The sequence below is a fragment of the Niveispirillum sp. FG156 genome, assembly GCF_057809555.1.
In genome coordinates this window covers 1-56,509 of sequence record NZ_JBMDKE010000040.1, presented here as the reverse complement: position 1 = coordinate 56,509, position 56,509 = coordinate 1, and the positions used below count along the sequence as shown (strand labels likewise).

Here is a 56,509-nt window from a genome sequence, read left to right as displayed (position 1 = left end):
TGTACTGCACCGGAACGACATCATCCTGCGCTCCATCGCCGCCTCGATCTGGCTGATCGGGATCAAGATCGCCATCGCCTATGAAAGCTGGCGACAGGGCAGGACGGTGGCGCCCCGCCTGTGGGTGGTGATCACCACAGTCTTCGCGGTCATGGCCCTGGTCATGCTGGCCCGCATCATCGATATCGTCTGGCGGCAGGATGAGGGGGGCTTCTTCTCTCCCAATCCGGCGGCGGCCATCAATTTCCTGATGGCGACCATGGGGCTGGTGGCCGGCTGCATGGCGGTCATGGCCCTGACCAACGATTTCCTGCAACGGCGGCTGGAGGCGGAGGCGGCGGAGAATGCCCGTGTGGCGCGCGAACGCGATCAGGCCGCGCAGACGGCGGATGCCGCCAACCGTGCGAAATCCGTCTTCCTGGCTGCCGTCAGTCATGAGATCCGCACCCCCATCAATGCCGTGATGGGGGGCCTGGAAATCCTGAACGGCCAGGGACAGCACGACCCCGCCTCCCCCCAGGGCAAGGTGCTGGAGGTGATGGACAAGGCGGGACAGTCCATGCTGGCCCTGCTGGATGATCTGCTGGACATCACGCGGATCGAGGCGGGGCACCTGTCGCTGCTGTCGGCCCCGATGGATCTGCACCAGCGTCTGCATGACGCCATCGACCTGATGGCGGGGCGTGCGGCGGCGGGCGGGCTGTCGCTGGAATTGACCATCGGCGCGGATGTTCCCCGGCATGTCAGCATGGATGCGGCGCGCCTGCGCCAGATCCTGCTGAACCTGATCGGCAACGCTATCAAATTCACCGAACGCGGCGGCATCAAGGTGGTGGCGGCGCGTCAGCCGCCCGCCGTCGGCCATGCCAGCGCCACGCCGGGGGCCGCCCTGGTGCGCATCACGGTGGCCGATACCGGTATCGGCATTCCCGCCGCCAAGCTGCCGCATGTCTTCGACGCCTTCTATCAGGCCGAAGCCGGGGACAGCCGCCGTTTCGGCGGGGTCGGCCTGGGGCTGGCTATTTCCAAGCGGCTGGTTGGCATGATGGGCGGCACCATCCAGGTGGACAGCGCACCCGGCCATGGCACCGTCTTCACCCTTGACCTGCCCATGCCGCTGGCCGCCGCCCCGGCCCAGGCGCCGGGTGCGGCGGCCCGCCTGCTGCCCTACTGGACCAGCCGTCCACAGGTGCTGTTGGTGGAGGATGATGCCGTCAACCAGTTCGTGGCGACACAACTGCTGACCCGGCAGGGTGTGCAGGTGATAACGGCAGAGGATGGGGAGACAGCGTTGGCCACGCTCACCACGCAGCGGGTGAAGCTGGTGCTGATGGATATCGGCATGCCGGGCATGGACGGGTTCGAAACCACGGCCAAGCTGCGCCAGGGCGGCGGGCCGATGGCGTCTGTGCCCGTCGTCGCCCTGACGGCCAATGTCCTGCCCGAAACCGTGTCGCGCAGCCGGGCCGTGGGCATGCAGGGTTTCATCGCCAAGCCCATTAAGCTGGAGGAACTTCTATCCACCCTGGCCCGCATCATCCCGCCCGACGGCGTGGGTGCCGTGGCCCTGGCCGGCGCGGAACCGGCGCAGGTTACCCAGATGCGGCCCACCGATACCGGCCCGATGGGCGCGCTGCGCGGGCGGCTGGGCGGGCCGGCGGTGGATGGGCTGCTGCTGCTGGCGGCACAGAATGTCGCCGATGCCCGCCGCAGCCTGCGCCCCGCCGGGGATGATGAGAATGGCGTCGATGTCGCGGCGGTGCGGCGTCTGGCGCTGCGTATGGCCGATGGGCTGGACGCTGTCGGCTTTCCTGCCGATGCACAGGCCCTGCGCGATTGTCTGGGCCTGCTGCGTCCGGGGCAGCCGGTCAATACGGCCCTGGCCGCCATGGACGCCATCCTGGCTGATGCACAGGCCCGTCTGCCGCGCATCCGCACCGCGGCGGAATGATCACGAATATGGCACGCCAGCCATTCATCAAAAGAATACCGGTGATTTATTTGAATTGATCCAAATCAGGGAAATGATCACACCGGGCTTTTATAACAAAACCTGTAAGCGACGACTGAAAACAGCGTCCGGCCGGCGGCGGAAATATTCGCCCGGCACACGATACAGGAGCCTTATCCATGAAGAAATTCGCTGTTCCGGCGCTGGCCGCCGCGTTGACGATGGGTGCCGCTGTCATGCCGGCCCATGCCGAAAAGGCCGCCGGTGACCTGCTGGTCCGTGGCCGCGTCATCTATGTGCAGCCGGATGAAAGCAGCAGCCTGAAGCTGGGCACGACCGCCATCGCCGGCAAGGCCGCTGTTGACAGCTCCGTCGTGCCGGAACTGGATTTCAGCTACTTCTTCACCGACAATCTGGCCGCCGAACTGATCCTGGGCACGACGCACCATAATGTGGCGGCCAAGGGCTCGCCGCTGGGCGCCTCGGTTGATCTGGGCGATGTCTGGCTGCTGCCGCCGACCCTGACGCTGCAATATCATTTCAATCCGAAGGGCAAGATCAGCCCCTATGTCGGCGCCGGCGTGAACTACACGATTTTCTACGGTGACGATCCGGGTGCCGCCAAGGGCATCTCCTATGACAATGCCTTCGGGCTTGCCGCCCAGGCCGGTGTGGATATCGAACTCAACGACAAATGGTCGCTGAATTTCGATGTGAAGAAGATCTGGCTGGATACGGATGTGAAGGTGAATGCCGGCCTGGCCAGCCCCGTCAATGCCAAGGTCGATATTGATCCCTGGATCTTTGGCGTCGGTGTCGGCTACCGGTTCTGATCGGGTTCGGCTGCGTCCGTTCCTTGAAACCGGGGGCGGCCATGTTGGGAAGGGACTTGGCCTCGGGCACTGTCCGGGGGTACATAAGCCCCTTTCCAACGTGGCCGCCCCCGGACCTTTTCGGGGCCGGCCCGCCCTTGAGATCGGGAGCACGCACATGCGCGCTGAAATCCAGGCGGTGACGGAGGCTGTTGAACAGTCTCTGGTCCTGCTGAGGAGGCATCTTTGACTGGGAGAAATCCCTTTTCCGCCTCGACGAACTAACCGCCCTTACCGAAGACCCGAACCTGTGGAATGACAGCGACCGGGCCCAGAAGCTCCTGCGCGAAAAGAACCAGCTGGAAGCGTCGCTGAACGGCACGCGGCAGCTGGAGCGCGACCTGAAGGACAATCTGGAACTTCTGGAAATGGCCGAGATGGAAGGCGATCAGGACATGATCGCCGAAGCCGAAGCGGCCGTTCTGTCGCTGAAGGACCGCGCGGCCACCATGGAGCTGGAAAGCCTGCTTTCCGGCGAGGCCGACGCCAACGACGCCTATCTGGAAGTGAATGCCGGTGCCGGTGGCACGGAGGCCCAGGACTGGGCCCTGATCCTGTTCCGCATGTATTCCCGCTGGGCCGAACAGCACGACTACAAGGTCGAGCTGCTGGACGAGACCAATGGTGAAGAGGCCGGCATCAAGTCCGCCACCATCCAGGTCAAGGGCCACAATGCCTATGGCTGGCTGAAGTCGGAGACGGGCGTGCATCGCCTGGTCCGCATCAGCCCGTTCGATAGCCAGGCCCGCCGCCACACCTCCTTCTCCTCCGTCTCCGTGACGCCCGTGATCGACGACAAGATCAATGTCGAGATCAATGAGAAGGATGTGAAGGTCGACACGTTCCGCGCATCGGGTGCCGGTGGGCAGCACGTGAACAAGACCGACTCGGCGGTGCGCTTCACCCATATCCCCACCGGGATCGTGGTGTCGTGCCAGCAGGAACGCAGCCAGCACAAGAACCGGGCCAAGGCCTGGGACATGCTGCGTGCCCGCATCTATGAGATGGAACTGCGCAAGCGCGAGGAAGCGGCCAACGCCCTGGAAGCCACCAAGACCGATATCGGCTGGGGCCACCAGATCCGCTCCTATGTGCTGCAGCCCTATCAGATGGTGAAGGACCTGCGGACCAATGTCGAAACCTCCGACAGCGCAGGCGTGCTGAACGGTGATCTCGACAAGTTCCTGCAGGCAGCATTGGCGATGCGCATCAACGGCCATGGTGACGCGCTGGGCGAATGATCAGGCGGCTTCATCAAAAGTGACGTTTTCTGCCAAGGCCCGGTAACAATCTGTTGCCGGGCCTTCATTTTTGCCTCAGAAAGGGGCAACCGGGCGCGGCGCATGATAAAGCGTCAGCCCGTTCCCATTTTTCAAAGCGGATGCCCCTGCGTCGGTGGGACGTGATCAGGCATCGTATGGGGTTGCCTGATGGTCGCGTTGGATTCGGCCGCGCTTGATTTGCCGGCCCTGGGGGCGGCGGGGGCGGACCGTCTGTTCCTTTCCTATTTCAACAGCACCTCGCAGGTGCTGGTCCTTCTGGACGCGGACGGAACCGTTCGTGCGGCCAACCGTGCCGCCCTGCGCGTGGGCGATCTGGCGGCAGAAAAGGTGTTGGGCCTAGCCCTGTGGGATACGCCCTGGTGGTGCGGGTCACCGGGGGTGCGTGAACGGCTGATATCGGCGGTACAGGCGGCCGGCAGGGGCGCCACTATCCGTTTTGATGCGGCGACGGGGCCGGAAACCGGTGCCCCACTGGTCTTCGACCTGTCGGTCACCCCCATCGATCCCGGTGCCGATGGCGCCATCCGCCTGATGGTGGAGGCGCGCGACGTGACGGAGGCGCGCGACATCGAACAGGCGATGCGCGCCAATGAACAGCGCCTGCGCGACATGGTCGAAGGCTCGGTTCAGGGCATTGTCGTGCATTCGGGCCGGCGCATCCTGTTCTGCAACACCGCCTATGCCCAGATGCTGGGCTATTCGTCGGTGCTGGATGTGCTGTCGATGGAGTTGGACCGCATCATTCCGGAACCGGGGCGCGAACAGGCCAATCGCGCCTGGTCCATTCTGCTGGCCGGGGGCAAGCTGCCCATCATTCGCTCCACCCCCAATATCTGCTGCGACGGCTCGCTGATCCATGTTGATGTGCTGGCCCGGCGCATCGTCTGGGACGGGCAATATGCCATCCAGGCGACGGTCGTGGACGTGACGGCGCAGGCCAAGGCCGCCGCCGCAGAGGCGGCGCGTCTGGCCGCGGAAGCCGCATCTCGGACCAAATCCGCCTTCATCGCGACCATGAGCCATGAGTTGCGCACGCCCCTGAATGCCATTCTGGGCTTCGCTGGGATGATCGCCAGCGGCGACCGTGATGGGGTGCCGCCCGACCCGCGCCATGCGGAATATGCGGGCGACATCATGGTGGCCGCCAACCATCTGCTGTCCGTGATCAACGACATGCTGCACCTGTCGAAGATCGAAGCGGGGCGTCTGACCCTGGAGCCTTGCTGGATTCCCCTGGAAGGGGAATTGCGGCAGATCCAGCGGATCGCGCGCGGCCTGTCGCGGGACAAGAACCTGTCCATTGAGGTGGAGTTGCCAGCGGGTGAGCCGCTGCTGCTGCTGGCCGATGAACGGGCGCTGCGGCAATTGCTGCTGAACATTGTCGGCAATGCCGTGAAGTTCACGCCGCATGGCGGCGATATCCGCCTGATTGCCGAACTGGACCGCCATGACGGGCGGCTGGTCCTGTCGGTCGTGGACACGGGCGTGGGTATTCCAGAAGGCGATCTGGAACGGATCTGGCGGCCCTTTGAACAGGTGGGCCGGGTCCAGGATCACCAGAACGGGACGGGCCTGGGCCTTTCCATCGCGCGGGCCCTGGCCGAACTGCATGGCGCCGTGGTTTCGGTCGACAGCACGCTGGGCCAGGGCACGGTCTTCCGCTTCCGCTTCCCGGCGGATCATGTGGCGCGCGGTTCTGCGCCGCGTCCGGCCCCGTCCAATGACGAAATGGACGAATCAGTGGCGGTCCGGCTCAGCCGCTAGGTCCCGTTCGACCGCCTGTTCCCCGCCTTTCGTTCCGGCATTCGTGTGCCCATCGCTGCCGTGCCGGTGCCTGTCGTCATGCCCATTATCGATGGTCTCAGCAGTTTCCTGGACAAGGCGGTTGATGATCCCGTCCTTGTTCCGCCCTGTGCATGTAGATTGTGCCATATGCAAAAGAACAAGTGCACCAGGGTGGGAAACATCCCGCCGGTAACGGAAACATAAGAGTTTTGCTCTACCTCTGCTGCACCCGACAATGTTGTGGTCCAGCCTGTGGACATCGCTTGTTTATCCCCGCCATGGCCGGGGGAGCCATTGGTAGATAAAGGAAGATTGTGTTTGGCTTTACAATTAAAACAGGAACAGCATTCCTGTCTTATCGTTTATAGTCATATGACTTGCTTGGAAATTGTATAGCAGAATACAACCGACTTTGACAAAGGGGGGCGAAGTCAGTCACCATCAATAGCTTTCCATTGATGGAGACTAGACCCAACAGCCGCTTCACACAGTTTGCAGTTCCACAACAGAAAACAGGAAAAGTGCCGGCTGTCCGTGCCGGAAATGTATTGCCGCCCCTTCTGCCATTCGCGGATTGTATCACCGCTGATCAATGGCGGAATTGACGGAAATACAGGTTTCTCATTTGGTTTTCTGATGCTTTCTTTCGTCCCGCAAAGGGTTTGTCTCTTGAAAACGAGTTTACGAATCGAAAAACGGGAATTCAACGATAATCCGTTTCCATTACGCGTATCCTCAGGCGTGGATGTGAATGGAGGGTTGGAAACCTTGATGGCATATCCCAGTATGCATGGGGCTTTTGGCGCGCGCCAACTGATGTTGCGTGCTCATCTTTCGGTTGCTGAACCGATTTCTGTCAATAGTTGCCGAATCAGGCGCGTGGCCGGGGAGCGGTTATGACCAACAGTATCGCCGGGCGGCTGCGCCTGCTGCGCCATCGATTGGGCTTCGCCCGCCGTTCCGACATGGCGGCCCATCTGGGCCTGCCCAGTTCCACCTACAGCGCCTATGAGGGCGATGGGGGTCCGCCTAAGGTGGAATGGCTGCTGGAACTGGCGCGCCGGGGCGTCAATCTCAACTGGCTGCTGACCGGGGAGGGGGAGATGCTTTTGACGGCCCATGATCCGGCGATGAACCCGACCATCATCCCCATGCCGACGAATGCCAGCGCTCCCACCTCGCCGCGGCCCCACCCGGTGACGGAGCATGAGCATGCCGTGGATGCCTATCTGCTGGCGGCCATGATCAGCCGTGTGGAGCGGGAGGAGCGAGAGCGTGGCCGCCCCCTAACCGCTCTGGAAAAGGGCGAAATGATTGCCCGCCTCTACGCCGCATCCGCCCGCCTGACCGAAAGCGAACTGGCCGGCCACCCTTTGTCGCGCGCGGCGGAGGCGCCGGAGAAGTAGGGCTTTGGATGCCGCGCCCCCGATGCTAAGATCAATCGATTGATCTTAGCATCGGGGGCGTCATGATCGGTATCACAGAGAACGAGGTTCGTCTGCGTCTGGCCGTGGATAATCCATGGTGGCGCGACGCGGACCTGTTCCGGGAGGATATGCAGGGTTTCCCGCGCCGGGACCTGTTCACATCCTTCCATGCCCTGCTGACCAATCTGTCCATCCAGCGCGCACCCATCCTGATGGGGCCGCGCCGTGTGGGAAAGTCCATGCTGATCCGGCAGGTCATTGCGCAACTGCTGAGTGACGGTGTGCCGGCGGCGGACATTCTCTATGTCTCGCTGGACACACCCGTCTATACGGGCCTGTTCCTGGAACAGATACTGCGCATCGCCTTCACCCAGGATGGCATCCTGGAACGCCGCACCCGCTACGTCTTCTTTGACGAGGTGCAATATCTGAAGGAATGGGAACGGCACCTGAAATCGCTGGTCGATGCCTTGCCGCATATCCGTTTCTGCGCGTCGGGCTCTGCGGCGGCGGCCCTGAAGATGAAAAGCAACGAGTCGGGGGCGGGGCGGTTTACGGATTTCTATCTGCCGGGGTTGTCCTTTGCGGAGTTTGTGCGGTTCAGTTCCGGCGCTCCTGAATTTCAGGTGAAGGATTTTCTTGAGCCCGCCTTCCTGCGTGATCAGGAGGGTGTCCAGCGTCTGAACCAACTCTTTATAGACTATATCAACTTTGGTGGTTTCCCTGAGCCTTCGCTGTCCCGCGATATCCGCAAGCGGGCCGATATCTATGTGCGGGAAGATATTCTGGACAAGGTCCTGCTTCGGGACCTGCCCAGTCTCTATGGCATTGACGATATTCAGGAACTCAATCGCCTGTTCACGATGCTGGCCTATCAGACCGGCAAGGAAATCAGCCTGGATGGCCTGGCGCAGCAATCTAGCGTCGCCAAGAATACGCTGCGTAAATACCTGACTTATCTTGAGGCGGCCTTCCTGATTATCCGTTTGCCCCGCATCGATGCCAGCGGGCACCGCTTTCAGCGGGCCAACTTCTTCAAGGTCTATCTGACCATCCCCAGCCTGCGTGCAGCTTTGTTTGGCCCGATCACGGGTGACGAGGAACATTTTGGGGAACTGGTCGAAACGGCGATCATGGCCCAATATGTCCATACAAATATCGTTTCCACACTCTGCTATGCCCGCTGGGGTAAGGGGGAGGTTGATTTTGTCTTTCTTGATCCGAAGACTGATCGGCCCGTGGACTGCCGGGAAGTGAAGTGGAGTGATCGTTATTTTGAGAAGCCTGAGGAACTAACCGCCTTGCTGGATTTCGCCAACCGACACGGGATCAACAAGCCGATCGCGACGACGAAATCTGCCATTGGGCGCAAGCAAACCCACGGTATAGACATCCTGCACATTCCGGCTGCACTGGTGGCTCTGAGCGTCCATCAGCTTCTGATGGATAATCAACAGTTTCAGTTGAATGCCCAGGCGATGCTTGCTCCGCCTGCTTCATAAAAAATGCCTGAAACAAAAACCCCCGCCGGATCGCTTCGGCGGGGGTTTTCTTTACTCAATGTACGGGCCAAAAAATCAGCCCAGTGCCTTCACCATGGTCGAGCCCAGGCTGGCCGGGCTTTCGGAGACATGGATGCCGGCGGCGCGCATGGCTTCCACCTTAAACTCAGCGGTGTCGTTACCGCCGGAGATCACGGCACCAGCATGGCCCATGCGGCGACCCGGAGGAGCCGTACGGCCAGCGATGAAGCCGACGACCGGCTTCTTCAGGCCCGACGCCTTGATGTACTCCGCACCGTTCACCTCTGCGTCACCACCGATCTCACCGATCATGATGATGCCTTCGGTTTCCGGATCGCGGGCGAACATTTCCAGCGCTTCGACGAAGTTCGTGCCATTGACGGGGTCACCGCCGATGCCGATGCAGGTGGTCTGACCCAGGCCGGCGGCGGTCGTCTGCGCCACTGCTTCATAGGTCAGCGTACCGGAACGGGACACGATGCCGATCTTGCCACGCTTGTGGATGTGGCCCGGCATGATGCCGATCTTGCACTCGTCCGGGGTGATGACGCCGGGGCAGTTCGGGCCGACCAGACGGGTCTTGCTGTTGGCCAGGGCGCGCTTAACGCGGACCATGTCCAGCACCGGGATGCCTTCGGTGATGCAAACCACCAGCGGCAGTTCGGCATCGATGGCTTCCAGGATGGCGTCGGCGGCGAACGGCGGCGGCACATAGATCACGGACGCGTTGGCGCCGGTCTTGGACACAGCGTCAGCGACGGTGTCGAACACCGGCAGGTCCAGATGCTTGGAACCGCCCTTGCCGGGGGTCACGCCGCCGACCATCTTGGTGCCATAGGCGATGGCCTGTTCGGAATGGAAGGTCCCCTGCGCGCCGGTGAAGCCCTGGCAGATGACCTTGGTGTCTTTATTGACGAGAACGGCCATGTTACGCGGCCTCCTTCACGGCCTTGACGATCTTCTCGGCGGCGTCGGCCAGATTGTCGGCCGACAGGATCGGCAGACCGCTTTCGGCCAGGATCTTCTTGCCGAGGTCGACGTTGGTGCCTTCCAGACGGACAACCAGCGGAACATGCAGCGAGACTTCACGCGCGGCGGCGACAACGCCGTCGGCAATGACGTCACAGCGCATGATGCCGCCGAAGATGTTGACCAGGATGCCTTCGACATTCGGGTCGGACAGGATCAGCTTGAAGGCGATCGTCACGCGTTCCTTGGTGGCGCCACCGCCCACGTCCAGGAAGTTGGCCGGCTCGCCGCCATACAGCTTGATGATGTCCATGGTGGCCATGGCCAGGCCGGCGCCGTTGACCATGCAGCCGATGTTGCCATCCAGCTTCACATAGTTCAGGCCGTGCTTGGTGGCTTCCGTCTCGGACGCTTCTTCTTCGGTCGGGTCGCGCAGCTCTTCGACGTCGGGGTGACGGTAGAGCGCGTTGTCGTCGAAGTTGACCTTGGCATCCAGCGCGATCACGTCGCCAGCGCCAGTCACGACCAGCGGGTTGATCTCAACCATGCTCATGTCCAGGTCGATGAACGCCTTGTACATGGCGGTCATGAACTTGGCGGCGGCATTGACCTGCTTGCCTTCCAGGCCCAGGGCGAAGGCGACCTTGCGGGCGTGATAGCCCTGCAGGCCTTCGACGGGGTCGATGGCAACCTTGGTGATCTTTTCGGGGTGGCTGTGGGCCACTTCCTCGATCTCCATCCCGCCCTCGGTCGAGGCGACGATGGTGACGCGCGACGAGCCGCGATCCAGCAGCATCGACAGATACAGCTCGCGCTTGATGTCGGCGCCTTCCTCGATATAGAGGCGACCGACTTCCTTGCCCGCTTCGCCGGTCTGCTTGGTGACCAGCACCTGGTTCAGCATGGCGGCGGCGTTGGACTTCACATCATCCACGCTCTTGACGACGCGGACGCCGCCCTTGCCGTTGGGGTCGTTCTTGAAACGACCGGCGCCACGGCCACCAGCATGGATCTGCGACTTCACCACCCAGACGGGACCACCCAGTTCGGTGGCAACCTTGGCGGCTTCGTCCGGCGTATAGGCGACGCCGCCGCGGGGCACCGCGACGCCGTACTTCTTCAGCAGGCTCTTGGCCTGGTACTCATGGATATTCATCGCTCAGCCGTCTTGCTCTGGATGGGAGACGGGCCGGCGGAGCGGGGATCCGCCCTGCCGCACACGGAGGTCCAACCCCCACGCGGGCGGCACTTTAGCACTATGGGAACCGGGATCAACCATCCAAAGGTCCCGCATGATGCCCGGCGATATGCGGAATTTTGCACGGGTTCACGGGCGCCTTCACGATACGAAATGGCGCAAACCCTTGCAGCGCAACAAGAGCCTGCCGCAGATGCGGTAAGCACGAGCGTCAGGTGCAAGGGTGCCATGTAACGGCGACAGGACCACTACGTCTGTCACCTGCCCGTGAAATGTCCCACTGGCCGGCCCCAACATACCTGAAGCCGGCCAGTAAGACATATGTATGGGTCAACCGCCCCGGCCCTTGAAGGCCTTCAACTGCTTGTTGAAGTTGGCGGCCAGCTTCTCCATGCGCTCGGTCGACTTGTTGTAGCTTTCGATATCCATCTTACCGCGCTTGCCCTCGGCGGTCAGACAGGCCTGATACTCCTCGGTGGCGGCGATGTAGGCCTTCACGGCCTTTACGGCATCCGCCATCTGGGTCTCCGACGCGGTGGCGCCGTCAGGCAGGGTGGGCGGATCACCTTGTTCACAGGCGGCCTGTGCGGCACCGGTAAACAGAATCATGGCGATGGCGGTAGACAGGATTGCTTTTTTCATCGTTTGACACCCCAAAGAACAATAAAATTTTAGATATCGGAATCGTCTTTGATGCCCGCGCATCAACCACGGCCCGTTATCCAGGTTTTATTGGGTGCCAAGTTATCCCCAACTGACTAATTATTGGGCAATTATGCCCTTATCTCCCTAAACTTGTTGTGAAGGATAAAATCTTCACGCCTGCCCGTCAATTACAGCTGCGGCGGGATGACATGGTAAATGCATGCGCCAGCGTCGGGCGGCCAAAATGAAAAGCCCGCGCCGGTTTCCCGGCACGGGTTCTCGTAACAGCGCCTGCTCAGCGAAGAGCGGGTGGCGGCAGAAACCTGGAGCGTATTTCCGTTGACCGGAAACACGCTCCATCCGTTCGTTTTCCTCAAGCGCCGGCGCGGCATCCGCCGCTTGGCTTCACGCCGCATGTGCGGCGCGGCGGCAGTCGCCGCCGGAGCTGTTTTCGGCAAACCGTAAACAGCTCTATATCAGCCGTTGCGGGCCTTGAAGGTCTTCAGCTGCTTGTTGAAGTCGGCGGCCAGCGCTTCCATGCGGGCGGCGGACTTGTTGTAGGCTTCCATGTCCATCTTGCCACCCTTGCCGGCGGCTTCCAGGCAAGCCTGATATTCTTCGGTCGACATGATATAGGCCTTAACGGCCTTCATGGCTTCGGCCATCTGTTCCTGGCTGGCGGTGGCGCCATCGACCAGAGCCGGCGGGTTACCCTGTTCGCAGCCAGCGGCGAAAGCGGAGGTGGCGGTCAGGGATAGCAGGGCGGTGGCGAACAGCAGGGCGGTCTTCATGGGGTGTCCAATTCCTTACGATGGCGTGTTTGTCGGTGCGATGGGGCGGGGAGGTGCCAGCAAAGGCGCCAAGCCGTCAACAGAAATCGCACCCTTTTGGGCACGTGCCACTGTTGGCCGCATGTCTTTACTGACCTTGTGACGCCACCTTGTCAGAACGACTTGGCAACGCCACCAAATTAACTAGACACTTCATGGGATCGCCACAGCGACAGCGCGATCAGCGCGTTTTTATTCGTGGCGTCCGTCTGATGGAGCGGACTATACGGGCGACCCGTAACCGAATGGTTAAGAAAACGACCCAAACCTATACTTTCGTACCGCTGTGATGCAGATCAGTTTTGCAACAGAAGCAAAGATCACAGGTCAAGCCATGCAGTTTCTTTATGGATATTTGGCCTGTATTTTATGAAATTATTTATAAAGGCAGCGGGTATTGACAAAAAATGACCAACGGGCGCTGTCCGACGGAAACAAAAAACCCCGCCCGGATGGCCGGGCGGGGTTTTGTGCCGGAAGGGCTGGAAACCAGCACCTTCTGATAAAGGTAAAGGGATCAGCCTTCGGCCGAAACCTTCTTGGTCACGTCGACCAGAACCTTAACGGCATCGACCGACTTGTCGAAATTGGCCTTCTCCTCGGCGGACAGGTCGATCTCGATGATCTTTTCCACGCCCTTGGAGCCGATGATGGTCGGCACGCCGATATAGAGACCGTCTACGCCATACTGACCGGTCAGTTTGGCAGCCACCGGCAGAACGCGCTTCTTGTCGCGCAGGAAGCTCTCGGCCATGGCGATAGCAGAAGCAGCCGGGGCGTAGAAGGCGGAGCCGGTCTTCAGCAGGCCGACGATCTCCGCACCGCCGTCACGGGTGCGCTGCACGATCTTGTCCAGCTTCTCCTGCGTGGTCCAGCCCATCTTCACCAGGTCGGGCAGCGGGATGCCGGCCACGGTGGAGTAACGGACCGACGGGACCATGGTGTCGCCATGGCCGCCCAGCACGAAGGCCGTGACGTCTTCGACCGACACGCCGAACTCTTCGGCCAGGAACCAGCGGAAGCGGGCGCTGTCCAGAACGCCGGCCATGCCGACGACCTTTTCAGGCGGCAGGCCCGACACTTCCTGGAACAGGCCGACCATGGCGTCCAGCGGGTTGGTGATGACGATGACGAAGGCGTTCGGGGCATGTTCCTTGACGCCGGCGGCCACGACCTTGATGACCTTGGCGTTGATGCCGACCAGATCGTCACGGCTCATGCCCGGCTTGCGCGGCACGCCGGCGGTGATGATCACCACGTCGGCGCCGGCGATGTCGGCATAGTCGGAGGTGCCCGAGTAACCGGCGTCGAAACCGGCGACCGGCGACAACTCGGCGATGTCCAGCGCCTTGCCCTTGGCAACGCCCGCGAAGTCGGGGATGTCGAGCAGGATGATGTCACCGAGCTCCTTCTGGCCGGCCAGCAGGGCCAGCGTGCCACCGATCTGGCCGGCGCCGATCAGCGCGATCTTCTTGCGTGCCATGGGAATTTCCCTTCGATTTGGTTCGGGTCAGGAAACAAGATTACGTTTGGATCATCCGGCTGCACCTTTCCTTAGCTGCAATGCGGGATGACCCTGGGCGGCGTGATTAGCGTGAAACAGCCGTTCGGGCAAGCCGACAAGGGTCGTGGGTGCGGGGTGGCAGGCCAGCGCCTGACGCAAGGCCCATATGCGGCGCTGCGGCGGGAACGGAATAGGTGACGGCGCAGCCTTAACTTCGCGGCATTCCGCGCCGTCTCACACCTTATATATTATAGATCGTCCAGTTCAGGCAGGATCAGGTCCCTGGCCCCGGCATGGCGCAGGTCGGTGGTGTTGGCACCGTCCAGCGCCAACTGGGTGCAGACGGCGCCCGACATATCGGCGCTGATCAATTCCGCCCCGCCCATGTCGGTCCGGATCAGGCTGGCCCGGGTGAAGACGGCCTGCGTTGCCTTGGCCTTGCGCAGGTTCGCGGCCCCCAGGTCGGCCCCGTCGAAGCGCACACGGTTCAGGTTGGCGGGCCACAGCCTTGTGGCGTTGCTTTGTATCTGTACCGGCCCCAGGTCGGCCCGGACCAGGACGGCCCCCGAACAGGTGGCCCGTTCCAGGCTGGCGCCGCGCATGTCGGCGGCGGTCAGGTCGGCATCACGCAGGTCGGCCAGCGACAGGTCGGCCATGGCCAGCGTGGCACCCGACAGGTCGGCCCCGCGCAGCATGGTCCGGTGCAGCAGGGCCGCGGACAAGGTCTGTCCCGACAGGTCGCGGCCCGACAGGTCCACGCCCGACAGGTCGGCTCGGACGCCGTCACGTCCCTGGCTGTCCACCCAGATGCGATGGTCGGCCAGGATCTGTTCCAAGGGCCTTCCATCGCTGGACAATTCACGCGACAGGATGGCCCCGTCCAGATTGGCGGCGCGGCGCGTCACATCATCCATGATGACGCCGATCAGGTCGGCACCCAGGAAGCGCGTGGCATTCAGTTCGGCCCCTGTCAGATTAGCCCCCGACAGCCTGGCCCCCGACAGGTTGGCTTCCCGCAGATCGGCACCCGTCAGGTCGCAGCCCGTCAGGTTGGAATTGGACAGGTTGGCGCGCACGAACTTGGTCCCGCGCAGGATGGCATCCGTCAGGTCCGTCTGCATGACGAAGGCGTTGGATATCTTGGCGCGCGACAGGTCGGCGGCCCGGATGGTGGCAACCGACAGTTCGGTATTCACCGATACCGTCTCAAACTCATGTGCGGCGATGTCGCCATTCTTTCGGACATGCATGATGGTGCCATCACGCAGGTCGCTGTCGGACAGGATGGCCTCGGTCAGGACCGCGCCGCGCAGACAGGCACCGCGCAGATCGGCCTTGCGCAGGTCCGCCCCTTCCATATTGGCCAGACGCAGATCGGCGGCATAGAGCGTGGCGCTCGACAGGTTCGCCCCCTCCAGCCGCGTGCCGAACAGCTTGGCCCCCGACAGGTCGGCATCCGACAGGTCGAACCCCGACAGGTCCATATGCGACAGGTCGCGCAGTTTCAGGTTGGCGCGCGCGCCCCCGGCCTGCCGGCGCAGAAAGGCCTGATGCCGGCTCAGCACGCCTTGCAATTCCGCAACACTGATCCGCGACCGGTCCGGGCCCCGCCCGATCTCGCCGCCCATGTCCCCACCCCATTATTACGGGATATTCAAAGCAAGATGACGATCCACAAGGATCACCCTAGCATTAAGAAGACGAAAGTGAAGATTTCGTATAGCCGGACAGGGAGACTATTACGGAAGTGGGTATCGGACCATCATGCCTGCATCCTTGCGTGGCATGCGGGTGCCGGAACCCTTCATCCCGGACCGCCACATTGACTCTCGGCCCCTGCCGCTGTATCAACTCGGCCACCCTGCATTGGGTAGAAATTCGGCACCGAGGTGCCCCGCCGGTCCGCGAGTGTCGCGCACTGGCGCTTTTGCGTTTGGGCATGTCCCATCCACAAGGGCGAAAACGGGGTGGCCAAGGCACCGGCATGGAAGGCAACGGATGTTCGACGGACTGACGGGACGGCTTGGCGATATCTTCGACCGCCTGCGCAAGCGCGGGGCGTTGACGGAGGATGACGTCAACGCGGCACTGCGCGAAGTGCGCATCGCCCTGCTTGAGGCCGACGTCGCCCTGCCCGCCGTGAAGGCCTTCGTCACGGGCGTCAAGGAAAAGGCCATCGGGACGGAGGTGCTGCGCGGCATCAATCCCGGTCAGATGGTCATCAAGATCGTCCATGACCATCTGGTCGAACTGCTGGGAAGCCAGGTCGAGGATCTGAACCTGGAGGCCGTGCCCCCGGTTCCCATCCTGATGCTGGGTCTGCAGGGGTCGGGCAAGACCACGACATCGGCCAAGATCGCCGTCCGCCTGAAGAATCGTGACAAGAAGAAGGTGCTGCTGGCGTCGCTGGATACCCGCCGCCCCGCCGCACAGGAACAGCTGCGCATCCTGGGCGAACAGACGGGCGTGGCCAGCCTGCCCATCGTTCCCGGTCAGCAGCCGGTGGAGATTGCCCGGCGCGCCATGGAAGTGGGCCGCCTGGAAGGGTTCGACGTCGTCATCCTGGACACCGCCGGTCGTCTGGCCATCGATGAGGAGTTGATGGACGAGGTCGTGGCCATCCGCGACGTCGCCAAGCCGGCGGAAAGCCTGCTGGTCGTCGACGCCATGACCGGTCAGGACGCCGTCACCGTCGCCACCAATTTCAATGACCGCGTCGGCATCACCGGCATCGTCATGACGCGTATCGACGGCGATGCGCGCGGCGGTGCCGCCCTGTCCATGCGCCATGTCACGGGCAAGCCCATCAAGCTGATGGGCATGGGCGAAAAGACCGACGCGCTGGAGCCGTTCCACCCCGACCGTATCGCGGGCCGCATCCTGGGCATGGGCGACGTGGTCAGTCTGGTGGAAAAGGCCGCCGAAAGCATCGACAAGGAAGAAGCCGAAAAGCTGGCGCGCAAGCTGGAAAAGGGTGGCTTCGACCTGGAGGACATGCTGTCCCAGATGCGGCAGATCCGCAAACTGGGCGGCATGGGCGGGATGATGAACCTGCTTCCCGGCATGGGGAAGATCAAGGAACAGCTGAAAAACGCCAATATCGACGAGAAGATCCTGGACCGCCAGGAAGCCATCATCCTGTCGATGACCAAGAAAGAGCGTAAGAAGCCCGACATCCTGAACGCATCGCGCCGGCGCCGCATTGCCACGGGTGCGGGCGTGACCGTTGCCGACGTGAACCGCCTGATCAAGCAGTATCAGGACATGTCGGAAATGATGAAGAAGATGCGGAAGATGGGCCAGAAGGGCCTGCTGCGGCAGGGCCTGGGTGCGCTGATGCCCAAGGGCATGCGCTGATGTCCGTCACCGCCGAAACCCTGATGCAGCGTTTCTCGCTGGACAGCCTGTGGTTCGACGCCACACTGGCGGCCTTGCTGCACGGCGTGAACAGCACCCTGTTCGCCGCCGTCCACCGCGACGGGCCGGCCCTGCGCCGTCTGGCTGGGCTGCTGGGTTTCGTTGGTCTGACGGTAGCGCTGTCGGCCCTGGCCGGGCGCGGCTGGGCACTGGGTCTCATTGCGGCATCCACCGCCTTCGTCTTTTATTTCCACGCTGTCTGGCTGCCCAATCATGGTGTCAATGGCTGGACGGGGGAGCCGCGCGACCGGTTCCTGTCTCTGACCCGACGGAAGAACCGGGCATGAATATTCAGGTACGCAACCAAGCCGCCCCGGAACACGCTACGCTGCTGACGCCGCGTCTGGTACTGCGCCCGCTTTCCTGGGCCGATACCGATGCCATGCACACCATCCTCAGCGATGCGGAGACGATGCGTTACTGGTCCCATCCGCCCGTCACCTCCGTCGAGGAGACGAAGGCGTCGATGGAAAAGGCGCTGGTCGAGGATGACACGGTCCGTACCTGGGCCGTCACCACGGATGGCCATGCCTGCCTGGGCTGGGTCACGCTGTTCGGCGTGCGCGATGGTATCGGCTGGGTCGGCTATATCCTGTCGCCCGCAGCAAGGGGCAAGGGCTATGGCGAGGAAGCGGTGGCCGGCGCCCTGAACCATGCGTTCGGCGCCTGGGGCCTGCACCGCGTCGCCGCCAATATCGACCCGCGCAACCACCGTTCGGCGGGTCTGCTGCTGCGTCTGGGTTTTACCTGGGAAGGCACGCAGCGTCAGGACTTCGTCTATGGCGGCACCTATCTGGATACCGGCGTCTTCGGCATCCTGGCGTCCGACTGGCAGAAGCGGCGGGAGAACCCACCGACCCCGCTGCCGACGCTGCGCCATGGTCCTGCTATTCTGCGCCCGTTGAAGGCCAGCGACGCCGATGCGATGCACGCCGCCTATGGCGATCCGGACAGCATGCGCTACATGCCGCATCAGGCCCATGACAGCATCGAACAGACGCGCGACAAGATGCTGTCCATGGCGTCGGGCGCGCGGTCGGGCTGGCATTGGGCCATCACCACCGATGGCGGTGAATGCCTGGGCTGGGCCCTGCTCCTGAAGGAGACGCCGGCGCAGGTCAATCTCGGCTATATCCTGACGCCCGCCGCGCGCGGCAAGGGCCTGGCCAAGGCCGCCACCGCCGCCATGCTGCGCTATGCCTTCACGGTTCTGAAGAAGAATCGGGTGGAGGCGGAGATCGACCCGCGCAATGCCGCCTCGGCCCGCGTGCTGGAAGCCAATGGCTTCGTACGCGAAGGCATCCGCCGGCAGGGCTATGTTCGCCTGAGCGGTGAACTGGTCGATAATTGTCTTTACGGAATCCTGGCGTCCGAATGGGCGGCAGCGAATGGCGGGGATGAAACATGACCCGCCACAAGGAACATCGCCGCCGGGGCTGATCTGATCCCGCGACGATTATCTCTCAACCCAGATCGTTTAACCTTTTGTAAGCAAGGAAGATCAACATGTCCGTCAAGATCCGTCTGGCCCGTGGTGGCTCGAAGAAGCGCCCGTTCTACGCCATCGTCGTTGCCGACAGCCGCGCCCCGCGCGACGGCGCCTTCATCCAGAAGGTCGGCACCTACAACCCGATGCTGGCCAGCGACCATGCCGACCGCGTCACCCTGAACGAAGAGGCCATCAAGGGCTGGCTGGCCAAGGGCGCCCAGCCCACCGACCGCGTCGTCAAGTTCCTGGCCAAGGCCAACCTGATCGCCACCCCGGCCATCATCGAAAGCCCGAAGAAGTCCGCTCCGAAGGCCAAGGCCCAGGAACGCGCCAAGCTGGCCGCCAAGGCCGCTGCCGCTGAGTAAGTGACTGTCACGCCCCTCCCCCATCCGTGGGGGAGGGGCGTTTTTATTGAGAGAGCAGCTTGATGACCGACCGCATTTGCGTGGCCCAGATCATCGGATCGCACGGGGTTCACGGCCGCCTGCGGGTGAAGAGCTTCACCGCCGATCCCGAGGCCGTGTTCGAGTATAACCCGCTGACCGACGAAGCCGGCGCCCGCAGCTTCACGCTCCGCATGACCGGGATGGGCAAGGACCATTTCCTGGTTGAAGCGACGGGCGTGAAGGGCCGCGATGCCGCCGATGCGCTGAAGGGCGTCAAGCTGTTCGTGCCGCGCGACCGGCTGCCGGGTCTGGAGGATGAGGACGAGTTCTACCACGCCGATCTGATCGGCATGGAAACCGTCACGGAAGGTCCAGAAGGCGACGCTGCCTTTGGCACCATCAAGGCCATCCATGATTTCGGCGCCGGCGACGTTCTGGAAATGGTGCATGTGTCGGGCAAGACGGTGTTCATCCCGTTCTCCCGTGCCGTCGTGCCCGTGGTGAACGTCAAGGCTGGCCGCGTTGTGATCGACCCGCCCGTCAACCTCTTCACCCCGGCCCGTCCGGACCCGGAAGAGCTGGCGGAAATGGGCGGCAAGCTGTCGCTGGATGACGAGCCCGAGGGGGAAGAGCCCGAGGGTGAGGAGACCGGCGAGCAGCCGACAGCCCCATGACCGAGTCCATCGCCCCGTTCTGGCACGTCACTGTGCTGACCCTGTTCCCGGAGATGTTTCCGGGGCCGCTGGGGCTCAGCCTTGCGGGAAAAGCGCTGGAAAAGGGCACCTGGACGCTGGAAAAGCTGGACATCCGGTCGTTCACGCGCGATAAGCACCGCTCCGTGGACGATACCCCGTTCGGCGGCGGTCCCGGCATGGTCATGCGCCCGGATGTGCTCGATGCAGCCATCCGTGATGCAAAGACCAAGCAGGAGGCAGCCGGACTGAAACCGGGCCGGATCGTCTACCTTTCACCGCGTGGACGCGTGTTGGACCAGGCGCTGGTGCGAGAGATCGCCAGCGAAGGGACCCTGACATTGCTGTGCGGGCGGTATGAGGGGATCGACGAACGGGTGATCGAGGAACATCACCTGGAGGAGGTCTCCTTGGGTGATTTCGTGCTGTCCGGTGGTGAACCGGCGGCCCTCTGTCTGATCGACGCCGTGGTCCGGCTTTTGCCGGGTGTCATGGGGAACGTCGAGACGGCGGGGGAAGAGAGTTTTGAGCGGGGGTTGCTGGAGTACCCCCATTATACGCGGCCACCCGTTTGGAATGGCCGTGCGGTGCCGGAGATCCTTTTGTCCGGTCACCATGAGAAGGTCCGGGCTTGGCGGCTCGAACAGGCGGAAAAGATCACGCAAGGCCGACGGCCCGACCTGTGGTCCGACTACCTGGCAAGCCGCCCGGCCCCAAAGGTGAAGAAACGCCGAGCCCGTCGGGTATCGGCCGAGCCAACCAAAACCACCGCGATCCCGGACGGGAACGGTGGCAGTAGTGAAGGATGAGTACCATGAACATTCTGCAGAAGCTGGAAGCCGAGCAGGTTGCCAAGCTGTCCGAAGGCAAGAAGATCCCCACCTTCTCCCCCGGCGACACCGTGAAGGTGAACGTGAAGGTCACCGAAGGCACGCGTGAGCGTATCCAGGCCTATGAAGGCGTTGTGATTGCCCGCAAGAATGCCGGCATCAATTCCAGCTTCACCGTCCGCAAGATCTCCTACGGCGAAGGTGTGGAGCGCGTGTTCCCGCTGTTCAGCCCGCGCGTTGACAGCATCGAACTGGTCCGTAAGGGTCAGGTGCGTCGCGCCAAGCTGTATTACCTGCGTGGCCTGACCGGCAAGTCCGCTCGTATCGCCGAGCGTACGACGGGCCGTGGCATGAAGAACGGCCGCTCGATCCCCGAGTGATCGTTTTCGCCCCAGGGCTGAAATGGAACACCCCGCCGGAGAGATCCGGCGGGGTGTTTTGTTTTTGGGGTTGTTCCCTCACCCTCCCAAACGCTGGCGCGTTCGGGTCCCTCCCTCTCCCACTGTCGTGGGCGAGGGGCGATATCAAGCCCACCATGAAACTCTGCCCCTCGCCCGCTTGCGGGAGAGGGAGGGGCCCGTCGGCGTCAGCCGATGGGGGGTGAGGGTTACCCCGCCGCCGCATTCTTCCGCTCCGCCCAGCGCACGCCCTGGGTGATGGCAAAGGTCATGGCCAGATAGATGGCCCCGGCGATGATGAACATCTCCACCGGCTGAAAGCTGCGGGACGCGATGGTGCGGGCGGCACCTGTCAGTTCGATCAGGGTGATGGCACTGGCCAGCGAGGTGGCCTGCACCATCTGGATCATCTCATTGCCATAGGCGGGCAGGATGGTGCGCAGGGCCTGCGGCAGCACGATACGGCGGTAGAGCAGGGGGCGCGACATGCCCATTGCACGGGCCGCCTCGATCTGGCCGAAGGGGACGGCCTGAATGCCGCCACGCATGATTTCGCCCGTATAGGCGGCGGTGTTCAGCGTCAGCGCGATGATGGCGCACCAATAGGCCTCGCGCAGGACGGGCCACAGAAAACTCTCCCGGATGCCGGCAAACTGCCCCAGCCCGTAATAGATCAGGAATATCTGCACGAGCAGAGGGGTAGAGCGGAACAGGAAGACGTAACCGCCCGTCACCCCCGATATGACCCGGTTTGACGACAGCCGCCCGAACGCCACCGCCAGGGCCAGCACGAAGCCCAGCGACAAAGACAGCACCACCAGTTGCACCGTCACCCAGGCGCCAGAGAGAAGGGCCGGCAGGGAGGCGAGGATCATATCGATATTCATGGCCCGGTGCCCCTCAGTTCGTCACGGCGCGGCGCACGCCGCGTTCGGCCCGCCGCGACAGGGCGCGGAACAAAGCCTCCGAACAGGTGGTCATGATCATGTAAAGGATGGCGGCCGTCAGATAGAACAGGAAGGGCTGGCGTGTGGACTGCATGCCCAGATAGGCCTGACGCATCAGTTCGGCCAGCGACACGACGGAGACGAGGGTCGTGTCCTTCAGGGTCATCTGCCAGACATTGCCCAGGCCGGGCAGGGCATAGCGTAGGGCCTGCGGCACCAGGATGCGGCGCAGGATCAGGAACCGGCCCATGCCCAGGGCGCGGGCGGCCTCCAACTGTCCCTTGGGCACCGCCCCCACGGCACCCCGGATCACCTCTGTGGCATAGGCGGCGGACACAATGCCGACGGCGGTGACGCCGACCGCGAAGGAGGACAGTTCCACCGGGCCGGCATAGCCGAACAAGCCCGCGACCCAGCCGATCAGCCCGGACCCGCCAAAGAACAGCAGCCAGATGACCAGCAGGGCCGGCACGCCGCGCACGATGGTGGTGTAGGCGGCGGCAAGCCAGCGCACGGGTGCCGGCCCCGACAGCTTGGCGGCGGCCACGCCCGATCCGGCCAGGATGCCGATCAGATAGGCCAGAATGGCGACAGCCAAGGTCATGCCGGCCCCCCGGGCGATCTCATCCCCCCATCCGTCGCTGCCGAAACGCAGAAGATCAAGCATCAGGACTTATCCGGTCGCAGGAAGGGGAGAGGTCAGCGCAGGCAGACATCGACAAACTCAGCCGCGAACTGATCCCAGCGGCGATTGCCCAGGACCCAGTCCGATCCTTTCTTGCCGCGCGCACGGGCGTCGTCGCGGTTCTGATAGGCAAATTCCATGGTTTCCAGCAGTTCTTCCACGTCGCTTTCGCCCCAGTAGCGGCGTGCCTCCGCATCATTGACGATGGGGCTTTGCCGCGACAGCACATAGGTGCGGTCTTCCCCGATCAGGTCCAGATGGCCGGTATTGGCCGACAGGATGACGGGGACTCCACAAGCCATCGCCTCCATGGCCACCAGATTGGTGCCCGGTTCGCAGCGGTTCGGGAAGATGCCCAGGTCGCAATTATGCAGTACCTGCGCGATTACCTGGCGTGACAGGAACCCGCAATTGAAGAAGGACCCTTCCGGCAGGCCGTTGGCCCGCAGCCAGCCCGCTTCATCCATCCCTTCCGGTCCAACGACAGGGGGAACGGCAAGAACGGTGCTTTCCCGCAATGTCAATGCCGTGCCCGGCCAGAAATTGCCCCAAGCGGTTACCAGCAACGCATCGGGATGGCGCTGATTGAACGCGCGGAAAGCAGCCACGACCAGATCCTGTCCCTTACGGAACTCGGTCTTTCCGCCGGAGAAGACAATATAGCGTTGGCCGAACATGCCATTCCCGACACCGGGAAAGACTTCAACGGGATCCACCCCCTGGAACACGCAGTCAGAGGCGATCCCGTGATCGGCCAATACCTGCTTGTTAAAGGTCGAATGGATGACAACCTTGGAATAGGATTTGGCATCGCTGACAGCCTTGCCGGACAGCGCGGTGCCCGTGAAGGCGCCGACGCCGACATTGCGGTCTCCGAAGAAGGACTGTTCTTCCAGCGAAGGCTGCATCATGCCGCCCAGTGCATAGAGCACCGTGGCATCGGGAATATGCAGCCGCCGGCCTTGGGCCTGCAGCGTTGTCACCACCTCTTCCAGTCTCCGTGAGGCCTCGCCCACTGGTCCCAGCAGGGCCTGGTTTTGCGGCCGCATCGTTTCCATATCCGGGGGCGAGTAGAGAACAGGAGAGCCACCTATCCGCAGCAGGTGCAGGCAGGTATGGACCCCCACCAGCCCCCAACCATGGATTTCGGTCAGGCGCCAGTTCAGGATGAAGGGGTTTTTAAGCGGATCGCTCAAGACGCACATCCTTTCGGCATGGCGCAGTCACGGCTCAGCAATAGGATTTTTCCTCAACGATGCTGGCGCCCAGCAGATCGTTGATTTTCCGCTTCACCGCGGCGCGGCGGTCATTGGTAAAATAGACGGCGCGGGCCAGACGGATGAATTCCGCGCCGAAATCGCTCCGCTTCTCACAGATACGGATATCATCCTCGATGACCCACAGGTCCTCGTTGATGGCCTTCAATTCGGCCCGCAGCGTGTCCAGTTCGGCCGAAGGCGGGATTTCCGCCTTGGCCGTGGCCTCCAGCACCTCATATTCGTGCCGGACATTCTTCAGCTTGGCGGGATCGCTGATCCGGGCCAGCTTGACCTCCAGGATCGTGATCTTGTCGATCAGTTCGCCTTCGCCGACTTCAACCTTGATCGTCATTTTATCTGCGCCCGTCCTTGGAATTACGGCATGGAACTGTCAAAGCCGAACCATTGCACCGACAGGTTCTTCATGGTGCCGTCGGCCTTCATCTCGGCAATGGCCTTGTTCAGGGCGGCCAGCAGTTCCGCGCGGTTCTTGGCGATGGCGACGCCCTGGCCACGCCCGAACAGGCCGCCGTCGAAACCGGGACCGAAATAGCTGAAATCCTTGCCCTCGGGGCGCTGCAGGAAGGCGTTCCAGGTGATGGCATCGGCCAGACCCACCTCGACCCGGCCCGTTTGCAGGTCCAGCGCCAAGTTCTCCTGGGTGTCGTAACGACGGATATCCACCACATCGGCCAGATATTTATCGACGAAATTGGCGTGGATGGTGCTGGTCTGCACGCCCAGCACCTTGCCCTTCAACAGCCCCTTGATCTTGTCGATGGCCGCCTGCTCGTCCGGGGTGATCTCGGTCAGGTCGATACGCTCGATCCCGTAATCGACATCCTGCAACGGGTTCGCGTTGGCAGAGACCAGATAGGCGGGCGTGGTCGTATAGCCGCTGGAAAAATCGACGGCGGCCATCCGTTCATCCGTGATCGACATGCCGGCGACGATGGCGTCGAAATGACCGGCCTGCAGGGCGGGGATCATGCCGTCCCAGGCCTGCGCCTGGAACTTGCACTCGGTCCCCATGCGCTTGCAGACATCCTTCATCATGTCGATCTCAAACCCGACCAGATTGCCGGACGCATCGACCATGTTGTAGGGGGGATAGGCGCCTTCCGTGGCGACCCGTAACGGGTTTGGGATGCCGCCAGGGGCCGGGGCCGCCTGCTTGGCGTCTTCCTTGCCACAGCCGGAGAGCGCCATCACGCTGGCCAGTGCCAGTGCCGCCATCAGCTTCTTCATACCTTCAACTCCCCCAGATACGCGGACCATGGCCGGGTGTCCCGGCTCGATACGGTCAATGGATTGCCTGTTACTTACCGCTGTCCCTCACGGGACAGGAACTGGCGGCACCGTTCCGACGACGGGTTGCCGAACACTTCCGCCGGTGTCCCCTGTTCTTCGATCCGGCCTTGATGCAGGAAGACGACCTTGTGCGATACCTCGCGCGCAAAGGCCATTTCGTGGGTGACGATCAGCATCGTCGCACCCTCCGTGGCCAGATCGCGGATGACCTTCAACACTTCGCCCACCAGTTCGGGGTCAAGGGCGCTGGTCGGTTCATCGAACAGCATCACCTTGGGTTCCATGGCCAGCATACGGGCGATGGCTGCGCGTTGCTGCTGCCCGCCCGACATCTGCGACGGATAGGCATCGCGCTTGGCCGACAGACCGACCTTGGCCAGCAGCGCTTCTGCCTTGGCGATGGCCTGATCCTTGGGCTGTTTCAGGACATGGACCGGCGCCTCGATGATGTTTTCCAGCACGGTCATATGGGTCCAGAGATTGAAACTCTGGAACACCATGCCGCAGCGCTGCCGGATGCGTTCCACCTGCCGTGCATCGGCGGGTTGGTTGCCGTGGCGGCCCTGCTTCATGGCGATCTGTTCGCCGCCGATACGCACCACCCCCTCATCGGGGATTTCCAGCAGGTTGATGCAGCGCAGCAGCGTGCTTTTGCCTGACCCGGACGACCCGATCAGGGCCACCACCTCGCCCTCGGCGGCGTTCAGCGACACGCCCTTCAGCACCTCATTGTCGCCGAAGCGCTTGTGCAGCGCCTCCACCTCGACGGCGGGGACCGGACCGGAAACGATGGGGGCAGACGACATCGGCATCCATTAAGGGCAATTCAAGGAATTCGTGCCAAGCTACCCCGCCAAGGCATGGCCGTGAAAGGGGAAATCCTGGGTTTCGGCACAGGCTTGGATTTGGGCGCGGCTGCATGATCGCGACCATGCTATCTCTTGCACAGCAAGTACGCAGTCTGACCGGAAACGACCCTCTCATGAGCCAAGGCATCCAGCCCAGCCCGAATCGCAGTACGCATTTCCTGTTCGAGCACAAGGTGTTCACGGTCGATGGCTGCCGCTTCGTCTGGTCCAAATCCGCCGAAGAGCCGGTGATGCGCTTTATGCTGGGCAAGGTCCAGGCCGAGGTAGCGCTGGACAAGATCTGCAATGAATTCAAGATCGACCCGAAAAGCTTCGACGGGCAGCTGATCGACATGGTCGCCAAGGGGCTGAAATATGTCCGTGAAATCCGTCCGGGCGACACGATCCCCAACGAACTGATCGACGGTTCCGCATCCTGGCGCGTCGATGACCGTCATTTCCTGATCGCCAAGGGCCGCCTGACGGTGCAGATGGTCACCTGGCTGACCGGCGGCGAGACGGTGGTGTCCAGCCCTGAACAGCTGGAACAGGTGGTGGAGGACCCCAACACCAAGGCCCGTGTGCGCGAGGCGTTCAAGATGATCGCCAACAAGCTCTCGCTGACCGGCAATGCCGAGGAGCAGGTGGAGAACCGTATCGACGCCCTGGCCAAGGAACTGTCCTATATCGAGGCGCTGCGGGAGCGGGCAGCCAAGCTGGGCAAGGTTCGTGTCGGGCTGGAGGATGCGCACCGCATCTATAAGAACGAGCGCAATCTGAAGGAAGAGATCGTGCGGATGCAGACCCTGTCGCTGCCGCCGATCACCGATCTGGAGGCGCGATTCGCGCAGGTCGACGCACAGACCGGCGAAATCCTGTCGATGCTGGCCAAGTTCGACAAGAACATCACCTATATCCGCGAAATGCGCGACGACCTGCACCAGACGCTGCTGCCCTGGGATGAGGTGCTGGAGGATTGGGAAGGCACCACCACGGAGAAAAGTCAGGCATTCGAGGCTGTGCTGAAGAAGACGTACCAGTTCCTGGCCCGCAACTATTCTCAGGCCAAGCACTGGCGTCTGGCGGCCCGCCGCGCCCCCTGATCCTGGTTGCGAGCCCGGCTTTTCCCCCTCTTGGGCACGGCTGCCATGCCCGGCCCAGCCTTGCCCTGGCGCCACGCCGCCGCCACCTTGCCCACCGCAACTATCGACACGGCAAGGCAAGGTCCCATGTCCATCCCGATGATCAATGGCCTGGAGGCCGTCGCCGACCGTTATGACGGTTTCATCCTGGACCTGTGGGGCGTGGTGCATGACGGGGTGCGGCCCTATCCGGGTGTCGTGGAGTGTCTGTCCACCTTGAAACGGCTGGGCAAGCGCGTCTGCCTTCTGTCCAATGCCCCCCGCCGCATTGCCGCCGCAGAGGCCAAGCTGACGGCCATGGGGGTGACGCCCGACCTCTATGACGCGCTCTACACGTCCGGTGAGGCCAGTTTCGAGGCGTTGCGCGACCGCAGTGACGATTGGCATGCCGCCCTGGGGCCGAAGCTGTTCCATATCGGCCCGCCGCGCGACAATGACGTCTATGACAGCCTGACGGACCGTGTACGTGTCGACAGCCCCGAACAGGCGGATTTCGTCATCAATACCGGCATCGACGCTTATGAGGAGACGCTGGCCGATTACGATCCGATCCTGCGCCGCTGTCTGGACCGGGGGCTGCCCATGCTGTGCGCCAATCCCGATCTGGTCGTGGTGATCGATCAGGAACTGGTGATCTGCGCCGGCGAGTTGGCCCGTCATTATGCGGAAATCGGCGGCGATGTCCGTTATCACGGCAAGCCGCATGCCCCCGTCTATCGCCGCTGCTTCGACCTGCTGGGCGGCATCGCGCCGGGCCGCATCCTGGCCGTGGGCGACAGTCTGCGCACCGATGTGGCGGGCGCCAATGCCGCCGGCATCGACAGCCTGTTCATCACGGGCGGTATCCATCGCGAGGAACTGGGCGCACCGCTGGGCACGCTGCCCGGCCCGGACATGCTGTCAAAGCTGATCGAGGCCAGCCCCCATCGCCCGACCTGGGCCGCCGCCGGTCTGCGCTGGGCCTGACTGATTGAGAGTGTGTCAGATTTAGGTTGAAGCGCCCCCAGTGTCATTCCCGCGAAAGCGGGAACCCAGCGTAGAGCGGCGTCCGCCCCGACATGAGTCATATCGGCGCTAACCGCGCCTCACGCTGGGTCCCGGCTTTCGCCGGGATGACGAAGAAAACGCGATTCCAGTCAATGTAAAACCGATCTAGAGCGTGATTCCGTTGACCGGAAACACGCCTCAGCTGAAATCATCGTCATCATCATCGGGGGCCGGCATGGTGGTCCCCGTGGTGATGGTGTCGGCCAGATTGGCGCCCCGGATATTGGCTTCCAGCAGGTTGGCCCCCGACAGGTCCGAGCCGCGCAGGTCGGAACCCGACAGGTTGACCCCGCGCATGGACGCGCGGGTCAGGCTGGCCTGAACAATGATGGTGTTGGACAGGTTGGCAGGCCATTTGCGGCCCGTGCCACGACCGTTCGGCCCCTTGATTTCCACCGACCCGATCTTTGCATTGTCCAGCTTGGCGCCCGAAAGGTTGCCGCCGCGCAGATTGGCGCCGTCCAGCGTCGCCCCCGTCAGGTCGGCGAAATTCAGCGCCGCCCCCGCCAGATCGGCCATCACGAACAGACAGTCGCGCAGCTTGGCGCCTGAGAAATTGACGCCCTTCAGGTTGGCCCCGCCGAGATTAGCGCCATTCAGGTCGATATGTGACAGGTCCTGGCCTTCCAGGTCGGCGCGTTCCCCCTTGTCGCCATTGCTGGTGATCCAGGCCTGATGCTGGGTCAGGATGCGCTGGATGGTGCCGGAGAAGGTTTCGGCAGACCGGCTGAAATTGGCGCCCAGCATGTCGACATTGGACAGGTCGACACCTTCCAGGTTCGCCCCCTGCAAATCGGCATTGCGCAGATTGGCCCCCGACAGGACGGCGCCCGACAGGTTGACGTCACGCAGCTTGGCGCCCATCAGATTGGCGCTGTTCAGGTTGACGCCGCGCATGTCGCAGCCGGCGAAGTTTGCACTTTTCATCACCGACCGCGCCATGTTGCAGCCGGCCATCTGCGCGCCCGAACAATCGGCCCCGACCAGCGAACATTCCGACAGGTCGGCCCCGGCCAGATTGGCGTTGGACAGCGTAGCGTCATCCATGTCGGCACCGCGCAGGTCCGACGGTTCCATCTTCACGCTGCCCGGTGCGCGCCGGTCCAGCAGCGCCCCGCCGCGCAGGTCGGCCCCGCGCAGGATGGCGCATTTCAAGCGCGCGCCGCGCAGATGGGCACCGCGCATGTCGGCATTGGTCAGATTGGTGTTCACCAGGATGGCCCGCGTCAGGCGCGCGGCGAACAGGTCGGCTGCCGTCAGGTTAGCCGCCGTGAAGTCGCAATCCGACAGGTTGGCGCCCGACAGCTTGGAATTCTGCAAATTGGCACCGGAGAAATTGTGCCCCTGCAGGTCGGCCAGGGCCAGCATGGCGCGGGCGCCACCTGTCAGCCGCTTCAGCCAGCGTTCATGCTTATCGACAACGGCGAGCAGTTCATGGGGTGTCATGATGGGCGGTGACCATTGAGCGAAAGATGAACTTTTCTTGACCGTGCCACAGGAGCGGCCATTTGTGTTAGATGGTTTCTTGACAATTCATGCAATCGCCATTGCCGGAGCCAGTTCCGTGGACGGAAAAACCAGCATCATCCCCACCCGGCACATCGTGTCCGCCTTCGACGAACAGCTCGACATCCTGCACAATCTGGTGCGGCAGATGGGTGTGCTGGCGGAGCGGCAGATCACGGATGCCGTGGCGGCCATGACCGACCGCGATACCGATCTGGCCAGCCAGGTCATGGCCAAGGACGCCGAGCTGGACGAGCTGGAGCGCAAGGTGGAGGCGCAGACCGTCCGTCTGCTGGCCCTGCGTCATCCCAAGGCCAATGACCTGCGCGATGTCATCGGCGCCCTGCGGGTCGCCAATAATCTGGAGCGAATCGGCGATTTCGCGGCCAATGTCGCCAAGCGCTCCTTCGTGCTGCAAGCCCAGCCGGAAGTGTCGCTGGCCCGCTCCATGCTGCCCATCGGTCGCGCCGTGGCCGACATGCTGGCCACGGTCATGAAGGCCTATGACGAGGATGATGCCGAAACCGCGCTGGCCGTGCGCCGGCGGGATGAAGAGGTGGACCGCGCCTATACGTCGCTGTTCCGCGAACTGCTGACCTACATGATGGAAAGCCCGGCGCGCATCACGGCCTGCACCCATCTGCTGTTCGCGGCCAAGAACCTGGAACGGATCGGCGACCATGCCACCAATATCGCGGAGACCCTGTGCTTTCGCGTGCAGGGCCAGCCCCTGGATGCCGCGCGGCCCAAGGGTGACGGCACCGCCGAAATGACGGTTATGCCGGGCTGATCCAACGGTCAGAATCTTTGACCGTTGGTCCGGCGGCGACCGCCGCCGCGCGGCACGTGCCGCGTGAAGCCAAGCCGCGGATGCGGTGCCGGCGCCTGAGGAGCATATAATACAAGACTTCACGCCTAGACCACTTGCCGACTTGGCAAACTGGGGGGCGCGCACCAATTTCATTTCGGGCGCTGGGGCCGCGGTCGGGAAATCGGTGGCCGAATGAGTGATGCTTTCATCCTGGAACCGGTGGCGGACCGCGCGGCGATGCGCCACCCCTGCCTGCGCCTGCTGTTTGATGCCTGGCTGGCGGCGACACTGCCGGGTCAGAACCTGCCCTGCATTGATGATCTGCTGCCGTCAGCACAGGCCGTTGCTGCCGATCATCTTTGGTGGCTGGAACGGGTGCCGGGTGGCGGCCCGTCGGACTTTATCGGTCGTGGTTTCGGTCGGCAGACCGTTGCCAATTACGGCATTGACCCGACAGGCCGTCATATCAACGAGTATACGCGTCAGCCGGTGTTTGGCCGCATCCTGCGCGTCTTGACCAGTGTGATGGCGGCACAGCAGCCCCACCGTTTCACAGCCGATCAATCGGTGATGTCCAATGGTGCCCTGCATGATGTGGAGGCGCTGGCCTTGCCGGTGGCCGGGCGGGACGGTGCCTTCTGGGGCGTGCTGGGCGCCACGCGGGCACGGGAGCTTTAACCCCTGGCACGGTGGTTGCTTCTCTATTCGGCAAAGCCACCGCTTCAGCCGGATGAACCATCATGAACCGCACCGCCAGCCCCCGCCGCCGCCTTGCCGCCAAAAGCCTTGCTTCCGTGATGGCCATGGCGCTTTGCCTGGGTTTGGCAGGGTGCTCCGCGCGGCCCATGGCGGTTTCCATCCCCATGAAGCCGCAGCCCGTGCTGCAATCGGCGGGGCAGTGGCAGGTGGTGGCAGATGATGTGGCCTCGGCAATTTCAGCCCATCTGGAATTTCAGATGGGCAGGAAGGTGCCGGTGCAGGTCTATATGATGCGCCGCGATGACACCTTATTTGCCGATGCCTTCCTGTCGGCGGTGACGACCCGGCTGGTCCAGCAGGGGCATCTGGTCTCTGTCGATGCCCGGCCCGATGTGGTCGCGGTGGGGATCGATGTGCTGACCGTGAAAAGCAGCGGCCCGCGCATGGCCGCCGATCCATTCCCCGGTCCCCTGACCCTGCTGGCGGCGGGCGTGGGGCTGGCGTCGCACCTGACGGGCGGCGATCTGGCCAAATTCCCCTGGGGCATCTCTGCGGGTGTCGCCGCCGTGGGGCTGGAGGCGCTGAAATCCAAGCCCATGGAAACCGATACCGAAATGATCCTGACCGTGTCGGTGGCGCGCGAAGGCTATTACACCTTCCGCACCAGCGCCGTTTACTATGTGAACAGCGAGGATCTCTGGCATTACAATGGCGATCCGGGCCTGGGTGGACGGCGCAGCGTGAACCTGAATTCCGTGCCGCAGGGTGCCGTGATGTATGACATCGCCGGCAAGCCCTATGTGGTGAAGTAGGATTTGTGGCAGGCGACGGGTTTATCGCCGCTCCTTCACCGTCAGCAGCAGGCCCAGACCCAGCAGGAACAGGACGATCACCGTCGCCATGCCCGCGCGCTGCGTGCCCATGGTCGTGACGGCCAGTCCATAGGCCAGCGGACCCAGCACGCCCACGGCACGTCCCGTCAGGGCATAGATGCCGAAAAATTCCGTTTCCAGCCCCGGCGGGGAGATGCGGGCCATCATGGAGCGGGCGGCGGCCTGCGCCGGGCCGAAGAACAATCCCAGCCCCATGCCCAGCAGCAGCAGCCATTGCTGATCCGGGGTGAAATCCAGCGGCAGGGACAAGGGCGGCGCCCAGGCCCAGGCACCTGTACCGATCAGCACCATGGAGGTGCCGGTGATGATCAGGCCGATCAGGCTGATGATCAGGGTCGGCTTGGCCCCGATCCGGTCATCGGCCCAGGCGAAACCGATGGCGCCCAGGCCGGCGGCCACGTTCAGGGCGATAGCGAACAGGATCAGCTGCGCCTCCACCATGCCGAAGACGATACCGGCATAGATGCCGCCAAAGGCCGTGATGGTATTGATCCCGTCACGCCACAGGGCGCTGGCGATCAGAAAACGCAGCGTATTGGCATGGCGCGGCATGGCGCGGATGGTGGTCAGCAGGCTGGCCCAGCCTTCACGGACCGCCCGCAGCGCCGTCATGCCGGCGTCCGGCACCCGGTCAGGCACCAGCAGGAACAAAGGCAGGGCGAACAACCCGTACCAGATGGCCACCAGGACGGAGGTGGCGCGCACCGGTTCTGCCCCTTCCTTGCTGATCAGGCCGAACAAAGGCGGGTCGGCTTGCAGCAGCAGGACCAGGCACAGTACCAGACAGACCAGCCCGCCCAGATAGCCCACACCCCAGCCCCAGCCCGACACGCGGCCCAGATGGCTGCGCGGCGTGATGACGGGCAGCAGGGCGTTGTAGAAGACGTTCGATAGCTCAAAGGCCGTGCTGGCAATGCCCACGAGCAGCAGGGCCGGCAGCGCATAGGAAGGATCGGGCCGGATCAGCCAGAGCAGGGCCGATCCTACCACGGCGATGGCGGTACAGACGGCCAACCAGGGCTTGATCCGCCCGCCCCGGTCGGCAATAGCCCCCAGAACGGGGGAGAGCAGGGCGATGACCAGCCCGGACAGGCCCAGCATGAAGGCCCAGTCGGCCGAACCCTCATCGGGGTTCGCGGCCACGCCCTTGGTGAAATAGACCGAAAAGACGAAGGTGCCGACGACGGTGTTGAAGGCCGACATGGCCCAGTCATACAGGCACCAGCCCGCGATGGCAGGGGGGCGCAGGCTCTTTGCGTCCATAGTCTTAGGCGACCGTGTAGCGGGCGCGGGCCCCGCGTTCCAGGGCGGCAGCGGTCAGCCGGTCCACATCCAGCCCGTGGCGCAGCATTTCCAGCAGGCGCAATTCCTCCTGGCTGGCGGTACGGTCGGCGGCCACGATCTCACAGGCCAGCATATAGGCGGTTTCCCGCAGCGATTTGGGCAGCGACCGCTTGATCATGGCGATGGCCGCGTCCAGCCCGTCCGGATCGCCCAGGATGTCGGTGCATTCCTGTGCCACCTGCGGCAGCTTGTGCGGGTCGAAATCGGCAAAGACTGGCAGGAAGCGGATATTCTCGCCCATGGCATGCAGTTCCGCGTCGGTCATGTCGCCATCCGATGCCGAGGCCAGCACCATGGCAAAGATCAGGGCGCGGTGATGATCGATCATCCTGTGTTCTCCTGTCGGATAAAGCGCGCGTGCCGTCAGTAGGGTCAAAGCGGACCAGCGCGTCAAGCGGCACGGGGTGGTACGCCATCGGTCAGTATGGACCCGGCCTTAAGCATGGATTGTCGGCAGCCCATCGCCCTTCACCGCATCGGCAGGGGGAAGGGCAGGCCGGCACTTTCGGTCCAGACGATACGCGACGGCGGCAGGGTCAGGGTGACCACCGTCCCCTCCCCGAACACGCTTTCGATGGATAGCCGCCCACCATGCAGTTCGGCCAGACCCTTGGACAGGGTCAGGCCCAGGCCCGTGCCGGGGTTGGAACGGGCATAGACATTATCGACCTGATGGAAGGGCACAAAGACCTTGGACAGGTCCTCTGGCCTGATGCCGATACCGGTATCGCTGACCGCCACGGCCACCCCGCGCGAGGGATCGACGCTGGCTGTCAGTTTTACGGTGCCGCCGGGGGAGGTGAATTTCACGGCGTTCGACATCAGGTTCAGGATGATCTGCTTGAACTTCACATCATCGACCAGGATGGGCGGCATGCCGTCCGCCACCTCCACCACCAGGTTCAGGCGGCGTTCCATGGCGCGGGCCCGCACGATGCGCTCGCACCCGCGCACCAGTTCCTCCATGCCGCAGATCCGTTCCCGCAGTTCCACCCGGCCCGCCTCCATCTTGGACACGTCCAGGATGTCGTTGATCAGGTTCAGCAGGTGGCGGCCCGACGCGATGATATCGCCGGCATAGGCGACGGAACTGGCATTCTGGCCGTTCTTGTCATTGGTCTTCATCTCGCTTTCCAGCACCTCGGCAAAGCCGATAATGGCGTTGAGCGGGGTGCGCAGCTCATGGCTCATATTGGCCAGGAATTCGGACTTGGTACGGCTGCCCAGTTCGGCCTGCGCCTTGGCATGCTCCAGCTGTTCGGCGGCCCGCCGGCTGGTGATGGCCAATGCCGCCAGCTGCACCGCGCGCCGCGCCCGCTCCATCTCCCAGTCATGGGGCTCGCGCACGGCCTCGCCATAGATGGCGAAGGCGCCCAGCGGCTCGCCATCGCCCGACAGGATGGGCAGTGACCAGCAGGATTGCAGCCCCTCCGCCAGGACCACATCCTTGTACAGGTGCCAGCGCGGATCATGGGCGACATCGGTGACGATGACCGGTGCCCGGCGATACAGCGCCGACCCGCAGGACCCCACCTCCGGCCCGATGGCAACCCCTTCATAGACCTCCCGCATGCGCGCGGGAAAGCTGGGCGCGGCGGCGACCGTGATATGCACCCCATCCTCACGCAGCAGCAGGATGGTGCAGCGCGCACCGTCCAGCTGTTCCTCGATCCCCCGGCACAGCGCGTCCAGCACATCTGCCAGCGGCGCACCGGCGGCGGCCATTTCCAGGATGGAACGTTCGACGGTGAGCAGCCGTTCCATGCGCCCCCGCTCCCGGTTTTCCTTGCGCAGCTGCCGGGCATTTTCCTTGAAGACGCGAACGGCGGCCATCATGGCCCCGACCTCTACGCCGACACCCTTGATCTCCGGCAAGGCCACGGCATGGTCGCCGCCGGCCAGGGCGCGCATGGCCTCCGTCATCTGCTGGATGGGCCGCAGCACGCGGTTGCGCACCATCCAGGCGGCAAAGATCAGGGCCACCATGGAAATCAGCAGCTCGAATGCGTCCACCCACAGCTTCTGGCGGGCCAGAAGCCGGTTCTGCTCCGTCGCCATGGCGGCCACGCCGACGGCGGCACCCACCAGATCGCTGGCGGCGTTCAGCAGGCTGGTGCCGTTGCGCAGCAGTTCCGGCATGCGGCCCCGCGCCTCCCCCCGGCTGGCGGCGTCCAGAATGGCTGCGCGCAGCGGCAGGTAGCGCTGGAAGAACGCCGCCTCCATCTGACGCAGGGCTGCCTGCGTCGCCTCTGGGAACATGGCGGGGTCACCCACATCCCGTACCAGCTGCCAGACCTGTTCCACCTGCGCCAGGGAGATGCTGGCCGCCTGCAGGTCGGGCGGGTTGCTGCCACCCGCGATGCGGTACATCTGCCCCATGTCATTGCCGAGCTGGGATCGCAGGCGAATCGTTTCCCGCGTCAGCATTTCCGCCGCCGCCGCTTCCCCACCCAGCGACAGGGCGGGCTTGTTGATCTCTCGCAGCAGGGTCAGCAACGCCGTCAGATAGGATCGGGAGGCATCGCGCCATTCCGCGATCATCAGGGTGTTATCGGTGGGACTGGGCCCCGCCGCCTCCAGTGAGCGACCGTCCTGTAGGCGCGTCAGCAGCGCCTCCATCCCCTCCCGCAACTCCCGGACCCGGGACAGGGCCACCCGCAACGATCCCACATCCTCCGACAGCGAGCTTTCGGTGCCCGTCCGATCCAGCCGATCAAGGGCTGCCAGGGCGGCGCGGTCGGTTTCGTTTCGGTGGCGGTCGATCTGCGGGCGCAGGGCTGCCTCGGGCGCGTTCTGTGTCCGGGCTGCCTCCAGCACCAGATTGATCATCCCGGCTTCGATGCCATGGTCACGGGCCGCCACCAGCAGGTCGCGGCTGACCTGTTTCATATTGGCGATGTCAGCCGCCTGCCGGTATGCCCGCCAGCCCGCCTGCATGTCGATGGCCGTTCCGGCAAGCTGGACGCCGGCCACAAGGGCCAGGCCGCCCATCAATACTCTGCGCATGGAGCCCCCCGCCACTCCGGCACATGGGCGCCGGCTGGGCTTCGAGATGATAGGGGCAGTCTACGTTCGCGCGGGCGGCGTCGCAATATTCGCGATGACCTGCCTAGAAGATTGAAAATGACAGTGAATTCAATCCGCGTCGCGCAGGCGGATGATCACGTCCACGCGCGCCACCTGTGTGCCGTCGGGCAGGCAGGGAAGGTCGGGCAGCACCAGCTTGGTACAGCAGATATCCTGCAAACGGCGGCTATTCTCATGAAAGAAATGGTGATGGTCGTCGATATTGGTATCGAACCAGGTGCTGCCCGCTTCCACCACCACCTCCCGCAGCAGGCCCGCATCGCGGAACTGGTTCAGGGTGTTGTAGACGGTGGCCAGCGACACCTTCACCCCCGTCGCCACCGCCTCGGCATGCAGCTGTTCGGCGGTGACATGGCGGTTGCCGCACCGGAACAGCAGGCTGGCCAGATCGACCCGCTGCCGCGTGGGGCGCAGGCCGGCACCGCACAGCCGGCTCATGATCCGGCAGGGTTCGTCCGGAACGGCATTATGGCGGGACAGGCTGTCGGGCATTGCGGGGGCGGTGCAGTCGGTTGGGGGAAACGACAGCCGACATGTGGGGTAGGATCACCCGGTTTGACAAGGGGCTATGACGAAGATCACAGCTGCGCTGAATTTCTACGCCCGGCCGATGGGGCCGCCCTCGTCCCCGCCATCCTCGTCCTCGTCATCCTCGTCGATATCGAGGTCGTCGTCATCATCGAGGCTGTCGAGAAGGTCGTCATCATCCAGCAGATCGGCCAGGCTGAACCCGTCCGACAACTCGTCTTCTTCCTCGTGGATTTCCGTGCTGTCGGTGATGCCGACCACGGCCCGGCGGATTTCCTGCTCCAGCATGGCCAGGGTCGTGCGTTCCAGGTCACCCCCTCGGGAGGATTGCGGGAAGGCGAAGCTGAACAGCGCGACAGTGGTCTTGCCCTCCAGCGCGGCCCCGCGCATCCACAGGAAGAAGCGCAGCTGCTCGCCATCCTCCTCCCCGTCGGTAACGAACCTTGCCATCACCTCCCCGTCGGGCAGCCATTCCACCGACCCTTCGCCCACGCGCCCGTCGGGACCATCAGCGAACTGTTCGGCGGTCTGGCGCAGGACGGCGCGGGCCAGGATTTCCCCGTCATCGCCCGTATGGTCGAACTGATGCATGGCGACGCGCAGGGTGCCGGCCCCGTCCAGCTCGCGGTGGAACAGGGTCAGGTCACCCTCCAGCAGGGTCTGCCAATCCCAGGGCAGGCGGAAGCGCACACTGTCCCCATGCCAGACATTGCGCATGGTGACGCGCTGTACCGGACCCTGGACGGGGCCGGGATGGAACTTGATGCGCGCCGCCTCTTCCCCCAGCCGGTCGATCAGGTCGGACAGTTCGGGGTCGGCGGCGCTGTCGCCGGGCACCAGCAATTGCAGGGTGACCACGCGGACATGGTCGGGCGGCTGGAAATCCGCCACCTTCCAGACGAAAATCTGCCGGTCGGGCGGCTGGGCCACGGCATAGGCGATCCAATGCCGTTCATCGGCATCGTCAGGCCCCTCGCCCGTCTCCATCGAGGGCAGGATGCCGCGCGGCAGCACATTCTCCCGGTCCAGATACTGGATTGCCTCTTCCGCCCGCACACCATAGGGGTTGCGGTAGGTGACGATGGAGATCAGGAGATCGACCGGGTGGGGGCCTGGCGATTGAAAGGCCAGCCCGCCATCGTCACGCGACAGCCGCTGCCAGCTTGACGGAACCCGCAAGCTGACCAGACCGCCGCGCAGGGCGACGGGGTTCCAGTCTGCACTATGCTCGCTATCGAAGGTTTCGTCTCTCATAAGGGGGAATCTAGGCGCGTTGGGCCGCTGAGTCTATGATTGGCGCGTGACACTGTCATGTCCGTACGCTTTTTTGAGGCCGCGCGACCCGCGCGACACGCAGGGCAGGGGGATAACGGGCATGGTGGCCATGGCGGAAGGTTTCCGGATCCTGCCCGGATATTTGGATCGCGATGGGCAAAAGTCCATCCTGTCCCTGGTCGATGCCATCGCGCAGCAGGCGCCCTTCAGCCGCTATGTCATGCCGCGCACGGGCCGGCCCTTCTCCATCGACATGACCAATGCCGGCAGCCAGGGCTGGATCGCGGACCGGCAGAGCTACCGCTATTCCCCTGTCCATCCGGTCACGGGCCGGCCCTGGCCCGCCATCCCCGATGCGCTGCTGGCCCTGTGGCGCGATCTGACATTCTATGGTCATGACCCGGAATGCTGCCTGATCAACTATTATCAGGGGGAAGGCGCGAAGCTGTCGCTGCACCGGGACGAGGATGAGGAGGCGATGGACGCCCCGATCCTGAACATCTCCCTGGGCGATACCGGGATTTTCCGTCTGGGCGGCCCGGCGCGCAGCGACCCGACCCGGTCATTTCCGGTGGAAAGCGGAACGGTGATGATCTTCGCTGGCCCGTCGCGCCTCTATTACCACGGTGTGGACCGGCTGCGCGTCGGGTCGTCCCGCCTACTGCCACAGGGCGGGCGCCTGAACCTGACCCTGCGGCGGGTGACCGTGCCTTATATGAACTGCCCCCGTTGAAGGCCGGTTGCCGTAGGTCGTGGGTGAGGCGCATGCCGAACCCCGACATTCAATGGCACTGTCGCTTGTCGGGGTTCGCTTGGCGCTCACCCGCGACCTACGGAGCGGGGCAGCATCAGTTCTTTCGGTCTACCGAAAACAGCTTCAACGCGACAGTTCCACCTTGCCGGGGCCGACATGATAAATTTTCGGCGTGCCGCTATGTCCGGCCAGGCTGACGCGGCCGGGGCCGGTCATCAGGACGCGGGGGTCCTTGGCCTTGCCGTTGAAATCAACGGTGCCGGGACCGGTGACGCCGATGGCCATGCTGTCCACCTGTCCACCGCCGATGGTCAGGGTGCCGGGGCCGGGTATGGCGGCCCCCAGACTGCCGGCCAGCATGCCTACCTTGATGTCGCCGGGGCCCGGCATGGATACGGACAGCCCCTCTGATATGGTGCCCAGCTTCACGGCGCCATTGCCGTTCACTTCCAGGGCGGCAGTGCCGACATTGCCCATGCGCACTTCGCCGTCGCCCGACAGTTGCACACCGACCAGCCCCTTCACATCGCCGACCGATACGGTCCCTGACTGCGTGATACGCACCCGTGCCGACTCCAGCGCCCCCAGCTTCATCTCGCCATTGGCCAGTTCCAGGCGGGCAGGGGCCCCAAGGTCGCCGTCCACCGTCAGGTCACCTGTGAAATTATTGACCAGCAGCGGCGTGCCGCGCGGGACCGACAGTTCCAGGGTGACGTCGGGCTGGCTCTGCGGTCCCGGCCCGGTGATCCACAGCACCCCGTCATCAATGGACAGGTTGTAGCGCTTGCGGCTGTTCTCCAGCGTGAACAGAACGCCATCGGCGGCGTCATCCACCACCTTGATCCGCACCGATCCCATCACGCCGGCCAGCCGCACGCCGGACGGCGCCTCGGCCATGGCCGTGATGCGGTTGGTGCCGTCATCGGCGGTGGTGCGGTCCAGATAGCGGATATCCCCGTCGCGGCGCCCCTTGTTGCGGTCGGCCTTGGCGGTCGCGGCCTTGGCGGCGGCGTCGATCTGTTCGGAAACCGACCGGGTGATGGCGCCCATATCGACGGCCCGCCCGTCGCCCATCTCCATCCGGCGGGCCTTTTCGGCCATCCGTTCGGCCACCCGGTCCTGTACCCGTTCGGCAATGCGGTCATCCACATTCACGCGGATGCCGTTATCGCCAAACGACATCTCGATCTTGTGGCCCAGCTTGGCCAGCTTGTCCCCCGATCCCGCCACCGGATCACCCGCCACCAGCGCCCAGCCCACCGTACCTGCCAGCACCACAATGGCGGCAACGCCGCCCAGTGGCACACCGGGCTTCAGGCGGGGGCGGGAGGAAAGGGGCTGGTAGGCGGGCATGGGCGGACCTCAAGAACACGGAAGGGCGGCGATCTGATGTGCCCATCATAGCGTCTGTGCCGTCCCTGTCTTCCGCCGTTTCCCACCTGCAACAAATTTGGGGCCGCCTGTTACAAACGGCGGCGGTGCAGAAAAGAGCGTGGGTGCAGGACTGCGTTGTCATAATACCTTCTACAACCCATTGTGTCCTACAAGTGGGTTCAATATGTTCCTTGCAACTGATGACCTAATTGAACAATAGGACAGACGGTTCCCATGGCCGCCAAGCGTCGTCCCCCCATCAATCCCGAAGATACAGCGCCCGAATCCATGCGGGCGGTGTGCCGCAATGTCGTGGTGGCGGGGAAACGCACGAGTGTCCGAATGGAACCGCTGCTGTGGGACAGTCTGGCCGATATCAGCCGGCGTGAGGGACAGTCGCTGAACGACATCGTCACGATGATCGATGGACGCCGGGGCGACAGCGCCCTGACGGCGGCGCTGCGCATTTTCATCCTGTCCTATTTCCGTACCGCGTCCGACGCGCCGTCGAACCCGCCCGGCCTGGCGGAGGAACAGACTCCGTTCGGCACCACCGCCGACTATTCCCGCGTCTTCCGCAAGGCGCTGGAAATCTTTGACGAGGCTTAACGACAGACGCGGTCGCGGATCAGCAGGGCCAGCATCTCCGTCCCGGCCATCGGGCTGGCATGCAGCAGCCGGTCGGGCGCCACGTAAAGCCGGCACAGCCCCTCCACCACCGTCTGGAAATGCAGCTGCATCCAGGGATTGGTAGACCGCACGCCGTCCGCCGCAACGGGCCGCTCGCCCCAGGGCAGCAGCACCACCAGATCGTAATCGGCCATGGCGCAGACGGCGCGGGCCAGCAACGCCTCCGTTGCCGCCGGATCATCCACGGCAAAGCCATTCACCAGCCAGAAGGACGCCATGTCCAGCGGCGTGCGGTCGGTGACCAGACCGTCCTGTGCCCGTGCCAGATCCAGGGCCAGATCGTCGGCATCACCCGCGATCATGCGGCGATGGCCGTCACGCGACAGGGCGTGGGGATCAAACCCGGCCATCAGCCGGTCGCGCATCGCCTCCCGCCGCACGGGCAGATGCAGCAGGTCGGATACGGCATCGGCCAAGCTGGTTTTGCCTGTGCCGGCACTGCCGGTGATCCCGATGCGTGGCCGCCGTTCCATCATCGACGCCTCCCCCCGCCTTGCCCGTTCCGTCGCAACCGCACTATGCACTATAAAGTCGCGCCCGCCGGTTCATCGGCGGTCCGGGTCCAAGGATAGCATCGTGCCAACCAAGCCCGCCGCCAATCCCCGCGAAAGGCGGGGGTCCACCGGCCTTATCCTCTTCGGTCTGCTCTGTGTCGCCATAATGGCGGCCATGTCGCCGATTGCGGCGAAAGCGGGGCCGGCGCGGGTCGTATCGCTGAACCTCTGCACCGATCAGCTTGTGCTGGCGCTGTTGCCGCGCGAACGGATCGCTGCCCTGTCCTTCCTGGCTGCCGATCCCGGCCTGTCGGCCCTGGCGGATCAGGTAGGCTCCATTCCGCTGGTACAGGGCATGGCCGAGGAGGTGCTACCCCTGAAACCCGATCTGGTACTGGTCGGCACCCATACGACGCGCCCCACCGTGGCTCTGCTGCGCGCGCGCGGCGTGCCGGTGATGGAGGTGGGGCTGGTCAATGATTTCGACGGTATCCGGGCGCAGATCCGCACCATCGCCGCCGCCCTGGACGTGGCCGCGAAGGGGGAGGAACTGATCGCCCGCATGGATGCCACCCTGGCGGCGGCAGCGCCTTCGGCGGCGGATGCACGCCGTCTTCGCGTGCTGTCGCTGGCGCCTGGTGCCTTTACGGCGGGGGCGGGCACCCTGTCCGATGCGGTCATGCGCGCCGCCGGCCTGACAAACTACGCCGCCGGCAAGGGCCTGAACGGCTATGGCTATCTGCCGGTCGAAACGGTGGCCGCCGATCCGCCCGACCTTCTGATCGCCAATAGTGATGAAAGGGGCCATCCCTCCCTGAATGGGCAGGTGCTGACCCATCCCGCCCTGTCCCGTGCCGTCCCTGCCACGGCCCGACCGACGGTTCCGGGCAAGCTCTGGACCTGCGGGGGGCCCTTTACCGCCGATGCCGTGGCCCTGCTGGCCGCCGCCCGTAACCGGCTGCTTTCAATCCGGGTGTCACCATGATCCGCGTCGTGCCCTTTCTGCTGTTTGCAGCCCTTCTCCTGTTCTTCGTGGCCTCGCTGGCTGTGGGGCCGGCGGCGGTGTCGCTGCCGCTGGCCATCCGCGACTGGTGGGGGGGCGGGGATGGCACTGCGGCGGTGATCTTCGCCGATATCCGGCTGCCGCGCGCCCTGCTGGGGGCCGGTATCGGCGCGGTCCTGGGCCTGTCGGGTGCGGCGCTGCAGGGCCTGCTGCGCAATCCGCTGGCCGAACCCGGTGTCATCGGCGTTTCGGCCAGCGCCGGTTTGGGCGCCGTTATTGCCTTTTATTCAGGCGCCAGTCTGGTGTTCCCACTGGCCCTGCCCATGGGCGGCATGGCGGGCGCCTTGATCGCCGTCACCCTGCTCTATCTGCTGGCTGGTCGGCAGGCCTCGGTCCTGACCCTGATCCTGGCCGGGGTTGCTATTTCCAGCCTGGCTGGCGCGCTCACCTCTCTCGCTCTGTCGCTGTCGCCCAACCCGTTTGCCCTGACGGAGATCGTGTTCTGGATGTTGGGCTCGCTGGCCGACCGTTCCATGAACCATGTCGCCGTGGCGGCGCCCTTCATGGGGCTGGGTGCCATCCTGCTGCTGCTGTCGGGCCGGGGGCTGGACGCCCTGTCGCTGGGGGAGGGGACGGCGCAATCCATGGGCTTCAGTCCGCGCCGCACCGGCATCCTGGTCATTCTGGGCACGGCCCTGGCGGTGGGGGCGGCGGTCGCCGTTGCCGGCGCCATCGGCTTCATCGGCCTGATCGTGCCGCATCTGCTGCGCCCGCTGGCCGGCGCGCAGCCATCGCGCCTGCTGCCCTTGTCGGCGCTGGGCGGGGCGGCCCTGCTGCTGGCGGCGGATACGGCCCTGCGTCTGGGCGGGCCGGGGCCGGAACTGAAACTGGGGGTCGTCACGGCCTTGCTGGGGGCGCCCTTCTTCCTGGCGCTGGTGTTGAAGACGCGCACAAGGGTCATGTGACCGGCTGGTGAAACTTGGCTATGCTGGGACAACCGCACCGGAAGGATGGACAAGATGCGCAAGGTAAGTGTCGCCGCCACGCAGTTTGCATGCAGCTGGGACCGCGACGCCAACATCGCCAAGGCAGAGGACCTGATCCGCAAGGCCCATGGACAGGGTGCGCAGATCATCCTGATCCAGGAGCTGTTCGAAGCCCCCTATTTCTGCCAGGACCAGAAGCCGGAATATTTCGAACTGGCGGCCCCGGCGGACAATAACCGCCTGATCCAGCATTTCCAGGCACTGGCCAGGGAACTGTCGGTGGTCCTGCCCCTGTCCTTCTTTGAGAAGGCCAACACCGCCCACTATAACTCGCTGGTCACCATCGATGCCGATGGCTCCATCCTGGGGCTGTACCGGAAAAGCCATATCCCCGATGGTCCGGGCTATCAGGAAAAGTTCTATTTCAGCCCCGGCGACACAGGCTTCCAGACCTATCAGACCCGCTATGCCCGCATCGGCACGGCCATCTGCTGGGACCAATGGTTCCCGGAAGCCGCCCGCGTCATGGCCTTGCAGGGGGCGGAGCTGCTGTTCTATCCCACGGCCATCGGGTCGGAACCGCAGGATGATACGCTGGACAGCCGCGACCATTGGCAGCGCGTGATGCAGGGGCATTCAGGCGCCAACCTGATGCCCGTCATCGCCAGCAACCGCATCGGGAAAGAGACGTTCGAGACGGGCAGCATCACCTTCTACGGTTCCTCCTTCATCACCGATTGCAAGGGCGCGAAGCTGGTGGAGGCGGACCGGACATCGCAAGCGGTGCTGGTGCAGGATTTCGACCTGGACGCCATCGCCCGCATCCGTGCCGGCTGGGGTGTGTTCCGCGACCGTCGACCGTCGCTTTACGCCCCCATCCTGTCGCTGGATGGCAGCCTGCGCCACGGCTGAGCTATTTTCATCGTCTGAATATATGTGTAAACCATGAGTCCTACAGCCTTTAGGACTCATGACCATTCTTCGCCATATCAACGCGCTGCTTCTGCTGCTGTTTTTCTCCGCCGGTGCGGTATGGGCCGCCCCGGTGGAAACGTTGCCTGGACGCGTGGAGGCACTGTACAGCCAGCGCGCAGGTGAAATGTTGCGCCTGTTCGGGCGGGACCTGTTCGCGGGTTCCCTGCCGGATGATGGCCCCGCCCTGGGGTCGGTGGGCGATGATTACCGGCTGGGTCCCGGCGATGAACTCTCGGTCCTGCTGCGCGGGCAGGTGTCACGCAGCAGCCGTCACCGCATCGGCGCCGATGGAATGCTGCTGATCCAGGATCTGCGCCCCATCGCGGCGGCGGGGCAGACGCTGGGTGCCGTGAAAGCGGAGTTGGACGCCGCCATAGCCGCCACCCATGTGCAGACCCAGGCCTTCCTGTCGGTCCTGTCGCTGCGCCGTGTCGGGGTGCTGGTCCTGGGACAGGTGGCCCGACCGGGGCGGCAGTCGCTTCCCGCCTATGCCACGGCGCTGGATGCGTTGATGGCGGCGGGCGGGGTGCTACCCGACGGGTCGCTCCGCGCCATCCGCCTGCTGCGGCCAGGGGCCGAGCCTGTGACCGTCGATCTCTATGACCTGCTGGTCAGCGGGGAAGGGGCGGCGGCGGACCTGCTGGTCGATGGGACCCGGCTGGTGGTGCCGCCCCTGGGGCCGACGGTGGCCATTGCCGGATCGGTGAAACGCCCCGGTATCTATGAACTGCCGCCCGGTAGCGGTGCTGTCACAGGGCCGGATGATACGTCCGACCTTCTGACGCTGGCCGGCGGTGCGCTCCGTCCGGGCCGTGACCGTTCCACCCTGTTGCGTCAGGGGCCGGACGGGGCGGAACGCCCGCAGCGGGTCAGCATTACTGACCCGCTGCGCCTGCGTGATGGCGACCTGCTGCTGCATATGCCCGACGGTGGGGCACGGGCCGGCAGCGTCACCCTGTCGGGGGCCGTGGCGGAACCGGGGGAACGGACGCTGACCGATGGCATGCGTCTGGCCGATCTGGTGGACCGCGCCATGCTGCCGCCCGACGCCTATCTGCCGCTGACGGTTCTGCTGCGCCGGACGGGCGCCGGTGGTTCCCCGCAGATGCGGGCGCTGGATCTGTCCGCCCTGCTGTCGGGGCGGGAGGGGGAGATGGCGCGTGACGGCGACCGGTTGGTGGTGCTGTCGGCTGCGGATGTCGCTTTCCTGCGGGGGCGATCCGTCCTGTCGCTGCTGTCGGGGCAGGCGCCGGACCCGACCGATCTGTCGGTCTGTGCCGGTTTGGCCGCCCTTGCCGCCGCCCTGTCGGCTGATCCGGATGGATCGCTGGCCGCCGGCCCCCTGGCCCACGCCGCCAGGGGGGTGGAGGGGCCACCTCTGCCATGCCCGCCTTTGTTCCAGGCTGATGGCGACCTTGTGCCCTTCCTGCTGCGCCAATCGGTCTTCATGCGGCGCGGCAGCCTGCGCCCCGGACCCTATCCGGTTGCCGGCCCCACGTCGCTGGCCAGCCTTGCTCCATTGTCTGGCGGTAATCATGACGGCAAGACCACGGCCAGTCCCGGACAGGTGGCCGATCCCGAGGGCGATGGCGTGCTGCTGTCCGGTCCGGTGCGCCAGCCCGGCTTGCGCTCCGTCGGTGGGGAGGGGTTGAGCCTGCGCGCCCTGCTATCCGGCCCCGGTGCGCCGCTGCCCGATGCCTATGGCCTTGTCGCGCTGCTTGAACGTACCGACCCCGCCGGTGCCGGGCGCCGACCCAGCCTCTTTGCCCCGGCGGAGGTGGTGGAAGGACGGTTTGACCTGCGTCTGCGTGATGGCGACCGTGTCACCCTGTTCTTGCGGGAGGAGGTGATGCGTCCGGCATCCGCCCCCACCGAACCGGATGTGCCCGACCCGTTGCCCCCCGACATCCGCGCCTTGCTGTCGGAACGGGCCGTGGCTCTGCGCGGCGGGGTGATGATGCCGGGGGAGTACCCCGTGGCGGGGCCGGTGCCCCTGTCGCTGCTGCTGCGGACTGGCGGCGGTCTGAAGCCGGAAGGCGATGCGGAGCGGCTGGAACTGCTGCCGCCACCCGTCCCGCCGCGTGGGCGCGATGATGGGGACACGCTGGGCGCCATGCCCCGCACCCTGACCGGCGGGGCCACGGCCAGCACCCTGATCCCGCCGGGTGCCGCCATCCGTGTCGGCCTGAAACAGCGGCCACAGGAACGGCGCGGCATCCTGCTGGCGGGGGAGGTGGCGGAACCCGGCACCTATGATCTGGCGCCGGGAGAGACGCTGTCCATGCTGCTGGACCGGGCCGGTGGTCTGACGGAGGACGCGTATCCCGCCGGCATCATCTTCACCCGTGAAAGCGCGCGGCTGGCTGAGGAGGAAGGGTTGCGCCGCACCGCGCGGGAACTGGACCGGCAGTTGGGCCAGATGCTGGGCGGCAAGAACCCGCCGGACCCGGCCCGTGTCGAACTGGCCCGCCAGCTGGCCGCCGACCTGCGCAGCACCAATGCACTTGGCCGCATCACGGTGGAGGCCAATCCAGCCGTGCTGGGCGACCGCCCCGAGCTGGACATGCCGTTGCAGCCGGGCGACCGTATCCATATTCCCCGCCGCCCCCTGACGGTGACGGTGTCGGGAGAGGTGCTGGCGCCGGCCTCCCTGCTGTTCGATCCGGACAAGAAGCCCGAGGATTATCTGCGTGAAGCGGGCGGCCTGACGCGGTTTGCCGATGATGACCGCATCTTCATCATCCATCCCAATGGGGCCGCCGAACCGCTGGAAAGCGGCTGGCTGACCCATCAGGTGCCGACATTGACACCCGGCTCCATGATCGTGGTTCCGCGCGATGCCGAACCGTTTGAATGGCTGCCGCTGACCCAGAGCATCACGACGATCCTGAGCCAGATCGCCTTCAGCGCCGCCGCCATTGCGGCCATCAGCAACTGATGGGCTTCCCGCTGCTGTCCATCATCACGGTGGTCCGCGACGATCCGGCGGGCCTTGCCGCCACCCGTGACAGTCTGGCCGCCCAGGTCTGGCAGGGGTTTGAATGGCTGGTCGCCGATGGCGGCTCCGCCCCCGCTACGCTGGCGGTGCTGAACACGCCCGGCCCCGTGCCGCACTGGCTGGACAGCCGACCTGATGGCGGGCCGTTTGCCGGCATGGACCGGGCCATGGCGGTGGCGCGGGGGGATTACCTGCTGTTCTTGAATGCCGGTGACAGCTTGGCCGATGCAGCCGTGCTGGTCGATCTTCTCCCCCACCTGACCGCCTGTCCCGACCTGCTGTACGGCGACAGTCTGGAGGATCCGGGCGATGGGGTGATGCGGGTGAAGCCGTCGCGGCACTGGCGCTGGGCCTTCTACGGCATGCCCGCGCACCACTGTGCCATCCTTTACCGCCGTACCCTGGTGGCGGATTTGCGGATGGACCAGGGCTATCGCATCGCGGGCGATTATGCCTTTACCCTGGCCGCCCTGCGCCGCGTCGGCTCCGTCATCCGCTTGCCCTGTGTCATCGCCCGCTTCGCCCCCGGCGGCCTGTCGCGTCGCCATGCGGCGCTGGGCCGGGCAGAGCAATTCCGCATTCGCCGCAGCGTTCTTGGTGTTTGCGCTACCGTTGCTGGCGCCATATGGCTGCTACAAATTGTCGCATCCGCCATCCGTGGTATATCCCCAAGTGGGTATGCCTTCTGGCGATTCCGGGGGCCTGCCGCCTGAGAGTTAATGGGATTGAATTTGTTAACATCGCATTTACATAGCAAAATCAATAGTTAAGCGTTTCCCGATTGAATACCACCATTAACCATTCAGCCCTCCAATGGTCACAACCCACTACAACCGTCCGTATTGGAGCGGGGGCTCTAGACCTCTATATGTAGCGAAAGACCGCTATCCGGTGCGAAGGAGTCCCGAAATGCTTGAAAAAAGAAACCCGTCAAAGTCGGGCCTGGCACAGGCCTATTCCCTGTCCAAGCGCGGTGAAGGCCCCAATCCGATCGATATCCATGTCGGTCAGCGCCTGCGCCTGCGCCGCACCTTGCTGGGGCTCAGCCAGGAAACCCTGGGTGAGGCCGTGGGTATCACCTTCCAGCAGCTTCAAAAGTATGAGCGCGGGGCCAACCGCATCAGCGCCAGCCGGCTGTTCAACCTGTCTCAGGTTCTGGGCGTGCCCGTGACCTTCTTCTTCGACGATCTGCCGGCCTCCGAATCCTCCCTGGTGCCGGACGAGCCCAGCGAGACGCAGGAGTTCGAGAGCATGGCCCGGCGTGAGACGCTGGAACTGGTCCGTGCCTATTACCGCATCCCGGAAGATGCCGTGCGCCGCCGCACGTTCGAGCTGGTGAAGACGCTGGCCGGCGACGGCGAGGACAGCGCCAAGGCCGGCTGATCCACCGGTTCCGATCTCAATGCCCCGGATAGTTCGGGCTGGCTGGCTGCATCCCGTGCGGCCAGCCAGTCGCGTTTTAGGTCGATGGACCAGTAATAGAACAGGCGCGATAGGGCATGGTGCAGACCGGCTTTGCCATCCAGAAACCCCAAATGCCAGACATAGGCGTGCAGGAAGGCCAGCCAGGGCCGCCCTGGCACCCGCGCCAGCAGGCGTTTTGCCAGGCGCCGCCATCCGCGTTCCCCGGCCAGAAGGGCGGGCACCGCCCCGCCGCCATGCGCCAGTTCCGCCTCCCAGTCCGAATAGCGGTTATGCCGGTCGAACCAGTCTGCGGGCGGCTTCTTATCGGCGTGGATCATGAAGTTATGCAGGCGACCGACCGGTCCATCCACCATGGGCTGGTAATGTCCCTCCACCTCCCACATGCGGGTCACATGCAGGTCGGGACAGACCGGAAAGCGCGTACGCCGCCGGTCCATCAATGCGATCTTGCGATAGGGTGTTCCATGCCGCAGAACCCGGCCCAGCCATAAGGGTCGGCTGTCGATGAAATAGGCCGCCGCCTGTGGTCCCCGCCGCATCAGATCCCCGATCTCTGCAACCAGTTGGGGAGTGACCTGTTCATCCGCATCGATGAACAGCACCCAATCATGGCGTATGCCGGCATGGCTCAGTGACCATTGTTTCTTTTTCGGATACGTGCCGTTCCAACGAAACTGGACCAGTTCCGCCCCGTTGGCGGCGGCGATCACGGCGGTCGAATCGGTGCTGTGGCTATCCACGACAAGCACCTGCGCGAATCGGGACAGGGGCGTGAGGCAAGCGCCGATATTGGCTGCCTCGTTTCGGGTCATGATGATGATTGTCACGGGGATAGCGGGCATATCCACTGTTTCCATCAAAGCCCCCGCCGGTATCCATGCCGTGCCGCCACCGCGAACAGGCCCAGCCCAAGCCCGGCCAGCGTCCCCGCCGGGATCAGCGGCACCGGGTTGGGCCAGTCGGCCAGGGCGGCGGCGGCGGGCGGTTCCAGAAGGTCGGCGGCATAGGGCAGGCCGACATCCAGCATCATCAGCATCTCTTCCTGTTCCGTCACCATGCCCGACAGAAGGCGGGAGCGGTCCAGGTTGGCGATCCCGGACAGGCGCCCGTTCACATGCGTCATCTCGGCCCGCAATCGCCGTTCAGCCTCCGCCCGCAGATGCGCCTCCGCGGCGGCGTGCAGGCGGGTCAGCAGCAGCAGGGCGAAATCCCGCTCCTCATGCCGATAGACCAGCCGCCGCAACGGCCCGCCGCTGACCGATTCGATGGCCAGGTATTTCTTGAGGTGGCGCGACAGGTCCACCGCATCGGGCGGGGACCAGACGGCATGCCCGGCCAGCCAGCGCAACCCGCGCACCAGCATGGAACCCGGCCCCGTTGGTGGACGCCATCGCCCCGCTTCCGCATCCCAGGCATCCTCGAACAGGCGATGCATCAGTTCCTGATCCTGGACCAGACGTTCGGCGACAGGCACGGAGGTCAGCAGCGCCAGATAGCGGGAGAAGTCGCTGACCAGTTCCTCCGCCGATCCCTGTTCGGCAATACCACGCCCGGCGGCGGGCGACAGGGCTGGGGCGCGGGGCCCCATGGCCGCCGGCCCGCTGCGCCCTGTGGGGCCCACGATCAGGCTGGCCGTATAGCGCGGGGTGACCAGATGCAGGGCCAGAATGGTCAGCGTCAACCCCGCACAGGCGCACAGAAGCAGGTGCCGCCACTGTCCCGCCAGTGCGCGCAGCATGTCCCCCATGGCGGAGGATGGCATGTTCAGCCGGCTGGCGACGCTGTCTGGCATCGGTCAACGCCTGCACTTGTGTTCATCCGATGCGAGAATGTCAGATGTCACTTCTCCCGTAAAGGCTGGCATGGGATCGACCGGCAACCAGAGAAAGGAGAATGGAGAAGCAGAGATACTTGAAACTGGTGTGCAAGAATGCGCCCAGCAGCAGCGATGGTGCCACGGCCAGAAGCAGCATGGGCATGTCACGCGCGGCGCGTGCAGCCATACCCGCCAGCAGTCCGGCCAGTATCACCACCAGCGCCAGCCCCGTCGCCCCCAGCTTCAAAAGGAAGTAGCTGGCGGCGCTGTGGGTGTAGGATACGCGCCACCAGCCGACAGCCGGATTGGCGACCAGGGCGCCCCAGCCGTCACCGATCAGGAAGGCCAGCGGATCGCGTCCCACCTGGTCCAGCACGGCGATGAATTCGTCGACGCGGTTGTTTAGACCCACGCTTTCCGTCTTGTCGGCCAGAAGTTCCGCCACGCCGGCCACCCGCGTGCCGACAAAGGCCAGCAGCAGCAAGGCCAGCAGGGAAGTGGCAACGAACCAGAACGGATGCCGCCACAGGCGGATACCCATGCCGGTTCCCAGCGCCAGCAAGGACAGGCCAAGCCCCGCCCGGTGCAGGGTTGCCGCCAGGGCCAGCAGGCAGCACAGGCTGCCCGATGCGGCGAGTGCTGCCTGTGCCTGCTCCACCCACCGCCGGGGCCGTGCCAGGAACCAGCCCGTGGCGCGCAGGCCCAGCCAGACGGCGGCGAACGGCACCAGCGCGCTGTTCAGCAGATAATAGCGCCCCTCCCCCAGTGGAGAGGTGCCCAGGGAGGACAGGGCCATCCCCGCATCCCACCACCAGCGCAGAGTGAAGATCACCCCTGCCAGCGCGACGATATCGGCCAGCCTGTCGGCGCGATCCGTCGGAAGTTGCCCCAGGCGCGGGGCCAGCAGCAGCGGCAGGGCCAGGAACAGCATGGGCACGATGTCGCGCATCATGTCCGTCAGGCCCCAGCCGTTCCATAGGCCGCGGACCAGTCCCTGCCATAACAGCCAGACCAGGATGGCCGATCCCGCCGCCATCACCGCCGGTCCGCGTGCCAGCATCTGTCCTGATAAGAACCGCCAGGGGGTCCCGATCCCCACCATGCAGGCGATCCCCGCAAAGACCAGCAGTTCCTGCGGACGGATGCCCGGTGGGGCCGGGGCGGAGGCAGCACCATAGGCCAGGATGGACAGGGCGAAAGCCCATAGCCGCCAATCCACCCCGCCCCCTACCCGCATCACGCGACCCTGCATCCGGTTTTGCGCCAAACCCATCATGACATGGCAATGGCGCTGGACAAGGGGGGGCTGGCGGGATCAAAAATCACGCCCATGACACACCAGACCGACATCATCACCCTGCCTCATGGCCGCCCCGGCACCGCGCGGCGCCTGACCATCCACCGGTTCGGGTCCGGCAGCGGCCCCAAGGCCTATATCCAGGCCGGTCTGCATGCCGGCGAATTGCCGGGTATGGTCGTGGCCCGTCATCTGTTGGATCATCTGATCCGTCTGGATGGGGAAGGCAGGATCAAGGGGCAGGTGGTGCTGGTGCCCATGGCCAATCCCATCGGGCTGGATCAGGTGCTGCTGGGCGGCCATGTCGGTCGCTTCGATCTGGCCAGCGGGGTGAATTTCAACCGCGCCTTCGCCGATCTGGGCGATACGGTTGCCGATGCTGTGCGGCCCGGCGATCTGGGGCCGGATGCCGACGCCAACCGCCGCTGGCTTCAGCGGGCACTGGCCAGGGCCGCCGCCGCGTTGCAGCCCCGGACGGAGGCTGATGCCCTGCGCAGGCTGCTGCTGTCCCACGCCGTCGATGCCGATTACGTGCTCGACCTGCATTGCGACAGCGAGGCGGTGATGCATCTCTACACCACGCCCGCCTGCTGGCCTTTGGGTGTGGCCGATCTGGCGGCGCGGCTGGATGCCAGGGCCGTGTTCCTGGCCGATCGGTCGGGTGGGGAGCCATTTGACGAGGTCTGTTCCACCCCCTGGGACCGGCTGCGCGCCCGTCATGGCGGGCCGGACAAGCCCATTCCCGTGGGCTGTTCCGCCGTGACCGTGGAATTGCGGGGGGAGGCGGATGTGGATGATGGGCTGGCCGCCGCCGATGCCGCCGCCCTGATCGACCATCTCTGCTGGCGCGGTATCATAGACGCCCCGGCCCCCGCCATGCCCGACCGCTCTGACCTTGCCACCCCGCTGGCCGGGGTGGACCGGGTCCGTGCGCCGGTGGGCGGCATTGCCCTTTATCATGTCAGCCTGGGTGACCGGGTGCGGGCCGGCGATCATGTCGCCACCATCCTGGACCCGGCCAGTGGTGAACGCCACCCCTGCTACGCCACCTCTGACGGATTGGTCTGGTCGCGGACCCAGTGCCGCTATGCCGGGCCCAATGACATTCTGCTTTGCATTGCGGGGCGGCAGGTGCTGGTCACCTCGGGTCCGCTGCTGACCGCGTAACTTTATTGCCTGCGAATTCGCGGCCACGCCATGACGTGGCGTGCCGCCTCGCGGGCTTGGAAAAGGCCGCAGGGCGGTCTAGTTTCCCCCGACATCTTTCGTCATCCAGGCAGCGTCATGAACAAGCCCCTGAACAGCTATCGTAACGGTCCCGACGAACATGGCCATTTCGGCATTTTCGGGGGACGTTTCGTCGCCGAAACGCTGATGCCGCTGATCCTGGAAGTGGAAAAGGCCTATGAGGCGGCCAAGGCCGACCCGGAATTCCACGCCGAACTTGCCCATCATCTGAAGCATTATGTGGGCCGTCCCAGCCCGCTTTACTTTGCCAAGCGCCTGACCGAGGAGCTGGGCGGGGCCAAGATCTATTTCAAGCGCGACGAGCTGAACCATACCGGCGCGCACAAGATCAACAACTGCATGGGCCAGATCCTGCTGGCCAAGCGCATGGGCAAGAAGCGCATCATCGCGGAGACGGGTGCGGGCCAGCATGGCGTGGCCACGGCCACCGTCTGTGCCCTGATGGGCCTACCCTGCGTCGTCTATATGGGCGCCACCGACATTGCGCGCCAGGCGCCCAACGTGTTCCGCATGAAGCTGCTGGGGGCAGAAGTGCGCCCCGTGACCAGCGGGGCAGGCACCCTGAAGGACGCGATGAATGACGCGCTGCGCGACTGGGTGACGAATGTGGAAGACACCTTCTACATCATCGGCACCGCCGCCGGCCCGCACCCGTACCCGGCCATGGTCCGCGATTTCCAATCCATCATCGGGCGCGAAACCCGCGAACAGATGCTGGAAGCCGAAGGCCGCCTGCCCGACATGCTGGTCGCCTGCATCGGCGGCGGGTCCAATGCTATCGGCCTGTTCCATGATTTCCTGGACGAACCGACGGTGCGCATGGTGGCGGTGGAGGCCGGCGGCCATGGTCTGGATGTGCCCAACGGCCACGCCGCCAGCCTGAAGGGCGGTCGTCCCGGCGTCCTGCATGGCAACCGCACCTATCTTCTGCAGGATGATGACGGCCAGATCCTGGAAGGCCATTCCATCTCCGCCGGTCTGGATTATCCCGGCATCGGCCCGGAACATTCCTGGCTGCATGAGGTGGGTCGCGTCGATTATGTCAGCGCGACCGACCGCGAGGCGCTGGACGCGTTCCAGTTGCTGGCCCGGACAGAGGGTATCCTGCCGGCGCTCGAACCCAGCCACGCGCTGGCCGCCGTGAAGCGCATTGCGCCGACCCTTTCCAAGGACACGCTGCTGGTCATGAATCTCTGCGGCCGTGGCGACAAAGACATCTTCACCGTGGGCAAGGAACTGGGCGTCGCGCTGTAACGGGTGTTCGTTCCTGACTTGTTCTCATTTGGCGTGTGGGCTATGCTCCGTCACTGACTTTGTGACGGAGGCTGCTGCCCGTGCCGCTTGACCTGATTTCGCTGCTGGCCGGCGCCCTGGCGGGTGCGGTGATCGCGTTTCTCTGGCAGCGTCAGGGGACAGCGACCTTGCGCGCCGAACGCGCGGCCCTGCTGGCCGACCGGGAGCGGGATCGCCACCATATCGGAGAATTGCGGGGCGAGCTGGCGCAGCGTGACGGGTTGCTGGCCGACCTACGCCGACAGTTAAATGCCGAATCGACACGGCGGGCGGGGGCGGAGGCAGAGGCGGCGCGCCTGCCCCGGCTGGAAGAAGCGCTGGCCGTGGCCCGCGATGAGCAGGCGGACTTGCAGACCGCGCTTGCCGAGACGCGCACCGCCCTTGACCATGAACGCCGTACCCATGCCGACAAGCTGGCCCTGCTGGATCAGGCGCAACTGCGGCTGGCCGATGCGTTCAAGGCCCTGTCGGCGGACGCGCTGTCGGCCAATAACCGCGAATTCCTGACCCTGGCCCAGGCGCAGTTTGACCGGTTCGGGGAGGTGGCGAAGGGCGATCTGGAAAAGCGCAGCGCCGCCATCGACGCCCTGGTCACCCCCATCCGCGAGCATCTGTCCAAGTTCGGGGAAGCGGTTCAGGGCATTGAGCAGGCGCGTATCGGCGCCTATACGGAGCTGAAAACCCAGGTCGCCCATCTGATGGAAAGCCAGGGACAGTTGCGAGCGGAAACCGGCAATCTGGTGAAGGCGCTGCGCAGCCCGGCCACGCGCGGGCGCTGGGGCGAGATCCAGTTGAAGCGTGTGGTCGAAATGGCCGGGATGCTGGACCATTGCGATTTCCATGAACAGGCCAGCGTCAACAATGCCGACGGCAACCGCCTGCGCCCCGACCTGATCGTGCGGCTACCGGGGGGCAAAAGCATCGTGGTGGATGCCAAGGCCCCGCTGGAGGCATTCCTGGACGCTACCCATGCCGCCGATGATGAGGCGCGGTCGGCCCATCTGTCCCGCCATGCCCGGCATATCCGCGACCACATGAAGGCGCTGGGCGAGAAACGCTACTGGGCGCAGTTCGATCCGGCCCCGGAATTCGTGGTGCTGTTCCTGCCGGGGGAGAATTTCTTCTCCGCCGCCCTGGAACAGGACCCCGCCCTGATCGAGGCCGGGATAGACCAGTCGGTGATCCCCGCCACGCCCACCACCCTGATTGCGCTGCTGCGGGCCGTGTCCTATGGCTGGCGGCAGGAGGCGCTGGCCCGCAATGCGCAGGCTATCAGCCAGTTAGGCCGCGAACTGCACGAACGGCTGTCGACCATGGCCGACCACATGGCCAAGGTGGGCAAGGGGCTGGGCGGGGCGGTCAATAGCTACAACGCCGCTGTCGCATCATTGGAAACCCGCGTCATGGTGACGGCGCGGCGGTTCAAGGAACTGAAAGCCACGGCGGGCGGCGACCTGCCGGAACTGGTGCAGCTGGATCAGGTGCCAAGATTGCCGCTGCCGGAGGGAGAGGGGTGAGGGAGCGTCGCTCCCTCACCCCTCTCCCTCCCTCTCCCACAATCGTGGGGGCGGGGCG

Annotated in this window: 53 protein-coding genes (1 of these 53 cut by a window edge); 30 read left to right on the top strand and 23 right to left on the bottom strand. The window is 64.4% G+C overall.

Annotated features, from left to right (window positions below; translation table 11 throughout):
* The 7 genes from ACODSP_RS22390 to ACODSP_RS22360 all read left to right on the top strand — a co-directional run.
* Positions 1–1,951: the 3' portion of an ATP-binding protein gene (locus tag ACODSP_RS22390; RefSeq protein WP_488967757.1), read on the top strand. Its footprint begins 341 nt before the window's first position; the window shows 1,951 of its 2,292 coding nt (coding positions 342–2,292); the start codon falls outside the window, past its left edge; its stop codon occupies positions 1,949–1,951.
* 179 nt (positions 1,952–2,130) lie between these two features.
* Complete coding sequence (locus ACODSP_RS22385; protein ID WP_444732768.1) at positions 2,131–2,784, top strand: OmpW/AlkL family protein; 654 nt, start codon at positions 2,131–2,133, stop codon at positions 2,782–2,784.
* A 157-nt stretch (positions 2,785–2,941) separates the two neighbouring features.
* Positions 2,942–4,064 (top strand): peptide chain release factor 2 gene (prfB, locus tag ACODSP_RS22380; RefSeq protein WP_488967756.1). Its coding sequence is split into 2 segments (ribosomal slippage): positions 2,942–3,010 and positions 3,012–4,064, totalling 1,122 coding nucleotides; the frame shifts between segments, so codons are not numbered across the junction.
* A gap of 189 nt (positions 4,065–4,253) precedes the next feature.
* A complete protein-coding gene (locus tag ACODSP_RS22375; protein WP_488967755.1) occupies positions 4,254–5,870 on the top strand; it encodes a sensor histidine kinase in 1,617 nt (538 codons plus the stop codon).
* Between the two features lie 513 nt (positions 5,871–6,383).
* Entirely contained in the window at positions 6,384–6,791 is a 408-nt protein-coding gene (locus ACODSP_RS22370; protein WP_488967754.1) for a hypothetical protein, read from the top strand.
* Positions 6,788–7,297: a helix-turn-helix domain-containing protein gene (locus ACODSP_RS22365; RefSeq protein ID WP_488967753.1), complete on the top strand. Its 510-nt coding sequence runs from the start codon at positions 6,788–6,790 to the stop codon at positions 7,295–7,297. The genes ACODSP_RS22370 and ACODSP_RS22365 overlap by 4 nt, the downstream gene beginning before the upstream one ends.
* 62 nt (positions 7,298–7,359) lie before the next feature.
* Positions 7,360–8,820, top strand: coding sequence for an ATP-binding protein (locus ACODSP_RS22360; protein ID WP_488967752.1), 1,461 nt, complete (start codon positions 7,360–7,362; stop codon positions 8,818–8,820).
* A gap of 75 nt (positions 8,821–8,895) precedes the next feature.
* Here the strand turns inward: ACODSP_RS22360 and sucD are convergent, their stop codons facing one another.
* The 6 genes from sucD to ACODSP_RS22330 all read right to left on the bottom strand — a co-directional run bounded on the left by sucD (position 8,896) and on the right by ACODSP_RS22330 (position 15,615).
* A complete protein-coding gene (gene sucD / locus ACODSP_RS22355) occupies positions 8,896–9,768 on the bottom strand; it encodes a succinate--CoA ligase subunit alpha (RefSeq protein WP_488967751.1) in 873 nt (290 codons plus the stop codon).
* Between the two features lies 1 nt (position 9,769).
* A complete protein-coding gene (gene sucC / locus ACODSP_RS22350) occupies positions 9,770–10,966 on the bottom strand; it encodes an ADP-forming succinate--CoA ligase subunit beta (RefSeq protein ID WP_054170525.1) in 1,197 nt (398 codons plus the stop codon).
* Positions 10,967–11,338: 372 nt separating this feature from the next.
* The gene (locus ACODSP_RS22345; RefSeq protein ID WP_102112291.1) at positions 11,339–11,650 is read right to left on the bottom strand and encodes a hypothetical protein; all 312 of its coding nucleotides are present in this window, start codon (positions 11,648–11,650) and stop codon (positions 11,339–11,341) included.
* A gap of 479 nt (positions 11,651–12,129) precedes the next feature.
* Positions 12,130–12,444 carry a hypothetical protein gene (locus ACODSP_RS22340; RefSeq protein WP_488967750.1) on the bottom strand — a complete coding sequence of 105 codons (315 nt, stop codon included), beginning with the start codon at positions 12,442–12,444 and terminating at the stop codon, positions 12,130–12,132.
* Positions 12,445–13,000: 556 nt separating this feature from the next.
* Positions 13,001–13,966 (bottom strand): malate dehydrogenase, encoded by a 966-nt coding sequence (gene mdh / locus ACODSP_RS22335; RefSeq protein ID WP_488967749.1) that lies wholly within the window; start codon positions 13,964–13,966, stop codon positions 13,001–13,003.
* A 269-nt stretch (positions 13,967–14,235) separates the two neighbouring features.
* Positions 14,236–15,615 (bottom strand): pentapeptide repeat-containing protein, encoded by a 1,380-nt coding sequence (locus ACODSP_RS22330; RefSeq protein WP_488967748.1) that lies wholly within the window; start codon positions 15,613–15,615, stop codon positions 14,236–14,238.
* A 370-nt stretch (positions 15,616–15,985) separates the two neighbouring features.
* Between ACODSP_RS22330 and ffh the strand changes: the two genes are divergently transcribed.
* The 7 genes from ffh (at position 15,986) to rplS (ending at position 21,181) form a co-directional block, all read left to right on the top strand.
* Positions 15,986–17,344, top strand: coding sequence for a signal recognition particle protein (ffh, locus tag ACODSP_RS22325; protein WP_488967747.1), 1,359 nt, complete (start codon positions 15,986–15,988; stop codon positions 17,342–17,344).
* On the top strand, positions 17,344–17,691 hold the full coding sequence (locus ACODSP_RS22320; protein WP_488967746.1) for a hypothetical protein: 348 nt from the start codon (positions 17,344–17,346) through the stop codon (positions 17,689–17,691). The genes ffh and ACODSP_RS22320 overlap by 1 nt, the downstream gene beginning before the upstream one ends.
* Positions 17,688–18,812 (top strand): GNAT family N-acetyltransferase, encoded by a 1,125-nt coding sequence (locus ACODSP_RS22315; RefSeq protein WP_488967745.1) that lies wholly within the window; start codon positions 17,688–17,690, stop codon positions 18,810–18,812. Before ACODSP_RS22320 ends, ACODSP_RS22315 begins: the two co-directional genes overlap by 4 nt.
* A gap of 98 nt (positions 18,813–18,910) precedes the next feature.
* On the top strand, positions 18,911–19,258 hold the full coding sequence (gene rpsP / locus ACODSP_RS22310) for a 30S ribosomal protein S16 (protein WP_054170517.1): 348 nt from the start codon (positions 18,911–18,913) through the stop codon (positions 19,256–19,258).
* A 62-nt stretch (positions 19,259–19,320) separates the two neighbouring features.
* Positions 19,321–19,953 carry a ribosome maturation factor RimM gene (gene rimM, locus ACODSP_RS22305; RefSeq protein WP_488967744.1) on the top strand — a complete coding sequence of 211 codons (633 nt, stop codon included), beginning with the start codon at positions 19,321–19,323 and terminating at the stop codon, positions 19,951–19,953.
* Complete coding sequence (gene trmD / locus ACODSP_RS22300; protein ID WP_488967743.1) at positions 19,950–20,780, top strand: tRNA (guanosine(37)-N1)-methyltransferase TrmD; 831 nt, start codon at positions 19,950–19,952, stop codon at positions 20,778–20,780. The genes rimM and trmD overlap by 4 nt, the downstream gene beginning before the upstream one ends.
* Positions 20,781–20,785: 5 nt before the next feature.
* Positions 20,786–21,181 (top strand): 50S ribosomal protein L19, encoded by a 396-nt coding sequence (rplS, locus tag ACODSP_RS22295; RefSeq protein WP_488967742.1) that lies wholly within the window; start codon positions 20,786–20,788, stop codon positions 21,179–21,181.
* Between the two features lie 227 nt (positions 21,182–21,408).
* Here rplS and ACODSP_RS22290 read toward each other — a convergent pair whose 3' ends face one another.
* The 6 genes from ACODSP_RS22290 to ACODSP_RS22265 all read right to left on the bottom strand — a co-directional run bounded on the left by ACODSP_RS22290 (position 21,409) and on the right by ACODSP_RS22265 (position 26,207).
* Positions 21,409–22,086 carry an ABC transporter permease gene (locus ACODSP_RS22290; RefSeq protein ID WP_488967741.1) on the bottom strand — a complete coding sequence of 226 codons (678 nt, stop codon included), beginning with the start codon at positions 22,084–22,086 and terminating at the stop codon, positions 21,409–21,411.
* 13 nt (positions 22,087–22,099) lie between these two features.
* Complete coding sequence (locus tag ACODSP_RS22285) at positions 22,100–22,813, bottom strand: ABC transporter permease (protein WP_488967740.1); 714 nt, start codon at positions 22,811–22,813, stop codon at positions 22,100–22,102.
* Between the two features lie 32 nt (positions 22,814–22,845).
* Positions 22,846–24,027 carry a glycosyltransferase family 4 protein gene (locus tag ACODSP_RS22280; RefSeq protein WP_488967739.1) on the bottom strand — a complete coding sequence of 394 codons (1,182 nt, stop codon included), beginning with the start codon at positions 24,025–24,027 and terminating at the stop codon, positions 22,846–22,848.
* Positions 24,028–24,061: 34 nt separating this feature from the next.
* The gene (locus ACODSP_RS22275; RefSeq protein WP_488967738.1) at positions 24,062–24,442 is read right to left on the bottom strand and encodes a DUF6165 family protein; all 381 of its coding nucleotides are present in this window, start codon (positions 24,440–24,442) and stop codon (positions 24,062–24,064) included.
* Between the two features lie 23 nt (positions 24,443–24,465).
* Positions 24,466–25,338 carry a transporter substrate-binding domain-containing protein gene (locus tag ACODSP_RS22270; RefSeq protein ID WP_488967737.1) on the bottom strand — a complete coding sequence of 291 codons (873 nt, stop codon included), beginning with the start codon at positions 25,336–25,338 and terminating at the stop codon, positions 24,466–24,468.
* Between the two features lie 74 nt (positions 25,339–25,412).
* Entirely contained in the window at positions 25,413–26,207 is a 795-nt protein-coding gene (locus tag ACODSP_RS22265) for an ABC transporter ATP-binding protein (protein WP_488967736.1), read from the bottom strand.
* 176 nt (positions 26,208–26,383) lie between these two features.
* Here ACODSP_RS22265 and ACODSP_RS22260 point away from each other — a divergent pair, with 176 nt between their 5' ends.
* Entirely contained in the window at positions 26,384–27,352 is a 969-nt protein-coding gene (locus ACODSP_RS22260) for a hypothetical protein (protein ID WP_488967735.1), read from the top strand.
* Positions 27,353–27,397: 45 nt separating this feature from the next.
* The gene (locus ACODSP_RS22255) at positions 27,398–28,357 is read left to right on the top strand and encodes a TIGR01459 family HAD-type hydrolase (protein ID WP_488967734.1); all 960 of its coding nucleotides are present in this window, start codon (positions 27,398–27,400) and stop codon (positions 28,355–28,357) included.
* A 219-nt stretch (positions 28,358–28,576) separates the two neighbouring features.
* Here ACODSP_RS22255 and ACODSP_RS22250 read toward each other — a convergent pair whose 3' ends face one another.
* Positions 28,577–29,884 carry a pentapeptide repeat-containing protein gene (locus ACODSP_RS22250; protein WP_488967733.1) on the bottom strand — a complete coding sequence of 436 codons (1,308 nt, stop codon included), beginning with the start codon at positions 29,882–29,884 and terminating at the stop codon, positions 28,577–28,579.
* Between the two features lie 118 nt (positions 29,885–30,002).
* On the opposite strand from ACODSP_RS22250, the gene phoU reads away from it, so the two are divergent.
* The 3 genes from phoU to ACODSP_RS22235 all read left to right on the top strand — a co-directional run bounded on the left by phoU (position 30,003) and on the right by ACODSP_RS22235 (position 32,266).
* Positions 30,003–30,734, top strand: coding sequence for a phosphate signaling complex protein PhoU (phoU, locus tag ACODSP_RS22245; protein ID WP_488967732.1), 732 nt, complete (start codon positions 30,003–30,005; stop codon positions 30,732–30,734).
* A 213-nt stretch (positions 30,735–30,947) separates the two neighbouring features.
* Entirely contained in the window at positions 30,948–31,433 is a 486-nt protein-coding gene (locus tag ACODSP_RS22240; protein WP_488967731.1) for a PAS domain-containing protein, read from the top strand.
* Between the two features lie 62 nt (positions 31,434–31,495).
* On the top strand, positions 31,496–32,266 hold the full coding sequence (locus ACODSP_RS22235) for a hypothetical protein (protein WP_488967730.1): 771 nt from the start codon (positions 31,496–31,498) through the stop codon (positions 32,264–32,266).
* Positions 32,267–32,287: 21 nt separating this feature from the next.
* Here the strand turns inward: ACODSP_RS22235 and ACODSP_RS22230 are convergent, their stop codons facing one another.
* The 5 genes from ACODSP_RS22230 to ACODSP_RS22210 form a co-directional block, all read right to left on the bottom strand.
* Entirely contained in the window at positions 32,288–33,610 is a 1,323-nt protein-coding gene (locus ACODSP_RS22230; protein ID WP_488967729.1) for an MFS transporter, read from the bottom strand.
* Positions 33,611–33,614: 4 nt separating this feature from the next.
* On the bottom strand, positions 33,615–34,019 hold the full coding sequence (locus tag ACODSP_RS22225) for a tellurite resistance TerB family protein (protein WP_488967728.1): 405 nt from the start codon (positions 34,017–34,019) through the stop codon (positions 33,615–33,617).
* A 140-nt stretch (positions 34,020–34,159) separates the two neighbouring features.
* Entirely contained in the window at positions 34,160–36,697 is a 2,538-nt protein-coding gene (locus ACODSP_RS22220; RefSeq protein ID WP_488967727.1) for an ATP-binding protein, read from the bottom strand.
* A gap of 129 nt (positions 36,698–36,826) precedes the next feature.
* The gene (gene irrA, locus ACODSP_RS22215) at positions 36,827–37,270 is read right to left on the bottom strand and encodes an iron response transcriptional regulator IrrA (RefSeq protein ID WP_488967726.1); all 444 of its coding nucleotides are present in this window, start codon (positions 37,268–37,270) and stop codon (positions 36,827–36,829) included.
* A 105-nt stretch (positions 37,271–37,375) separates the two neighbouring features.
* A complete protein-coding gene (locus tag ACODSP_RS22210; protein WP_488967725.1) occupies positions 37,376–38,560 on the bottom strand; it encodes a hypothetical protein in 1,185 nt (394 codons plus the stop codon).
* A gap of 121 nt (positions 38,561–38,681) precedes the next feature.
* On the opposite strand from ACODSP_RS22210, the gene ACODSP_RS22205 reads away from it, so the two are divergent.
* On the top strand, positions 38,682–39,314 hold the full coding sequence (locus tag ACODSP_RS22205) for an alpha-ketoglutarate-dependent dioxygenase AlkB family protein (RefSeq protein WP_488967724.1): 633 nt from the start codon (positions 38,682–38,684) through the stop codon (positions 39,312–39,314).
* Between the two features lie 144 nt (positions 39,315–39,458).
* On the opposite strand, the gene ACODSP_RS22200 is transcribed toward ACODSP_RS22205, so the two are convergent.
* On the bottom strand, positions 39,459–40,688 hold the full coding sequence (locus ACODSP_RS22200) for a head GIN domain-containing protein (RefSeq protein ID WP_488967723.1): 1,230 nt from the start codon (positions 40,686–40,688) through the stop codon (positions 39,459–39,461).
* 255 nt (positions 40,689–40,943) lie between these two features.
* Between ACODSP_RS22200 and ACODSP_RS22195 the strand changes: the two genes are divergently transcribed.
* Complete coding sequence (locus ACODSP_RS22195; RefSeq protein ID WP_488967722.1) at positions 40,944–41,318, top strand: ribbon-helix-helix domain-containing protein; 375 nt, start codon at positions 40,944–40,946, stop codon at positions 41,316–41,318.
* Here the strand turns inward: ACODSP_RS22195 and ACODSP_RS22190 are convergent.
* A complete protein-coding gene (locus ACODSP_RS22190) occupies positions 41,315–41,875 on the bottom strand; it encodes an AAA family ATPase (RefSeq protein ID WP_488967721.1) in 561 nt (186 codons plus the stop codon). The two genes, ACODSP_RS22195 and ACODSP_RS22190, sit on opposite strands and share 4 nt — an antisense overlap.
* Before the next feature lie 100 nt (positions 41,876–41,975).
* Here ACODSP_RS22190 and ACODSP_RS22185 point away from each other — a divergent pair, with 100 nt between their 5' ends.
* The 6 genes from ACODSP_RS22185 to ACODSP_RS22160 all read left to right on the top strand — a co-directional run bounded on the left by ACODSP_RS22185 (position 41,976) and on the right by ACODSP_RS22160 (position 49,238).
* Complete coding sequence (locus tag ACODSP_RS22185) at positions 41,976–42,878, top strand: ABC transporter substrate-binding protein (RefSeq protein WP_488967720.1); 903 nt, start codon at positions 41,976–41,978, stop codon at positions 42,876–42,878.
* Positions 42,875–43,861, top strand: coding sequence for a FecCD family ABC transporter permease (locus ACODSP_RS22180; RefSeq protein ID WP_488967719.1), 987 nt, complete (start codon positions 42,875–42,877; stop codon positions 43,859–43,861). Before ACODSP_RS22185 ends, ACODSP_RS22180 begins: the two co-directional genes overlap by 4 nt.
* 54 nt (positions 43,862–43,915) lie before the next feature.
* Positions 43,916–44,794 (top strand): N-carbamoylputrescine amidase, encoded by an 879-nt coding sequence (aguB, locus tag ACODSP_RS22175; RefSeq protein ID WP_488967718.1) that lies wholly within the window; start codon positions 43,916–43,918, stop codon positions 44,792–44,794.
* A gap of 58 nt (positions 44,795–44,852) precedes the next feature.
* A complete protein-coding gene (locus ACODSP_RS22170; protein ID WP_488967717.1) occupies positions 44,853–47,795 on the top strand; it encodes an SLBB domain-containing protein in 2,943 nt (980 codons plus the stop codon).
* Positions 47,795–48,568 carry a glycosyltransferase gene (locus ACODSP_RS22165; RefSeq protein WP_488967716.1) on the top strand — a complete coding sequence of 258 codons (774 nt, stop codon included), beginning with the start codon at positions 47,795–47,797 and terminating at the stop codon, positions 48,566–48,568. The genes ACODSP_RS22170 and ACODSP_RS22165 overlap by 1 nt, the downstream gene beginning before the upstream one ends.
* A 196-nt stretch (positions 48,569–48,764) precedes the next feature.
* A complete protein-coding gene (locus tag ACODSP_RS22160; RefSeq protein WP_488967715.1) occupies positions 48,765–49,238 on the top strand; it encodes a helix-turn-helix domain-containing protein in 474 nt (157 codons plus the stop codon).
* Here ACODSP_RS22160 and ACODSP_RS22155 read toward each other — a convergent pair.
* Genes ACODSP_RS22155 through ACODSP_RS22145 form a run of 3 tightly spaced genes read right to left on the bottom strand, consistent with a single transcriptional unit; the run spans position 49,145 to position 52,336 of the window.
* Entirely contained in the window at positions 49,145–50,122 is a 978-nt protein-coding gene (locus ACODSP_RS22155; protein ID WP_488967714.1) for a glycosyltransferase family 2 protein, read from the bottom strand. The genes ACODSP_RS22160 and ACODSP_RS22155 overlap by 94 nt on opposite strands.
* Before the next feature lie 14 nt (positions 50,123–50,136).
* Positions 50,137–51,072, bottom strand: a complete 936-nt coding sequence (locus tag ACODSP_RS22150) for a hypothetical protein (protein WP_488967713.1) — start codon at positions 51,070–51,072, stop codon at positions 50,137–50,139.
* Positions 51,073–51,112: 40 nt separating this feature from the next.
* Positions 51,113–52,336, bottom strand: a complete 1,224-nt coding sequence (locus ACODSP_RS22145) for a hypothetical protein (RefSeq protein WP_488967712.1) — start codon at positions 52,334–52,336, stop codon at positions 51,113–51,115.
* 90 nt (positions 52,337–52,426) lie between these two features.
* Here ACODSP_RS22145 and ACODSP_RS22140 point away from each other — a divergent pair, with 90 nt between their 5' ends.
* The 3 genes from ACODSP_RS22140 (at position 52,427) to ACODSP_RS22130 (ending at position 56,451) form a co-directional block, all read left to right on the top strand.
* Positions 52,427–53,560, top strand: a complete 1,134-nt coding sequence (locus ACODSP_RS22140) for a succinylglutamate desuccinylase/aspartoacylase family protein (protein WP_488967711.1) — start codon at positions 52,427–52,429, stop codon at positions 53,558–53,560.
* 117 nt (positions 53,561–53,677) lie between these two features.
* Positions 53,678–54,895, top strand: coding sequence for a tryptophan synthase subunit beta (trpB, locus tag ACODSP_RS22135; protein WP_488967710.1), 1,218 nt, complete (start codon positions 53,678–53,680; stop codon positions 54,893–54,895).
* Positions 54,896–54,975: 80 nt separating this feature from the next.
* Positions 54,976–56,451, top strand: a complete 1,476-nt coding sequence (locus ACODSP_RS22130; protein WP_488967709.1) for a DNA recombination protein RmuC — start codon at positions 54,976–54,978, stop codon at positions 56,449–56,451.
* The last annotated feature ends 58 nt before the right edge of the window (positions 56,452–56,509 follow it).

What these genes read in the sequence shown, in the direction of transcription:
- ACODSP_RS22385 (WP_444732768.1), top strand. Translation starts at nt 2,131, where the DNA reads ATGAAGAAATTCGCTGTTCCGGCGCTGGCCGCCGCGTTGACGATGGGT.
- ACODSP_RS22375 (WP_488967755.1), top strand. Translation starts at nt 4,254, where the DNA reads ATGGTCGCGTTGGATTCGGCCGCGCTTGATTTGCCGGCCCTGGGGGCG.
- ACODSP_RS22365 (WP_488967753.1), top strand. Translation starts at nt 6,788, where the DNA reads ATGACCAACAGTATCGCCGGGCGGCTGCGCCTGCTGCGCCATCGATTG.
- ACODSP_RS22360 (WP_488967752.1), top strand. Translation starts at nt 7,360, where the DNA reads ATGATCGGTATCACAGAGAACGAGGTTCGTCTGCGTCTGGCCGTGGAT.
- sucD (WP_488967751.1), bottom strand. Translation starts at nt 9,768, where the DNA reads ATGGCCGTTCTCGTCAATAAAGACACCAAGGTCATCTGCCAGGGCTTC.
- sucC (WP_054170525.1), bottom strand. Translation starts at nt 10,966, where the DNA reads ATGAATATCCATGAGTACCAGGCCAAGAGCCTGCTGAAGAAGTACGGC.
- ACODSP_RS22345 (WP_102112291.1), bottom strand. Translation starts at nt 11,650, where the DNA reads ATGAAAAAAGCAATCCTGTCTACCGCCATCGCCATGATTCTGTTTACC.
- ACODSP_RS22340 (WP_488967750.1), bottom strand. Translation starts at nt 12,444, where the DNA reads ATGAAGACCGCCCTGCTGTTCGCCACCGCCCTGCTATCCCTGACCGCC.
- mdh (WP_488967749.1), bottom strand. Translation starts at nt 13,966, where the DNA reads ATGGCACGCAAGAAGATCGCGCTGATCGGCGCCGGCCAGATCGGTGGC.
- ACODSP_RS22330 (WP_488967748.1), bottom strand. Translation starts at nt 15,615, where the DNA reads ATGGGCGGCGAGATCGGGCGGGGCCCGGACCGGTCGCGGATCAGTGTT.
- ffh (WP_488967747.1), top strand. Translation starts at nt 15,986, where the DNA reads ATGTTCGACGGACTGACGGGACGGCTTGGCGATATCTTCGACCGCCTG.
- ACODSP_RS22320 (WP_488967746.1), top strand. Translation starts at nt 17,344, where the DNA reads ATGTCCGTCACCGCCGAAACCCTGATGCAGCGTTTCTCGCTGGACAGC.
- ACODSP_RS22315 (WP_488967745.1), top strand. Translation starts at nt 17,688, where the DNA reads ATGAATATTCAGGTACGCAACCAAGCCGCCCCGGAACACGCTACGCTG.
- rpsP (WP_054170517.1), top strand. Translation starts at nt 18,911, where the DNA reads ATGTCCGTCAAGATCCGTCTGGCCCGTGGTGGCTCGAAGAAGCGCCCG.
- rimM (WP_488967744.1), top strand. Translation starts at nt 19,321, where the DNA reads ATGACCGACCGCATTTGCGTGGCCCAGATCATCGGATCGCACGGGGTT.
- trmD (WP_488967743.1), top strand. Translation starts at nt 19,950, where the DNA reads ATGACCGAGTCCATCGCCCCGTTCTGGCACGTCACTGTGCTGACCCTG.
- rplS (WP_488967742.1), top strand. Translation starts at nt 20,786, where the DNA reads ATGAACATTCTGCAGAAGCTGGAAGCCGAGCAGGTTGCCAAGCTGTCC.
- ACODSP_RS22290 (WP_488967741.1), bottom strand. Translation starts at nt 22,086, where the DNA reads ATGAATATCGATATGATCCTCGCCTCCCTGCCGGCCCTTCTCTCTGGC.
- ACODSP_RS22285 (WP_488967740.1), bottom strand. Translation starts at nt 22,813, where the DNA reads ATGCTTGATCTTCTGCGTTTCGGCAGCGACGGATGGGGGGATGAGATC.
- ACODSP_RS22275 (WP_488967738.1), bottom strand. Translation starts at nt 24,442, where the DNA reads ATGACGATCAAGGTTGAAGTCGGCGAAGGCGAACTGATCGACAAGATC.
- ACODSP_RS22270 (WP_488967737.1), bottom strand. Translation starts at nt 25,338, where the DNA reads ATGAAGAAGCTGATGGCGGCACTGGCACTGGCCAGCGTGATGGCGCTC.
- ACODSP_RS22265 (WP_488967736.1), bottom strand. Translation starts at nt 26,207, where the DNA reads ATGTCGTCTGCCCCCATCGTTTCCGGTCCGGTCCCCGCCGTCGAGGTG.
- ACODSP_RS22260 (WP_488967735.1), top strand. Translation starts at nt 26,384, where the DNA reads ATGAGCCAAGGCATCCAGCCCAGCCCGAATCGCAGTACGCATTTCCTG.
- ACODSP_RS22255 (WP_488967734.1), top strand. Translation starts at nt 27,398, where the DNA reads ATGCCCGGCCCAGCCTTGCCCTGGCGCCACGCCGCCGCCACCTTGCCC.
- ACODSP_RS22250 (WP_488967733.1), bottom strand. Translation starts at nt 29,884, where the DNA reads ATGACACCCCATGAACTGCTCGCCGTTGTCGATAAGCATGAACGCTGG.
- ACODSP_RS22240 (WP_488967731.1), top strand. Translation starts at nt 30,948, where the DNA reads ATGAGTGATGCTTTCATCCTGGAACCGGTGGCGGACCGCGCGGCGATG.
- ACODSP_RS22235 (WP_488967730.1), top strand. Translation starts at nt 31,496, where the DNA reads ATGAACCGCACCGCCAGCCCCCGCCGCCGCCTTGCCGCCAAAAGCCTT.
- ACODSP_RS22230 (WP_488967729.1), bottom strand. Translation starts at nt 33,610, where the DNA reads ATGGACGCAAAGAGCCTGCGCCCCCCTGCCATCGCGGGCTGGTGCCTG.
- ACODSP_RS22225 (WP_488967728.1), bottom strand. Translation starts at nt 34,019, where the DNA reads ATGATCGATCATCACCGCGCCCTGATCTTTGCCATGGTGCTGGCCTCG.
- ACODSP_RS22220 (WP_488967727.1), bottom strand. Translation starts at nt 36,697, where the DNA reads ATGCGCAGAGTATTGATGGGCGGCCTGGCCCTTGTGGCCGGCGTCCAG.
- irrA (WP_488967726.1), bottom strand. Translation starts at nt 37,270, where the DNA reads ATGCCCGACAGCCTGTCCCGCCATAATGCCGTTCCGGACGAACCCTGC.
- ACODSP_RS22210 (WP_488967725.1), bottom strand. Translation starts at nt 38,560, where the DNA reads ATGAGAGACGAAACCTTCGATAGCGAGCATAGTGCAGACTGGAACCCC.
- ACODSP_RS22205 (WP_488967724.1), top strand. Translation starts at nt 38,682, where the DNA reads ATGGTGGCCATGGCGGAAGGTTTCCGGATCCTGCCCGGATATTTGGAT.
- ACODSP_RS22200 (WP_488967723.1), bottom strand. Translation starts at nt 40,688, where the DNA reads ATGCCCGCCTACCAGCCCCTTTCCTCCCGCCCCCGCCTGAAGCCCGGT.
- ACODSP_RS22195 (WP_488967722.1), top strand. Translation starts at nt 40,944, where the DNA reads ATGGCCGCCAAGCGTCGTCCCCCCATCAATCCCGAAGATACAGCGCCC.
- ACODSP_RS22190 (WP_488967721.1), bottom strand. Translation starts at nt 41,875, where the DNA reads ATGATGGAACGGCGGCCACGCATCGGGATCACCGGCAGTGCCGGCACA.
- ACODSP_RS22180 (WP_488967719.1), top strand. Translation starts at nt 42,875, where the DNA reads ATGATCCGCGTCGTGCCCTTTCTGCTGTTTGCAGCCCTTCTCCTGTTC.
- aguB (WP_488967718.1), top strand. Translation starts at nt 43,916, where the DNA reads ATGCGCAAGGTAAGTGTCGCCGCCACGCAGTTTGCATGCAGCTGGGAC.
- ACODSP_RS22170 (WP_488967717.1), top strand. Translation starts at nt 44,853, where the DNA reads ATGACCATTCTTCGCCATATCAACGCGCTGCTTCTGCTGCTGTTTTTC.
- ACODSP_RS22165 (WP_488967716.1), top strand. Translation starts at nt 47,795, where the DNA reads ATGGGCTTCCCGCTGCTGTCCATCATCACGGTGGTCCGCGACGATCCG.
- ACODSP_RS22160 (WP_488967715.1), top strand. Translation starts at nt 48,765, where the DNA reads ATGCTTGAAAAAAGAAACCCGTCAAAGTCGGGCCTGGCACAGGCCTAT.
- ACODSP_RS22155 (WP_488967714.1), bottom strand. Translation starts at nt 50,122, where the DNA reads ATGCCCGCTATCCCCGTGACAATCATCATCATGACCCGAAACGAGGCA.
- ACODSP_RS22150 (WP_488967713.1), bottom strand. Translation starts at nt 51,072, where the DNA reads ATGCCAGACAGCGTCGCCAGCCGGCTGAACATGCCATCCTCCGCCATG.
- ACODSP_RS22140 (WP_488967711.1), top strand. Translation starts at nt 52,427, where the DNA reads ATGACACACCAGACCGACATCATCACCCTGCCTCATGGCCGCCCCGGC.
- trpB (WP_488967710.1), top strand. Translation starts at nt 53,678, where the DNA reads ATGAACAAGCCCCTGAACAGCTATCGTAACGGTCCCGACGAACATGGC.